Genomic DNA, 56100 nt, shown 5'->3' on the forward strand with positions numbered 1-56100 from the left:
CGGACACACGACTGCATCTGACAGACGCTCGTATCAGCTCAAAAAATGTCTTGCTATGCAGGAGCCATCCACACAGGACATTCGTGAACCACGCAGCGATCTTGGTTTGGCGTGGCCGTGTGCAGCAACCTACGCCAATGTCGCTAATGAGTGATCAAAGCTCTGGCCAAGATACTAACCTTGACGAAGTAGCTTCCTTGATGAGCCCGACATGACATCCATTGCGCCAGCCTCCTCCAATGCGGATGCCCACAAGTACGGTGTGCTCTTCGTGTTTGCGGCGGGTGTGCTGTGGTCGACGGTCGGTCTTGGTATTCGCCTGATCGAAGATGCCGTCGTGTGGCAGATACTGCTCTACCGGTCGATCAGCCTGTCGCTCTTTCTCTACGTGCTAATCCGCGTGCGATCTGGCGAAAGCCCCTTTGTTCAAATCCGCCGCATCCGCGCCCCCGCCATCATTGCGGGGCTTTCCCTGGTCGCGGCCTATTCTGGCGGAATCTACGCGATCCAGAACACGTCGGTTGCAAATGCAATGCTCCTGTTTGCAACCGCACCGTTTATGGCTGCGGTGCTCGGATGGATCGTGTTGCGAGAACCCGTCCGCACCGCGACTTGGGTCGCGATCGCCGTCGCAATCGGCGGGATCGGGATCATGGTCGCCGACAAGTCCGGAAGCGTCGCTCTGAAAGGCAGCCTCGCCGCGCTTGGGTCGGCATTCGGTTTTGCTGTCTTCACCGTGGCGCTGCGTTGGGGGCGCACAGGGGAGATGCTGCCGGCGGTCTTCCTGTCAGGCCTTTTCGCAATCCTCATCACTTCAGCCATATGCTTGGGCCTCGGCCTCTCCTTCGTGTTGAGCCCCAGTGATGGCGGGATTGCGATGGGCATGGGCGTGTTCCAGGTCGGGGCAGGTCTGATCCTCTACACATTGGGATCGCGCAGCCTACCCGCCGCAGAACTCGCCCTGCTGTCCTTAGCCGAAGTCCTGCTCGGCCCACTCTGGGTCTGGCTGTTTCTGGGGGAAACCGCGACCGAAAATACCCTGATTGGCGGCGCAGTTCTGCTCGCGGCGATTGCGGGCAATGCGCTGTCAGGAAAGCGAAGAAAGCCACCGCCCATCACCGCACCGTAGAATAGGAGCCAACGGCCCATAGCCGACATCCGACGCAGTCTCTCAATGCTGCGGTCGCAGCGCGCTTTGCCGACCTTCGCTGCAATAGCAAAAACTGATGCGGGTCGAACTTTCACAACGCGGGGCAAAGTGAGCATTAGCTAAAAAAACACGAAAATCCGTTACGATGCCGACCGCCCTGCACAACATGTTGGACCAAAATGATCATTTTGACCCCATCTCTCTTGCCAAGAACGGCTCAGGGCTGTCGGTTTCTTCCAGACCTTTATCTGTGATCAGCCAATACCGATTGCCAACATTTCGCAAAAAGCTGCGGTCGTGACTAACAAGTAAACATGAAACGCCGTGTGTAATCAGTTCATCCTCGAGAGTCTCCTGACCTTCAATATCAAGATGGTTTGTCGGCTCATCAAGCAAGTAGAAATTCGGATTTTTGAGACGCAGTATCAGCATGGCCAAGCGTGCCTTTTGTCCCCCAGACAGCGCGCCGATTTTGGTGTCTTGCATCTGTATGTTCACACCCGCGCCCGCCAAAACGCCACGCGCGCGTTGATCACCAATGTCAAACTGACGCGTAACAGCGACCATCGGTGTGTCGCTTTCCGAAAGCTGGCTCAGATGCTGGTCTGAATAGGCTGACACAACCGATGGGGCACATTTTACCGCCCCACTATTCCCTGAAAGTGCACTGTGTACCATCTTGACCAATCGGGTTTTGCCGGTGCCATTGGCTCCCAAAAGCACGGTGCGGTCTCCTGGCAAAATCCATTTCCGTCCGGTCTTGAACAACAAGCGACCGTCAGGCGTCTCAACCCGTGCGTCATCCAATGTGATCAGCGCCTTGGCATGAGTTCCGCTGTTGCCCAGTCTGATATCACCGGTGCTGCGTTCGTGGTGGGCAGGTTTGGCAGTCGCTTCAATCTGCGCCGCGCGATCATTTAGCTGTTTGGTCTTGGTCACCAGAAGATCAGACCCGGAATTGATGCCGATGTTCTTCAGCTTTGCCGCCTGCTTGCGTAGCTGCTGCGCTTTGTTCAAGTCGTTGACAAACCGCCGTTGGTCAGCAGCATCCGCTTCGTCTAGCGCCGTCCGTGCTGCCGAATATGGGAGTGAAAAAACACGTGACCTTTTCGCGCGCAAAAACATCGTTTTGTTGGTTATCGCATCAAGAAATGCTCGATCATGGGACGTCACTACAACGGGCACTTCACGAGGCAGGGCAGACAACCAGTTCTGGAGCAAGCCTATACGATGCAAATCCAAGTGATTGGTTGGTTCATCCAGCAATAGGATATCTGGCTCCTGAATCCAGGCAGCAGCCAACAATGCAGTCCTTTGCCATCCGCCGCTCAATTCGTTGAGCAGACGATGCTGCAACTCATAGGGAACATTCAGTTCACCAAGCACGACATCCACGCGCCAGCTTTCGTATTCTGCCTGCTCAGTGGGAAGGGCACCCAGCACCCACTCATAGAGCGTTTTAGCATAGGCGTGTGCCGGCACGTATTGGGTCACATATCCCGCTCGCAAACCGCGCGTCCGGACAATACTCCCGTGTGTCGGTTCGGATTGACCGGCCATGCATTCCAACAGTGTTGTCTTGCCGCGCCCATTTGCGGCAACCAATCCAATACGATCACCCTTGGAAATTGTCAGGTTCAGTTCATCGAAAAGGAGGTCGCCACGGATTACGCTTAAAGCGTTGATGTTCATCACAGTCATCGGAGTCTCTGCTCATAGAAAGAGGTGCCGCGGTGCGGCTTTGGGCAGACCGATAGAAAGGTTGATTCTTGGGCCCGCCCTGTAAACGCATTTACAGGGCGAAACGTGGGCCATGCTGAAGTCGGCGGATGATACGCATGTTCAGCTTGTGCCCTCCCGTTGTGAAAGTTTCCAACGCGCTCATTTTACGGCACGGCGGGGCGTAAGACAAGAACGTTGGAGCTTGCAGACGTTATGCCCGGTTGGCCCAGTACACCATCGCGGCCCGAAGCCATTGACTAAAGCCCTCCGACAAAGCTTCGAAACGTGCGACGAAATCAGGGTGCGCCATGCAGATGTCTGACAGCTGGGCGTATGCCTTGTCGTTGCATGGGCGTCCCCACATATCTGCAACCCAGGCCTGATGCGCGGACAGATCGGCTTGGTCCGAAGGCTTGCCGCCTTCGTAGTCCGATACCAAAGCCGCTTCGATCGCGCGTAGACGTTTGGCACCGTCTTGTGCGAACTCGGGTCCAGCCTGTTCAGCATGTGCGCGCGCCTGCGTGATTTGCTGAACCATCTCCGCGCCATAGGTTTGGGTCAGCCAGTCTTCGTAATCCGCCTGTTTGATGGCAGAAAACGGCTTGTATAGGTCTTCGATCATCATGGGAGCATCTCCTGTCAAATGCAAAATGGTCCGGTCGAGCGTTGCAATCATGGCCGCGTGATCCGCGAGGCGCCGCCTTAGGTTCGCGCGGTGCTTCGTAAGGCGATCCAATTTATCCCCATGCTCCAACACTTTGGCGATGTCCTGTAATGCCATACCGGTTGCACGGTAGAACAGGATCTCTTGCAATCGCATTGCTTCAGGTTGCCGATAAATCCGATAGCCATTTGCAGCCACGTGGCACGGCTTCAAAAGCCCGATGGCGTCATAGTGGTGCAACATGCGCACACTCACACCCGCCACTTTGGCCAACTCGCCAACCGTATATTCCTCGTTTCGGGTTTCCATGATGCTCCTATGGCGCCTCACGCAACGTGAGGGTCAATACCCAAAGATCCATCGATCACATTAGGACCACAGGCGTCAGTCTTTCTTCGAGATTGGTATTCGGATCGAGCCTGAGCGTCCTCAGAATTTTCTCAGATTCTGCTCAAGCTTTGCCGCTTTTCTCGTTCTAGCGATGCCCGGGTGGAATGAGGATTTTCGAAGCGTTGAGGCAAGTGTTTCGCGTCTGAACTCCTCGCAATCTGCAACATCAAACGGGAAGACAATTACACTTCCCCATTCCGTATAATGGAGAAATTAAATGCGATCGAAACTACTTACCAGTGTTGCGCTCATTGCGATATCTGGAATGGTCACTGCACAGGAACAACCTATAAGGATTGGCGTACTTATGGGCTTTACCGGACCCATCGAAAGCATGGCCTCAGACATGGGGTCTTCTGCTGAATTGGCGCTTCGGGAGATCTCTGACTCCGGCCTGTTCCTTGGCGGGCGCGACATCGAGGTTGTCTTTGGTGACAGCACTTGCACAGATGCGGCGGCAGCCACGTCGGCGGCCGAGCGCCTTGTCACAGGCGATAAGGTCGCCGCGATTGTTGGCGCGGCATGCTCGGGTGCAACGGGTGCGGTCGCCACAAACGTTGCGATCCCGAATGGCGTTGCAATAATCTCACCATCCGCCACATCGCCAGCCTTGTCCGAACTTGATGACAAAGGCTTGTTCTTTCGGACGGCACCATCGGACGCCCGGCAGGGCGAAGTGCTTGCGGAAATCCTGATTGAACGCGGAGTTACCTCGATCGCGGCGACATACACAAACAACGACTATGGTGCGGGTTTGTTGGAGTCGTTTGAGGAGGCGTTTTCGGCTTGCGGCGGCGAGATTGTATTGGCGGCGTCTCACGAAGATGGCCGGGCTGACTATTCTGCTGAAGTCGCAACACTGGCGGCGAGCGGTGCCGAGCACCTGCTAGTGATTGGCTATGCAGATCAGGGCGGGCGACAAATTGTCCGTGCGGCGCTGGACACCGGCGCGTTCGACAGTTTTGTGTTTGCTGACGGTATGTATAGCACAGCTCTCTTGGAGGCCCTTGGTCCCGACCTTGAACGGGTCATTGGCTCAGTGCCGGGTGGGCAAGATGATCGGTCTGCTGCATTCGACCAGATGGCGTTGGAAGCAGGGATTGCTGGTACAGGTCCCTATCGTGCGGAGTCCTACGATGCTGCTGCCGTGTTGGCCCTTGCCGTGCATGCTTCGGGATCGACTGATGGGCAAGCGATATCAGACGCCATGATGTCGATCGCAAACGGACCTGGTGAACCGATCGCCGCCGGAGAGTTGGAGCGGGCGTTGCAGATTCTTTCGGCGGGTGGCGAGATCGACTATGTTGGCGCGACAGATGTCGAGTTCTCCGCAACTGGTGAGGCATCTGGCAGCTACCGGGAGTTTTCCGTTCGCGATGGAGCGTTTGTAACACAACGAGTTTGGTAACGCACCGGGCCCGCTGCCATTGGCGACGGGCCCGATAGTAACAAACAAATTTTTGATCTCTTCTTTTTTGGAGAAACCGATGGATTACTTAACTTTGCTGCAAATACGTGTTGCGACTGAACGGGACTTTGATGCAGTGTCTCAATTGGCAGCTATTTCGGCACGGCAAACATCTCAGGAAGTGTACACGCCCGCGCAAATGGCTGGATTGGCTGAGTTTGCGGTGATTGACCAAACCCTAATTTTAGATGGTACGTACTTTGTCATCGAATTGGACGGGGTTATCCGCGCGAGCGGGGGATGGAGCCGATGGTCTGGGTTAACTCATCGTGACAGTGTTGGGTCCACCAACGGAGCCCCGCTGAATCCAGCCGCTGACTCGGCTCGCATCAGACATCTTTATACGCATCCTGAATTTGGTGGGCGCGGACTTGGCCGCGCTTTGCTAGCAACAGCTGAGGCCGCTGCGCGGCTTGCCGGTTTTTATCGTGGTGAAATGATCGCAACGCCCGCTGGGCAACGTCTTTATGCCTCGGTAGGTTGGCGCACTATCGACCAGGTCGAGCTCCATACCCAAAACGGCGCGGTAGTTCCTGCCGTCCGAATGACAAAGTCTTTTCGATCAAGCCAGCGCGCAGCATGACGAAGGCAGACGCATTGGGCTTTATGTGATCCACCCTGTCGCGCAGGAAGCTGGCGTGGCAAACTTGGACCAATGACTTCTAAGAACGGAACCAAAAGCAGAGCGGCACCGACGAATGGGATGTGCCGCTCAGAATCTCGAAGCGCTTTAATGAAGAATTGCTTGATTTTGAGCCTGAGGTTGCGGTTGCAACCCGGAAGGTAGATCGCTGGGGATCATTTCACTCCGGTTGAGGGCAGATGGATCGGTCAGGCAATTAAGAAACGCGACGAGCTGGCTGATTTCCTCGTCCTTCAAGACAACAGGATTCAATGAGTTTGCCGCGACAATGCGTTCGCGCAAAGCGGGTAAACTCATCACCCATACGTCCCGCATATCGAAAGCCTCACGACGTGTATCCTCCAAAGGTCTGAATTCAAGCGCCGAACCACGTGAGACAAGGCGTTGCACATGATCAAGTTCTGGCAAAGACACATCCATGGGATCGAAGTCGGTGAAGCTTGCCTTGGGATCAAGATGGTGCCGTACCATGTCTTCAAGCGAAGCGAAGGCGCCGCTATGCCCCCACGGGCCTGTCAAAGCCACGTTGCGCAGGGACGGCGTTCGAAAAGCAAATAGATCTGCGGGATCATCGGTCACCCGGTATCGGCCCTCATCTTCAGCCCGCCCCGACAATCCGGTCTCTTGCAGATAAGACATATCCCCTCCATGCCCTTTGCCCGGCCCGATTTGCGGGACAGCGATGGCATGGAACTGATGATCGGTCAGCAACGGGCCGCTATGGCAGTTTGCGCACCCGGCAGCGCCGTAGAAAAGTCTAAGACCAGCTTGCGCATCCGGCGTTAGCAGCGACAAATTCTCGGTTCGCAAAACCGCATCGAAGGGGCTTTCATCAGATCGAAACGCAGTCGTTTGGAACGCCGCCAGTGCTTCTGCGATATGAGAATAATCAACATCCTCGGGATCCATGATCTCGGGAAATGCAGCGCGGATCATCTCTAGGTACTCAGCAATACTCGCAACCCTCTGCGCCAGGTTTTCCCAGATCTGTCGCCTATCTTCGTGATGGGCGGCGTCGGCGATCAGGTTCTCGCCGTACTGCCCGGCCATTTCAGTCGGGGAGGTCACGGGGAAGAATGCCTGTGCCGCCAAGGGGGCGGATAGGTCCTTGGGTAAATCTGACCCTGCGGGATTACGGATGGTGCCTGTGGGATCGGCTGGGTTCAACGCTTCGACACGCCCGTCGTGAAACAGCGACATATAGCTGCGCGCGCCTATGTTCCAAAGCGGCTGCGCGTTGCGGGGCACCCGCCCAGTGACCGGGTCAACGGTCACGCGCTCCGGTCCTGCTCCTGAGCCACCTTCTCCGATGCCAAGTGCCAAGCCGTCGCCTGATCCAAACGCGGGATCATGGCAAGTACCACATGATATGTTGCGATTGCCCGAAAGGATCGGATCAAAGAAAAGGTTGCGCCCGAGCTCCACCAGGGATGGCTCGGGCGCACCGTCGTAAAGAAAGTCCTGGTCCGTCAACGGCAACGGAAGGGAAATAGCGTTCTGCGTTTCGTCGCTAGATGCTGCAGCAAGAACTGAGGTCAACAGGCCGCCAGCGAGCGCGGCAAATACAAAGAGGGATTGAGGTCGATTGATCACTTTTGATACCTTACAAAAATTCAACGCGGTTGGGAAAAGAGCCAGATGCTGACGATGGCCAGCCCCAATCCAGCCAATTGCGGCAACCCAAGGCGCTCGCCAAAAAGAAGCACGCCAAGTACAGAAAGTGCGATGACCTGACTCATGCTGGACATCACTGCACCTTGCCCAAGCCCGTGCACCAGCAGTCGAATATAGGCCATATTGCCAAGCCCAAGTACGACAATGGCGATCAGCAGGACAAAACCGACACCCGTGTCAGCGAACTGTTTGAGCAGTACGCTGCCCAAAGTGAAGCTGGCACCGGCCGCAGAAAGAACGAGCCAATAGGAGGTCATTGTTTTTTCTTTCGGAACGCTGTTGCTTCAGGCAACATGGACTGTGAGGGATTTCATCAACAGAAGTACATCGCCTGTATAGTAGGGCGGACTTGGATGCAGACGCACGGGGTCACTTGCCACGCAATCGTACCCTAGTCGTTCATAAAGCCGCACTGCTCCGGTGTTCTGCGCATAGACCTGAATGCTCATCTTTTCAAAGCCATTGAAGCGTGCCTGATCCTCGGCCGCCGCCAGCAGCCGCGAGCCAAGGCCTTGGTTCCGCCCTTCTGCGAATACGGCCAATGCATTGATAAACCACGTTCCCACGGACAGCTTTTCCAGCGCAACCAAGGGTGCTATCGGCGCAGGCAGATCATCGGGATCATCCGTTGGGGCTTCGGTGATCGAATAGCTCAGCACCATGCCGATTGGATATCCATGCGGCTCTGCGACCAACGCATTCTTGTAAGAAAACCCACCGGTTCTGCGCTTGGCGCGTTCAATGCCGATCTCAAGTGGTGTTTGCCCTTCGACACAAGCGCGGGTCCATAACCAGTTCGGAATTCCTTCGCCCGCAAGGTTGATCAGCTTGGCGAGACTTTCCGCGTCCGTTGGATCGGCCTGACGAATGGCGGGTGCATTTTGAACGTTCATGTCATTGTCCTTTGATAATGAGAATGCGAGGCCGGGTCTCTTGATGTCCCGACCTCACAGGGTTTGTGTCATGTGGATGGCATCGATCGCTCTTCGAAGATCGGCCCAACCGGCACACCCGAATCCCATTCCAGATGGTCATCTTCGTTCACGGGCATTTCCTTGTAGTCACCGCCATGAAGCGCCGCGTCTTGCGCGTGTGATGCGTCCGTTGTTGGTTTTTCGAAAGCGTAGGTTGCGCTCAGCCCCCAGAAGTCGGTAAACCCGAGCGTCGTTTGGACCAGCCCACCATCGATTTCAGCGTATTCGCCTGTTGCCCCGGTCACTGGACGCAAGTTGGGTTGACCGATATCTGCAATCTCGGTGCCTTGAGTTACGATCGTCGCGCCATCGTCGAAGGCAAAGGTCTGGCGGCTGATGATCCATACGCCTGTGGTGGCATTGCCACCTTCGCCGACGAAGTAACCGTCACAGGTCCAGGTGCCAAGAACAAGATCCGGGAAAGCTGGGCTGCCGTCCTCGAGAACGCCTACCGTCCCATCGGCAAGCGTGCCTTCGGGATAGATGTAACCTTGGCTGACAAAGGCATTGCCATGAGCGGGCATTCCGTTTTCATGGACCGGCTGGGCCGCCATGAAAATGCGTGTATGGTCCTCGGCCACGTCAAAGGCCGACAACATCTCGGCATTTGCAAATCCGGGGACAAGGGCAATCGCGGTGGCGATCAGAAGGTTGGTCGGTTTCATTTTAGTCTCCTTGAAAATAGCGGTTGAGGTTGGAAATGGGCGCACGTAACGCCTGTGGCACCGACCGGTTTCTGCACCGGTCGGTCGTTCTTGATTCACGCGAGATTTTCAGAGCCGCGGAAATTCTAGGTTGAGCATTTCCCGCCGACCTTGCGGCGGCAACCCGATGTCAGACCGCAGGTGATCATCCAGATAGTCGACCAAGGATCCCATCTGACGTTCACGCCAACGCGCTCGTAGCGCTAGGCGGATTTGGACAAAGGCCGACGATAATCGCCCGCGCCGACGCGGGGAGAACGCCCATAATGCGGTAGGTGAGATTTCAGTTGGCATGTCGCGTTCCTTCAAAATGATTTTGAATTGGGGTCGCCCGATCCGATGTGCCAAGCGCCTCGCAAATGGCTGCGATGTGACGATGGTCGGTGCCACAGCAGCCACCAACCACCGTCAGGTTGGGCAATAGAACATTGAGGCCCGCATAGAGCGCGCCGAGTTCAACAGGGTCTCCATCATCAAGCGTATCGGCGGCGTCGAGTTCTTCATGGCTCAGGCGCGAAGCGTTCGCCCGGATTCCTCTGATGCGCGTCGTCCAAGCCCCATGAAGGACATGCGCGAAGTGATCCGGATGCGCGCAATTGATCATGTAGTAGGACGGTGCTGCGTCCGTGGCTGCATCAACTTTGGCGATGGCATCCCTGAGCGTCTCACCGGAGGGAAGATTGCCATCGGTCTCCACCGTAAAGGCGATTGCAAGTGGTATGGCCTTAGCCTTGGCCGCACGGGCGATGCCGATGGCCTCTTCGGAATAGGTCATGGTTATGGCAGACACCATGTCCGCCCCAAACTCGTCAAACCAGCCGATCTGAACGCTGTGGTAGGCTTCCGCCTGATCCTCGGTCAGCAGGCGTGCGGGCGCGTATCCATCATCTTGCGGGCCGATCACGCCGTTTATGACGAATGGGCTCGTTTCAGGTTCCTCGAGCCGGTCCCTCAGGGCCCTGAGCGCGCAAACGGCTTCACGATGCACTGCGCGAAGTTCGTCATGCGATACACCAAGTTCAGCCGCCCATCGGGCACTGGCACGCCAGGTTGGCGTGTCCATTAGAAATCCACGCTGCTCGGCAAGGGCGATCCGTGCGTGACATTCCATATAGGCGTCCATCGTCGCCACACCTTTATCGGTGTCGAGCGCAGTAAAGGCGGCGAACAACGGCAAATCGATGCCTTCGTGAAAGATCAGGGTCGTCTCAAGTCCGCCATCAGAGATCATCTGTGTGCCGTTCAATTGCGGCAAAGCATTGCGGTATTTCATGGTCTATTCTCCAAAACGCATCGTTGAATCGCGACAAGGTGTTGAGAGTGGACCTACGCTGCGTTGACGCGCAGAGCTTGAGAGAAGTCTGAGAATTTCCTGAGATCGTGCTTTTCATCGGAACAAAGTTCGAGGATTCTGGTCCGGCCATGAGAATCAAAATCGCCGATACCGAGATCGACTTTGATCAGATGACGACTCTCAGAGGTGGTCGCACCTTGGCGCTCACCCGTCAAACTCTTGGCATATTGCGTGCGCTGCACGCGGCAGACGGAGAGGTCGTCAGCAAGGACGAGTTGATTGAGCAAGTCTGGAACGGGCGTATCATCACGGATGCAACACTCTCGACCGCGATCAAGGAGGCGCGGCGTGCTGTCGGGGATTCAGGCAATGCTCAAAGAGTGATCAAGACCGTGCATGGAGTTGGGTTTCGACTGTCCGAAGTGGCCAAACCCGTCGCCTGTGGCGCGAATGCGCAATCGCAGTTGCCCTGCATGATCGTCTTGCCATTTCGCAGCCTCAGTGCGCAAGAAGACGATCAACAAATCGCCGATGGGTTCAGCGAAGAAATCACTTCAAACCTGACACGGTTCCGTAATCTGCGCGTGTTGTCGCAACTCACCGGGCTGCACATTCATGACAGCCGGATGGATCACGCAAGTATTGCTGAACACTACGGCGTCGACTTTATCCTGGAAGGCAGCCTACGCCGATCTTCTGAGCGCCTGAGGGTGACCATTCAAGTCAGCGACGCCAATTCGGGTGAGATTGCCCTAACCGAGCAATTCGACCGAACGGCTCAACCGCAGGACATCTTTGAATTGCAGAACGAAATTGGACTGTTGACAGCTGGCCGGGTCGGATCCCAGCACGGTGATCTCGGCCACCGCATCCGGCGGCGCGCGGTCACCGGGCAATCGCAAACCTGGGACGTTTATGCGGCAGTTGCGAAGTTCTATGAGTTCTACAAAACCTACGATCCGCAGCTACACAAGGGACTTCGCGACACCTTGCCGGGGCTGCTTCAAATCGATCAAGGCTCGTCCGACGGTTGGGCCGCCTATGCGCATGTTCTGCTGGAAGAACGACGGTATCACCTGAACGAGCGTTCTGGTATCGACGCCCCGCATCTGGCCTTGGCAGCGGCACAGCGGGGGGTCGCTTGCGATCCCCATAGCGGGTTCGCTCGCATGATTCTGGCACTTTGCCAGTTCCACACACACGATCTTCCGGGCTTTCGCGCGTCCGCAGACATGGCTCTGAAACTCAATCCGGGACATGCCGATATCCTCGCCGAAATCGGGCATTGCCATGCCTTCTTGGGTGACTTTGACCGGGCCATTCCTCTGCTTGATCAAGCGATAGACCTGAGCCCTATTCACCCCGGTTGGTATCACTATGCCCATGCTTGGCGATTTGCCCTTGGCGATTATTGGCAAGCCGCACTTCTGGAGATCGAAAAGGTCCCGATGGACGGATTCCCCTGGTACCATGCTCACCTCGCATGGTTTCACGCGGAACTTGGCAATCTGAGAGAGGCAGAGGCCGCACGCGACGCACTGCTGGAAATACTGCCGGACTTCGAAGATCAAATTCCCGATGAAATGGTCTTCAATCATTTCACAGGGCCATTGGTCGACAAGGCTTTTGAAGGATGGCGCAAGGCAGGGCTCGTGGTCAGTCTCCCCGTCGAAAAGGCCATCGCGTCAAAGCAACAAACCCCGCAACAAGGATAGTCGCGGCAAGCAGACTATATCCTCCGAGCGAAACGATCAATGCCCCTGCGGCGCCACCGAAGGCGAAGCCCAACAGGTAGATTGCCATCGCCTCGGTCGCCCGCGTACCTGCCAGACCAAGATAGAGCGGAAAGAATATAAACAACGCAAAACCGTTTGCCAGGATCGTGAGCCCCAGAGCGAGCATGTCGGATGTCACGTAGCTTGCAGCGCCGGAAATCGCCGCCACCAACAAGGACACGTCGCGCAGAAGTCTTGTCCTAACCGGCGAGATCATTCCAGCGACCCACGATCCAACGGCGCTCGCCACCAAACTCCCCAAGAGCCAGTAAGACATCGCTTCAGCCGAACCGATGGTCTGGCCAAAAAGCTCCAGAAACGTCCAGTATGCACCCATCATCACAAAGAACGGGATCATTCGAAGCGTTGCCCTGGAAAGAACCAAAGCGGACCGAAGCGACTGGCGCGAAGTGGAGCCTTTCCATCGCGGTACAAAGAGAATGACCGCGAGAACCGTCAAAATCGAAAATGGGCCAACCTGGAGCAACGGCGCGACAAGGTAGACGCAAAGGGACAAAACAAGCCCCATGGTCAGGGCGACACTCAACATACGCACTCGTCCTGGGTCCTGGGACACACAGTTGAGTGCACCCCGGCTGAGAGTGCCTAAGGCCAGTCCCAGAGCACCACATGCTGCTGTTGCTGCGAATACCTCAAGAATTGGTCCGGCCGAGAGGATCACCAGCGCAAGAAATGCCAAAACTGCGGCCGACCGCTCGTTCAGAAATGGTATCAGGCCAGCACAAGTACTGGCAGCCGAGAGCAAGAGCAAACTTGCATGGAGTCCTGAGACGGTGTCGGAGAGTCCATGGGCTCGGGCCAGAGCACCAACCCAAATTGGGACCGTATTTAACAGAACCGCCCCAAACACGATCACCAGCAACTCGGGGCGTATAATGGTTTTCCGCATGGGTTTCCCCCAATCTGCGCGCCAGTGGCCTTATACTGCAGTAGGTCTATTGGAAACTGAATTATTGCAGGCTGAAGCACTTTGTAATTTGTCCCAAAACGTATTGACAGCGGTTAAGTCCTGAACTCCCAAACCTGACAAGCATGCTATCGTTGCTTTGCCATAGTTTTTCGAAGCGACGCCGGTGAGCGAACCAATCTCAGTCAGATGTTTTCTGTCGATCAAACGCTCGGCGATTGCGCGGCTCGGAGCGCCGTACCTGACTGCAGACTCGATCGCGTCAACAAAAACACAAGCGTTCTCGAGATTTGCTGGATCGACTTCGCATTTTGTTGTGTCATCCGAGCCAACCGACGTGATGTGATGTCCGGGTTTTATCCAGTCCTTTCGGATCACCGGTTCCTTTGCGCCGGTTGCCGTCACGATCACCTCTGATTCAGCAACAGCCGACGCTAGATTGTCGGTCGCGCGAATGTCAACTTGTGGAAACTTGGATTGTAGTTTCTGAGCTATGTCCCGAACCTTGCAATCTGATCTTCCCCAAATCTTCAACTGCCGGACTGGGCGTACCATCATCAGCGCTTCGGCTTGTAGGCGTGCTTGAACTCCGGTTCCGACAATTAGCGCCGAGAACGCGCCTTTTCGTACGAATAGTTTCGCAACCAAGGCCCCGGCCGCAGCGGTTCGGTAATCCGAGATCAGATGATTGTCCTGCAGTATCGCAAGCGGTCTGCACGTTTCACTGTCAAAAACGGCGATCAGACCGCTTGACGCCGGTTGACCTTGGTCCGCCAGCAGTTGCGACCAACCTGCCATCTTTACTGTGAAGATCGGGCAGCCAGGAATCGTTGCGGACTTTACGTGGATATCCGCCAGATCATTGGGATGGAGAACATAAACTGGCGCTTGCGCTGTTCTGTCGGATATAGCGCGAAAAGCGGTCTCTGCTGATTGGATCAGGGGCTCGATGTTCAGGTATGGTCGGATGTCATTGGGGCCATAGAAAGGGATCACGGTGCTATCACCCTGCCGCTTCCGACGAAGGCGACTTCTCCGGCGACGGTGACCCGCTCGATCTTCTTTGATGTGCCATACGGAGTAACGATGATCTCGCTAGGACGGCCAATGAAATGTCCTTGTTTCAATGCAAAGCTTTGGCTAGCCGGCACGAGGCCGTGCTTCATCGCATAGGCGCCCACAACACCCGCAGCACTTCCCGTTGCAACATCCTCCATGATCCCGTCATTGTTCCAATGCCTGCCCTCGAATGTTCTGATGTCAAAGAGATATGCGAAATCCGCACCGACCTCGCGCAGTTTTTCTCCCAAGTTTGTTTCTGTGACGCGTGCCCTTTCCAGACCGCGCTCAACAGGGACGACAAGGTACTTCAATCCTGTGGAAATGACCTCCATTGGAAGATCGGACAGCTTGTCCAGGTTGAAAGCGCGTGCAAATTGCGGTTTCGCATCGACAGCTCCCAGCATCTCGGGGCATCCCTGATCCAACGTAGCAAAGTAGCGGCCATCGCGGCACTCTGAGGCCACGCTCACACTTCGTCCACCTTTCATCTCGAACTTCCAATCGCGTTTGGCATCCGAACCGGATTGTTTATGCAATGCACAAGCCGCACCAATTATCGGATGACCGGCAAATGGAAGTTCCTCGAACAGGTCGAAAACACGGGCCGATATCTGAACATTTTTTTCACTCAGAAATATCGTCTCGAAGTGACGAATCTCTTTGGTGATGGTCAACATTTGTTGGCCGCTCAGCCCTTCGCTATTGATAAACACAGCAAGACTGTTGCCTGAGTAGGGCCTCGTCGCAAAGACATCGCAATGGATGTAGTTGCAGTTGCTTGGTGCTGACGACATAATCAACCTACATAGCGGAGAAACTATATTGATGTCTGACTATTTAGATTCTTCCTACGAGTCAACAGCGCGAGGCCTCAGCGCTCTGGCCCATGAGAACCGTCTTCGTATCATTCACTGGCTGGCCGAGCCCGAACGTCATTTCCCGCCGCAAGTAGATGGTGATCTCATCGATGACGGAGTGTGCGTTGGTTTCATCACCGAAAAAATTGGGCTGAAGCAGCCAACAGTGACCAACCACATGAAAGTTCTGCAAGAAGCTGGAATCGTGGAGAGCAAGAAGATCAAGAATTGGGTCTTTTACAAACTGCGCAAAGCGAGAGTAAATCGTGTTCTCTGCGAAGTCTCCGCATTGGTCCAAGCCGGGGAGTCATCCTAGAAGTTCGCTATCGTCAGTGACAGAAGCGGTTGAAATTAATCACATCCTGCGACGTGAAGAAGATCAGCGACGAGCCCACAACACTCCAGCGGTTGAGTACAATTGGGTCTATCTAGGCGCATAGTTTCGCAGGAATTTGCTGGCAGTGTTAGATAGGGTATGCTGTTTTCGAAACGGTCGCTGAGGTGATTGATGGCAGGCTTTGATTGGCACAATGGTCCAATCAATCGAAAAACGATTGTGACTGAGAACTACAAGTCAACACAGAAAGTTAGGCGGTTTCTGAGGTCGCAGTGCGGCGATAGATTTAAGTTTGACCGAGCTTTCATGAATTGGGTTAAGAACGGTCAACCTAAGACGATGGGCGATGTCGCCGATGAGTGGTTGCGCCGCAATTTTTAATACAACGTCTGAAATCGACGGGATCTGAGCACAATGAACGCATTGGTCTTAAGTTCACTGGAGTGATATTGTCTCTAGTTGCATCATTGAGATGTTTTTCCATCAGGAAGTTGGTCAATGTTACACCAACCCTCTCGACCTGCTGCTCGCAAATGACCGTCCAACCACTCTGTAAAAAAAGTCCTCGAACTAGATAGCTGGCTTGGGAATGAAGACGCGCCATTTCTGCGCTACGTGCCAAACCTTCGATCTGAGCGTAAAGACACCCGCCAACCCGCATTGAAGCGGTCTTCAGCGGGCAACAGTTTGTTCAATGCGTTTTTCATCGCGGTTTCTTGTCTTTCTCAATTGGGATTCAGATTATTCGTTGATTGAGTTCTGCCGGATCGGAAACCTCGACTGCCCAGTAAGCCCGGGCATCTGAAGACAGACTTTTGAGAACACGATCGAGGTCCCGTTGGTCCATTGAACGGCGCAGCGCCCAAGCCGTGGCCTCAATCGCATTGTCCGGAGTCAGATTGTGGTCGCGTCGCACCTGCTTTGCTTCATCGGTCATCTCGTCGCGACTTGAGAACGCAAGGGGCGCAACTGTCACATCCCAGTCCTTGATGAAGATTGCCCTCAGGATGCAGGGGAGCACGCTTGCGAAATCAAGCCCTTCCTGTGCCGCGAGGCGTCTTCTGAAGACCTGAAACACGGCATCGACTGCCGTGTATGCGCTGTTGTCCGAGGCCAGCCCCATGCGGTCTTTCACGTCATCCAGAAAAGCCCGGAATTCTTTCGACGCATGGCGGTATGTCCAAGGCATTGGCAATTCTGAAGTTCCCCAGTTGACGAGCAATTCAATTCATGGATATTTTGTATCCACGAATCACGGAGGTCAAGATGAAACTCAGCGAAGGGGTAGAGCAGGCGATCCATTCGGTTGCGATGCTGGCATCACTTGAGGCTAACCAGGTTCTCTCGGCAGCGGCGCTCGCCGAGTTCCACGGCGTCTCACCGAGTTATCTGCTCAAGCACCTGCAAGCTCTGTCCCGGTCCGGCATACTGGGGACCGTTCCTGGTCCGAAGGGTGGTTATCACCTGGCACAGACGCCGAAAGACATTTCGCTGTTGGATGTCGTCCTCGCCGTGGAAGGCCCTGAGCCGGCATTCCGGTGCAAGGAAATCCGGCGCAATGGTCCAAACCCGGTGCCCGAAGGTTTCTTCAAAGCACCATGTCAGATCAACGCTGCAATGCTGCGTGCCGAGCGGTCCTATCGCGCCGAGCTCAGGAAGGTAACGATCGCGCACCTGCTGGCTGAAGTCCGCGAGGACGACGACGGAACGCTTGCCGCGCGCGGCTGCGCTTTTCTGGACGCCAATATCCGCATCACAAACCAGAGCCGCCAACACTAGCAGCGTTTCGGAATAGTGCGACCACTCACGAGGGAAAACGATACAGTATGTCAAAGGTCGGAACATTGGCGTGGGCAACAAGAACCAACGGCATCCTGTCGCGTGGCGAATATCTGGGCCTGCACAAGCAACTCATCACTCTGCAGCTCAAGGAACTGCGCGCCTGGTTCTCGTCCAAGGGTTTTGGCCGATCCGGGCCTCTCGACTTTGATGTGGATGCCCTTGTCATTCCGGATTCAAACATTGCTCGCCAGGCTGATGAACTGGTCAGGGATTTGTCCAGCGCGCCTTTGCATAGTCACTGCGTCAGAACCTATGTGTGGGGCTATCTGCTGGGAAAACAGGCGGGCCTCAACTTCGACCCGGAGCTCTTCTATCTCGCGAGCATCCTGCATGACCTTGGCCTGGTCGAGCCGCATATCCAGAGATCAAGCTGTGCCTGTTTCGCCGTAACAGGGGCACAAAAGGCCGGAGAATTTCTTCTGTCCGCTGATTGGGACCGAGCCAAGATTGCGAAGGTGTTCGAGGCGATCAGCTTGCATTTGAACCTTGATGTTCGGGCAAAAGCTCACTTTGCGGAGGCCCAGATGCTTGCCAACGGGGCTCACCTTGACGTCGTTGGATCGCACTATCGCCGCCTGTCCGGTCGAACGATAGATGCCGTAATTCGGCGTTTTCCGCGGGATGGCTTTGTTGCCGACATCAAGGGTCAGATCGAAACCCCGCACCACCCGATGACACGGGCCATGATGCTGAATGGCATAGGCTTTTCCAAGCTCGCCAGCGGCAATCCCCTCAACAAACATCAGGTTGAGTGCCATGGGCATCTGTAGACCAATCCGGGCTCTTCAGACGCCACGAACGAGGGCGGTTCACCTTGCTCATGACTACGCCTTTCCGGCGGGTTTGGTTTGGGATGTAGTGACCGATTTCGATCACCTCCAGACCGTCACAGAGGGCGTTCTGGCCTTTCGCAACCTGCCATCTGGGCAACTCTTTCAGGGGCAGCACATCAACGTAGACGTGTCTCTCTTTGGCTGGATGCCTTATCAGCCCTACGAAATGACCGTTTTGGCGCTTGACGACGAGCATATGCGCTTTTTGTCCAGCGAAGTCGGTGCAGGCGTCAAATCCTGGAACCACTCCTTACAGGTAATCCCGCAGAAAAACGGTTGTCGAGTTTCGGAACAAATCGAAATCGATGCCGGCCTCGCAACACCACTTTTCGCGGCCTGGGCAAGGTATCTCTACCGCTGTCGCCATAAGCCACGTCTCCAGATTCTGGCCGATCTCTATCGGCGTGAAGAGGCGCAAGAAGACAAAACGAAATTCCGTACTCACTAGAAAGAAAAGGAACGTACAATGGAACCACGTATCGACTATATGAAGGTCTCACCCGACTCCTTCCAGGCCGTCTGGGGCCTTGAGCAATTCGTGTCGCAGAAGGCCGGTATCGAGCCGCATCTGTTGCACCTCGTCAAAATCCGCGCGTCACAGATCAACGGCTGTGCCTTCTGTATCGACATGCATGTCAAGGAAGCCCGCAAGGATGGCATGGGGGATCAGTGGCTTTCGCTCATCCCGGCATGGAAAGAGTCGCCGGTTTACAATGAGAAAGAACGCGCGGTTCTTGCCTGGACGGAATCTCTGACGAACGTTGCGCAAACTGGCGCGCCCGACGGCGATTTCTCGGCTTTGGCGCCGCACTTCTCCGAAGAGGAAATCACCAAGCTCACTGTCGCGATCGGGACCATCAATATCTGGAACCGCATGGCTCTGGGCTTCCGCTCCCAGCACGAGGTCGATCCAACCAACTGATACACCACTCACGGAACAAATGCTCCGCCTCCGGGCGGGGCATCGCAGCTAGTGATGAAACAGCCTCGCTGCCAGACAGCAATACACATGGGACCGCCCAAGATGACGCATGAGCACAAGACAATCAACTATATCGAGTTCCCTCTTGAGGACGCGGAAGCGACAAAGACGTTCTATTCGTCGGTCTTCGGCTGGGAATTTCAGGAGTGGGGACCAAACTATCTGAGCTTCAGTGGAGCTGGTGTCGACGGTGGCTTCAATGGCGAAGACAAAACTCCTGTTCAGAAGCCGGGTGTCTTGGTCGTTCTCTTTTCTGAAGACCTTGAAGCGACACTGGCTGACGTCAAATCGGCCGGAGCAACCATCGTTCGCGATATCTACTCTTTCCCCGGCGGGCGACGGTTTCTCTTTAGCGATCCCAACGGCAACGAATTGGCTGTCTGGGCCTCAAATGACCAACACTAGCCGGAGAACGCCAATGCAAAACACCGGTCTCGAACTCCTTGGCTTTTACCAGACCGTAGGACGGCCTTCCGCTGCCTTATACAGTCTGGTGCCAACAGCTTCACTTGCTATTTGGGACACGTGTGATGCGATTTCGCGATCTTGTTGAACGCCAAATTCTCAAAGCTAAGGCCGAGGGAAAACTGCATGGGCTGGCTGGAGAGGGTAGGCCACTTCCTGATCGTCCGCCGGAAGATGCGACTGCGGTGGGCATGCGCATCATGGCCGAGGCAGGTGTCCTGCCGAAAGAATTTGAGCTGAAGAAGCAAGTTGATGCGCAGTTGGAGGTGCTCCGAGAGACAACCTGTCCCGAGGAGAGAAAGAACGAGATGTCCAAACTGGCCGACCTTCAGTTAAGGTTGTCGATTGAGCAGGAAGCGCGTCGAAAATTCTACGATTCCGGATAAGAAATCCAGCCCCTTCCATTCCAGGACATCAATTGTTTTCAATATGATGGAACCGTTAGCTCCAGGAATGCAGCCTTGTCTGTTTCGGCCCAAGGTACTTTGCAACTGAAGAGGAGACGTACAATGAAAATCGACCAACCTACACCCGAACTACCTGTTCGCGACGTGCGCGAAGCTCAGGAGTACTATCGAGACAAACTCGGATTTGAGATCGCGTGGTTCAACGAGGAGGGTCGAATAGGCGCTGTATCCCATGGGGAGTGTGCGATCTTTTTCCGTGAATCTACTCAGGCCCAACAAAGCACGTTCTGGGTGTTCTGCGACGATGTGGATAAGGCATACGCTGACCTTGTCGAACGTGGCGCGGACGTCCGTGAGCAGCCGGATAACAAGCCTTGGGGCCTTCGCCAGTTTACAGTTCACGACCTGTTCGAGAACCAATTCCACTTTTTCCACGACCTCTAGTCTGGTCATGCATCCCGCCGACCCGAAACTTGAAGCCTACGCAAAGACAACGACAGGAGAGCCCGAATGCTAAAGAGCATATGCCCCATTTTTCCGAGTTCAGATTTCGACAGAACGTCGTCGTTCTATGGCAAGCTAGCCTTTCACGAAGTCGCGCGTTTTGAGGAAAACGGCTACATGATCCTCGCCCGGGATAGTGTGGAAATACACTTCTTCAGCACTCACGGACATGAAGCGACGGAACATTCAGATCACGGCTCCTTTATCCGTGTAGAGAATGCCAACGCTTTGTCTGCTGAGTTCGAACCGCTGAAACTGGCTGAAACCGGCATCCCTCGTTTTGCCAAAGCTGAGGAGAAGCCGTGGGGTGTATGTGAACTGGAGCTTGTCGACCCTGACAACAACCTCCTCCGGATGGGGCACATTACCCCAGAGACCTGATTTCCTTAATGTCGCCCTGGGACGCAAGCCGGAGACTACCATGCCCATGACACTTCCTCGCAGCCTGCCAGCCTATTCTGTGTTGTCGGAAGAGGGTGTCATGGTCATGGATCAATGCTCGGAAGATCTCCGTCCAGCACGGCCTTAGCAAACTTCACGGCGCTTCCAATCCCTTGGGCAATCACGATACCAAACTCCCCCAATAGGCCGCGCAGCATGTTGCTGAGTTGGGTCCTTTGCCGCACGACCAAGTCGCGAGCGCGATGCAGGAACAGAACGCCCTGTTGTTCTTCAGTCTTGATCGCCACGAACCGCATTGTGGGGCGCGTCACAGCTTCACAGATTGCTTCGGCATCAATGGCGTCAGACTTGCCGCGTTTGGCGGTCGTTGCTGCGCAAGCATTGGGCTGCTCAGAGCCCAACCTAGTCATTACAAATTCTTGCTGCACGCGCTCGCAGCAAGATTTGTTCTTAAGGTAAGCAAGTATTCGTGTCACATTGCAATGGAAAACCAGACGTTCCGCCATCGGATGAATTCAGTGCCTAATTTCACCGTACGCGAAATTGGCAGCAAGCAAACATCACATTTGACTAGCTGTTTAACGCTAGAAAGCAATTCGAAGGGAGCGTTTAACCATGCCGTAGCCACCCGCCATCAGGCCGGAAATTGTTCCATTCTCGATGTCCAGATCAACTTTTATCAAGCTCGGACTCGCCGGGTTCATAAACACCCCTTGTTCGATTTGAAATGATCGTTGAGATGATCCGACAAAGTCGTGCAATACACATGCTAAGGGCCCGGCAGCCATCCCCGTCGCGGCTTCTTCCTCAATCGCGTATCGGGGCGCAAACATGCGGGTTGTAGCGTCTCGGTCGGTCGCCGATGGGTCTCTTGTGAAGACGTAGTAGCCGATCAAATCCAGTCGTTCACTGATTTGCGTGATTTTGGCAAAGTCTGGTTTCACATTGGCAAGACTATCGGCATCAGCGAGGCCGATGACAATGAAACTGTTACCAGTATTGACTAAAATCGGTGGTATTTCCTGATCAAGGTGATGTCTGCTGATCCCAAGGGAGTTCAGTACATCGTCGATGCTTATACCTTTTGTCACCCATTCCTCTGGTATCGCGTATTTTGGGGCTAGCTGTTCCATATAGGCGGCGCCCTCCTTCATTAGTATGCGCCTTGGCCCATCAACTGTCTCCTTCGAGGTGTTGGGATTGGGAATCCGGCCCAGCGCGTCCAGATGAGAGAAGGCGGCAATTGTTGCATGACCGCAATGAGCGATGCGCCTGTTCGGTGTGAAGAAATCCAGTTTGAAGCCCTCAGTCTTGGACTGCGACACAAAGGCCGTTTCGGACAATACAACCCTTGCCGCGACGGTTTGCATATCCTGTTCGCCCAATTTATCAGCGTCCAGAACGACGCCTGCGGGATTTCCACCGGCGCCACCGTCGACAAAGCCGTGTACGATTTCAACCGTTACCTGTCTGACAGTATTTGCTTGCGTATTCATTGGTTTTTTCCATGCTTCGGCCGCACCTTTGAGCATGGTGCGGCCAGTATTACGTCAGTTGCTGGCGGCGGTGATGCGGTTCAGAAAGGCGGTCATTTGCGCCGCAATCTCGGGCCCATATTCTTCCAGCGCGAAGTGACCCGTATCGAGCAGATGAAAATCGAGATCATTCAGATCGCGTTGATAGGGATAGGCGCCTTCGGCCGGAAAGATGTGATCATTTTTCCCCCACATCAGCAGTGCCGGGGGTTGATGCTCGCGAAACAGCGCTTGCCATTTTGGGTACTCTGCAACGTTGGTGCCGTAATCCAGGAAGAGTTCGAGTTGCACCTCTTGGTTGCCTTCGCGGTCGAGCAGATATTGGACGTGCCAATAGTTATCCGGACTGATCAATTCGGGTTTTTGAACTCCGTGGGTGAACTGCCATTTGGTAGCATCCAGAGTGAGGAATCCACGAAGCTGGTCACCATTCTCTTGCGATGGCTCGGCCCAATAGGTTTTGATTGGATCCCAGAACTCGCGCAGCCCTTCCTCATAGGCATTCCCGTTTTGAATGATGAAGCCAGTGACCCGTTCGGGTTGTTCCGCAAACATACGGAAACCAACCGGGGCACCGTAATCCATCAGATAGACCGCGTATTGATCGATACCCTTACGTTCGAGCAGCGATGTCATCATTCCAGAGATATTTGCGAAGGAATACTCGAAGTTTTCGGCCATCGGCATGTCCGACGCGCCAAATCCGGGGAAATCGGGCGCGATCACGTGGTAGCTCTTCGCCAGTTCCGGGATAAGGTTACGGAACATATGCGAGGAAGTCGGAAAGCCATGAAGCAGCAGGACGGTGGGCCTGCTCGGATCTCCGGCCTCACGATAGGCGATACTGACTTCGTCGATTTGTTCGGTGCGGAAATAGACGGCCTGCGTGGCCTCAATTTCGGTCCCTGCTGCGATTGCAGGAACCGGTGCAATTGGCGCTGCGATTGAAAGCGCGAGGATGCTGGCGCTCAGGATGGATTTTAGATTGCGCGACATGGGTTTTTCCTTTCATTGGGTTACGGGGCGCGCGTCTGAACGCGCCAGGATTAACACCGGTCAGTTTTGCTGTCCGAGCGCCTCTTCGAGCCTTGCGTTTCGTGCTTTCAGCGCTGCCAGCTCAGTGCGAAACGGGGCCAGATAATCTTCAAACTCTTCAAAGGTCAGGCGTTGGGCGATGTGCTGCGGGCAGTTCCAGTCCATCGCTTCAAGCTTGATCACAACCGCCCGCTCCGGGTGAGCGCGATAGTCCGGCGCTCTCAGGCGCTGCATCAGGGCCGGATCGTCCTCGGCATCAATGATCATCGCCTGACCCCAGATCTTGAGGCGCTTCTGATTGGGGTAGTCCATCAGGATCAGCGAGATGCGGTCATTGCCCAGCAGGTTCCCGGTGCTGAGATACTGCCGGTTGCCGCGGAAATCAGCGTAGGCAAGTGTCCGTTCATCCAACACTTTCAGAAAACCCGCTGGGCCACCGCGGAATTGCACATAAGGCCAGCCGGTTTCTGAAACTGTGGCCTGATAGAAGCCGTCCCTTTGCGCGATGAAGCTGGCCTCAACCGGGCTGATCAGATCCTCGTGATGGATGCCTTCCAGAAACTTCGCGTAACCGTTCGCTGAACCATATTTGGCCTGCGTTTCGCGCACGGAAGGCGTGAAGCTGATCTCTGCAAAGGGTCGTGCCATCGAATTCTCCATCTCGGTCTGGGCGATGCCCTGGGACTGAGGTGAAGTTAATCAGAGCTTCAATGTTGCGGAATTCAGATACTTGGCAATATATTATTCCAAAATATGGAATAATGCTGTGGACAGATTTCAGGCGCTAAACGTCTTTGTGAAGGTGGCCGAGTTGAAAGGCTTTGCCGCGGCGGCTCGCCAACTCAACATGTCACCGCCAACAGTGACCCGAATGGTTTCCATGCTTGAGGACAGCCTGGGGATCCGTCTTTTTGTGCGCACCACGCGCTCGGTGATGCTGACTGATAGTGGACAAAGGTTTTTTGAGGATGCCAGACGTGTTTTGGCTGATCTTGAAGAGGCCGAGCGCGCGGCTTTCGGTTCCTATGCCGAACCAACCGGGGAACTAAGTGTCACCGCATCGGTCTTGTTTGGTCGTATGTTTGTCACTCCAATATTGGGCGAATTTTTGGATCAGTATCCAAAGCTCTCGGCGCGCACGCTCTATGTGGACCGCGTGGTCAATCTGATTGATGAGGGTCTCGACGTCGGGATCAGAATTGGCAACCTCGCTGATTCCAGTTTGATGGCTGTCAGGTGTGGTATGGTGAGGCAGGTCGTGTTTGCTTCCCGTAAATATCTTGACCAATATGGCGAACCAGACACGCCCGATGATTTATCCCGCCACGCAATCATTAATTCAACTGCCTTGAATGCATCGGCCCAATGGCATTTTCAACGGGGCAGAAAGACTGTCACCAAACGCATGGGCCCACGTATCAGCATGAACACAAATGACGCTGTGATCGAGTTGGCCTTGCAAGGTCATGGTGTTGGACGGCTTCTGTCCTATCAAGTGGCACCCTACATCGCAGATGGGCGGCTCAAGACTGTTCTAAAGTCGTATGAACCACCCGAGGTTCCCATCCATCTTGTGCATCAAGAGGGACGAACCGTGTCTGCGAAGGTGCGCGCCTTTGTCGATTTTGCAGTCGAGCGCCTCAAATCCAATCCCCTACTTGGCTAACACAGGAAACAGGTTTGAGCGCGCTACCATCAAAAGGCGAGTTTGCGCTATTCTGCCGCCGCTGTGACCGAGGCGGTCCATGCGTTTGGCACAAAGGCATCATCCAACGCGGTGTCCGCCACATGGTTCGTATAGTTCGACAGGGTTTTCAACGCTGTGCCGAGGATGACTTCCAGCATAGATTGGCGTGTGTAACCAGCCGTCAGAAACGCCTCGACCTGTGCGTCGCTGGGCCAGCCTCGGCTTTCGTTGATCACGATGGCGAATTTGCGCAGTGCTTCCAATTTGGGGTCGGCGATAGGGCTGCCATCGCGTAACGCTGCGATCACGTCTTCGGGGACACCGGCCATCTGTGAAAGAGTGGTATGGGCGGCCATGCAGTACTTGCACCCGTTCAACCGGTTGTTAGTCATAAGGATGATCTGGCGTTCAGTCTCTGAAAGGCTGGTCTTTCCGAAGATGTTGGAAAGTGTCGTATAGCCTTCCAGAATTGTGGGCGCTTCGGCCATGGCCGCATAAAGATTGGGCACGAAACCATACCCTTTCAGCGATGCTTCCAGAATTGGTTTCGCGGCTTCAGGGGCAGAGGCGATTGTATAGGTCTCAAAATCAGTCATGTCTGGCTTCCTTTGGGCAGAGCTTTCGACGCACGCGAATTGTGTGCGAGCGTGGCGTTTTGGAGAAATGCCGGTCTTTTGGGGAGGGGCGAGGCAGCGGTGGCTCCGACCGGCAAAAGCCACCAAATTCCTCAATCATAGACTGCCGACAGGCGTGTGGTGGATGTCTGCCCACTTGGCATGGGCGCCTTGAATCACGGTCTCTTTGTCCTCAAGGTACTTCTTGAAGATGTCCTCATTTACAAAGAGATAGAGCTTGTCGTCCACGATATCGGCATACCGAACATCGCCATCAAGCTTCTTGCCTACATAGACGCCAAAGGCGCAGAACCCGCCGAATTGAGGCAGATGTGCCGTCGGATCCGCTTCGAATGTAGCTTGCGCCGCTTGCGACGCAAAATAGTAGTCCACACCATCATGGGGCGACGTGTAAGTGGCGTTGCCCATCTCAGGATTCTCGGCTTCAAACATCGACACAGGATCGACGCCGTGCATGCCGAGGGGGTGTCCAGTCAGGGTAAGACTGTTCGAAACGTTGTATTCATCGTCGGCCAATGCCGCCGCCGCCAGGGCAAGAGTCAACGCTGCTGTAAGTGCGGGAAGTGTAAAGATGCGTGTCATGATATTTCCTTTCAGGATGTCAGGATCAAACTGGAAAGTCGGTTCGTGTCAGGCAGATTGGCCGATGCGCTTCACCGCGTCGTCGGTCCACCAGACGCCATTGGCGACCATGCGGAAATTGATGATGGCTGCGAGATACCCGTCACCTTCAGGCACTTTGGCCCCGGCCGTCGCGTCGCGAACGACAGCAACCTCATAGCCCAGTTCCAACAACTCATAGAGATGCGCTTGCGTGCAAAGGTTCGCGGACATCCCCGCAAGGATCACCTTGTCGATCTTGCGTTTGCGCAATTGCAGGTTCAGGTCGTTCTGGGCAGGGCTGTAAACCTTGTGGGGTGAACAGACGATGGTTTCGCCATCCTCGATGTACTTTTTGTATTGAGGCATCCAGTCGGCACCTGAGCCCTCAAAGTTGTCCAGGTTGAGTGGCCCGAGGCGGTCAAACATGCCGATGCTGTGCATCGTGGCTTCAAGCGTGCCTTCGAACTCCCACTTATGGTCATGCGGGTAGTAATAGTGCGGCGAGATGAAGACCGGCATCCCGGCTGCTTTGGCGGCGATGAAAAGCCGTTCGATATTGTCGACGGTGCCCTGTTCGGTCACGCTTTCACCAACGACGCCCCACGTCACACCGTCCTCGGACAGAAAATCGATCTGGGGGTCGGTCACCACAAGCGCGGTGCGCCCCGGTTCGATGGTCATGTCGATTTGGGGAAGGCCTGGGTTCTCCGGGTCAGCGTAAGTGGCACGAGCCTCTTCGGTTGCTGAAAGCGCCTGCCCACCAGCAACGATTGTTGTACCCGCCGCGGCAGCCCCAGCGGCTTGCGTCAGGAGTCGGCGGCGCGCCATGTCAACGCGTTCGGGCGTGACGTCGCAGCCGCAGCCGGCTTCATGTTTGTGGTCGTGATTGCTCATTGCAAATTTCCTTTGTCTGAGAGGGGCAAAGCGGTCTGCCTTACTCGGCAACGCCCCAAGTGGATCTGACAAAGAGGAAATTAAGCGCCACGTTGGCCGAGGTATTGGCAGGCCCTGCCAAGGTTTTGACCGAACCTGCCATGTGGTCTTGAGGTGCGCGCCTAGTCGGAGGTCGCTTGCTGCCGGAAACGAGCGGGTGCTTGGCCGACCCAACGCTTGAAGGCGCGGCTGAACGTGCTCTGTTCCGAAAACCCGGTCATAAAGGCGATCTCGGCTATGGAAGCCTTACCGTCACGCAGCAGGTCACGAGCAAGTGCAACTTGTGCCTGACCAAGAACGTCGCGATAGGTCAGCCCTTCCTCGGCCAACCTGCGGTAAAGCGTGCGCTCGCTCATTCCCATCTCTTGGGCGACATGCGCCGCCTGCGGTGCGCCGTTACTCAGGGCTGGCGTAAGTCGATGAACAAGTACGTTGCCCAGTGACATATCATCATCCAGAGAATTGAATTCCTCATCCAGATGTTTCGTCATGAAATCTGACAAGCCCGGGTCGCCAAGACGATTTACGCATTCCAGCATAGCGGGGCGCATCGCAATGGCGTTGTGGTCGCTCCCAAATTGAACCGGACACCCGAAATATTCGGCGTAGCGTTCCGGTTCTTGTCTGCAAGCATGCTGAAACGTGACATATGCGAGCGACAACCCATCACCCACAAACCGATGCATGTTCCTCGCAAAGGCCGCAAGCGCGCATTCGTTGCGCAGTTCCAAGGCAGCGCGATGTGATGTTTGCCCCTCAAAAATCCAAAGGACCGGATCGCCGGTTTCATCAAGTCTGTAAACTGCGGTGTCCGTTACGAGACGAAAATAACGCTCGATCCGTTGCAAAGATTGCCGCAAGGTCGGAGCTGTCTTTACGGCTAGGCCAAGGACGCCGAGATCATCGGTCGCAATCGCGTTCGCATAGGCCTCAACCAACGCGGCCTCGTCCGCTTGTTGCGCACGAATCCAATCGATCAGATCGAAATACGCATCATCCGCCAATTGGCCGTCTTGAGCTTCTGGTAAACGCAGCACGACAGCGCCATTCGAAATCAGGGCACCATCGTCGTTCAGCGTCATCCCGGCGGCGTTGGCCATCGCGCGGGCGAATGCGTAAGTTACACTTGCCATACGGTGAGATTAGCACTGGAAAGCTCTTTCACGCCAGATCGTCCAACCCTGTGATAGGTATAATAAATAAAGACAGCCTCGATCTTCGGGCGCTTGAGGATAAATGCGCCAAACTGATAAAACTCGTCATCAGGTTTTCTGAACGGTATCGTCCGAAAGCGTGCGGAAGCATGCAGTCATAGAGGTCATGGTAGATGGGCGAAATTTTCATATCTGTGCTGCTGCCGCTTGCAGTTGTTGTCATCATGTTCTGCCTTGGCCTCGGACTCACAACGGCTGACTTTCAACGCATCGGACGACGTCCGCGGGCCTTTTGCGTAGGGGCTCTCAACCAGATCATTTTGCTGCCTTGCATCGCTTTGATGGTGACTTTTATCTTTGGGATTTCCGCTGAGACAGCCGTTGGAATCATGATTTTAGCGGCCTGTCCGGGCGGGGCGATCAGTAACATCGTGACCAAGCTTTCGAATTGGGATGTCGCTTTGTCCGTTACTCTTACAGCAGTCTTCAGTCTGACTTGTGTCGTTACCGTACCGCTCATCCTGGGGTTTTCGATGCAGATGTTCATGGGGGCAACTGCGCCCGCTATCGACATTTCGTCGACGGCTTTAGCAATGTTTTTTTTAACAGCTTCACCGATCCTAGTCGGGGTGATGGCGCGGTCCTTGGCGCCGCGAATTGTTGCCGCTGTCGAACCAATCTTTAGCAAGGTCTCCATGCTACTTTTTGCGGTGGTCATCGGAGGCGCGATCATTTCAAACTGGGTGGTGGTCGCGGATAACTACCTTAGGCTTGGACCCACACTTTTTGTTGTAGGTGCGTCACTCACGTTTATTGGCATCATAAGTTCAGGGACGCTCGGATGCACAGACATCGAGGCGAAGACGATTTCAATTGAGACCGGCGTTCAAAACGGAGCTTTGGGAATCGCAATTGCCACCTTGCTGTTGCCTAACACCAATGGGTTAAGCGAATATGCCATCCCATCCGCAATTTATAGCGTGGTCTGGATCGTAACAATGTTGCCTGTCTTCGCTTTCCTTGCGCGAAGAAGCCCAATTTCATGATCCTGACGCCTATTTGCTAGCTCTGATTATGCGCTGAGCCAGGTCCCTTTGTTTCCATGCCAGAGTGCCATCTAGTCAAAGAGCGATCAAGGAGCTCCCAAGCCTTCTGTGGAACGGCCGCTTTGGCGATTTTCCCTATTGAAGGTATAAGCTGTTGCTGCCAGTGCGGTGGATCCTGCGTCAGCGAAGGTGTAGTCTCCAAGGTCAGTTTTGTCCGCTTGGAAGTCAGTCAGACTTTGCGCAGCATCCGTCATTCTGGGCTCACCGCCGCCGCTGGTGCTGATGCGGCATATGGGTAGCCCACACAGTCCTTTGCAGTAGAGGAAACACCCCGTTCTCTCGGGACATCAACTCCTGCAGTCCGGCTTCAGTTGTTCCATTTGGGGACGTAACCTCCTTTCGAAGGTCGGCGGGAGGGGTCCCTGAATGTGCAGCTGGATCTCCAGGCACTGGCCCGGATGATCGAGTGCAGGGCGGATCAGGTCGATACCGAGAAACTAAAGATCGAAGCACCATTCCGGATGCGCCGCAGAGGCGTGGAGCTGAAACTGCATTTTGGCGATCCGCCTTCTGAGATCGATCAGACACTTGTCCGCAGCATCATCAAGGCGCGCCGGTGGTTGGCGATGATTGTAGCGGGCAGAACGTTTTCTGAGATTGCTGAAGAAGAGGGTACGTCCAAACGCCGCGTTCAGGATGTGGTTGATCTCGCAATGCTGGCGCCTGACATTCTGGATGCCATCGTTGCAGGCGAGCAACCTGACGGCCTGACCACGGATCACTTGATCAAGTCCGGCTTCCCAGCGATCTGGCCAGAACAGCGCCAGCAGTTCGCTGCGCTCTGATCGACAGACTTTCCAAACACACCAAACTCGTACCGTCGGAATCGCGAACTGAGACTGCGGCCGGAAATCGGCTATTGTTGCGCTCACCTTCGCGTCTCAACCGAAATCTTCAAAAATTAAGACTCTGAAAACACACCACAATCTGCGCCTAATTATTCAGTGTGTGATTTAATGGAAAATCATGGCTGAGCAAGTCGGACAATAATCTAAGGCACACAGTCTGCCAACTGGTCTCAGATTGAATATTGGGCTGCCAAGCCGGATACATCAATTTACATCAATGCGTGTAAAACTCGTACCGTGGAAAGTTCAAACAGAGACTGACGGCTATTTCAGGCCAGATCTGAGCATGAATCGCAGTCTCTGTTCCAGATCTGCAAAACTAACCGGCGGAATAGTCGCGCGAATACTGAGAGATCATTTTTTAGTTTTAATTACAAGGGCTTGCTGGCTGGGGTGGTAGGATTCGAACCTACGATACACGGTACCAAAAACCGCTGCCTTACCACTTGGCTACACCCCAACGGTGAGCGGCTGTCTACGATTGTTGCTGGCGGGGTTCAAGAGGTTTTTGGGCAAAAAATTAGCCCTGAGAAAAATAACTTTGTAGCAGGTATCATCGCGTTTCCAGCAAAACGGCTCCGCTGCGATGACCGGTTTGGACAAGGTCGTGGGCTTTTGCGCAGTCTCCCAGCGGTAGGATGTCCTGAATGGGGCAATTCAAGGCGTCATCCGTGAGTGCTGTGTGCAACCGCTTGATCGCTGCGGCGCGGTGTTGGTGGGGCAGAAGGTAGATCAGAACGAACTCCAGCGTGACCGCTTTGAACATCAATGGATAGAAGGGCAGTGTTGGGGTCATATCTTTGGCCGAACCGAAGGCATTGATGCGGCCGTTTTCGGAAATGACGGCTATGTTGGTTTCAACGTTCTGGCCGAACTCGACATCGACGATGCAATCTATCAGCTGGCCGTTGTTTGCATCAAGGATGTGTTCAGCCAGATCGGCGTCGGCATAGTCGATCACCGTGTCGGCGCCTGCTGCTTTCACCCTGTCAAAATCGCGAGGGTTTGCGGTGCTGATGACCTTGGCGCCACCCCATTTTGCCAGTTGAACGGCTAGGTAGCCCACGGTTCCTGCACCACCGTGTATCAGCACGGCTTGGTCTGAGATTTCTCCGCCCGAGAACACCGCATGGCTGGCGGTCAGCCCGGGGATACCCAACACAGCGCCGGTTTGAAACGAGACAGAATCGGGCAGTGGCACCGCCTGATCTGCGGGCAGGGTGATCTGAGTGGCCGCTGTCCCAAAGGGGCGCTGCCACTGGCCGTTCCAGACCCAGACCCGCTGGCCAATGCGCGCGGTGGGCACGCCGTCCCCGACCGCGGAAATGACACCAGCCCCGTCGCTATGGGGCACGATCTTAGGAAAGGGCGGTTTGGTCACGCCCGGTCTGGCCCCGGCGCGGGCCTTGATGTCGGACGGGTTCACCCCGGAATAAGCCAGATCGACTGTGACATCTCCGGGCTGCGGTACCTCGGACGGCAGGTCTTCAAGCATAAGCACGTCTGCGGCTGGTCCGAAGGCGGAGTAGGTAATGGCTTTCACGGTGATTCCTCTGACTTTGGGGGCAGCTTAGCCGCACCGGATCAGAGTTCCAGAGGATTTCCCCAGATGAGTGCCTGCCTAAACCAGTTGGAAACAGCCCGGCTATTCCCGGATCTCTGCCGGATCAACGCCCCACAGGTTCGACTTCAGCGTCCAGCCGCGATAGCCGCCTGCCGAAATCCGGCACCAGTCCAGCGAACAGCTGCCAAGGCGCGCGACCACCCCGGTTTCGAAATGGGCGTTGATCGGGGCGCTGGGGTCGGGCCGGGCATATATGGGCAACATTTCGGATTCGATTAGCACCGTGCGTACCCCAGACAGCAGCGCATAGTGAACCCAGCCACCTGCACCATCGCGGTCCTGAACCTTGCGCCAGTTGCCATATTCTGCGGTGATTTGCAGGGGCATCCCGCGTCGTTTGAAGACCCAGTCAATGCGGTGGGTCAGCGACGGACCCCGGCGTACATTGCCTTCGGCTGCTTTCATCGAGACATAGCGCGGCAGGGGCAGGTTCGTCACCCTGCCGCGATTGTCCTCTGCGGCGGCCACAATGGGGCCGAGCGCTACGAGGAACGCGGCTAGGATCGCCAAACAACGGCGTTTCACCGGTAGAGGACCACTCACTGACTGCCTGCTCTTGTGCCTGTTGATCTGCTTTCGAAAAAAGGTCGACTCAATGCGTTACGGGTTCTTGTGCCCCGCCTTATCCTGAGCCACGATGCCACGGAGCGCGCGCGATTGCAAAGCAGTGGGAGGGCCGAAGTGTCAAGAGAACGTCTGAGTGTTGTTGTAACGCGACGGTTGCCTGAGGCGGTCGAGACCCGGCTGAGTGAGTTGTTCGATGTCCGTTTGCGCGATGACGATACGCCCATGACCCGGGATGATCTTGTGGCAGCCGTGAAAGAAGCGGATGTGTTAGTGCCGACCGTAACCGACACGATCGATGGCGGCGTGTTGGGGCAGGCGGGGGATCAGCTGCGCCTGATTGCGAATTATGGTGCGGGTGTCGACAATATTGATGTGGCGACTGCGCGTCAGCGCGGCATCCTGGTATCGAACACGCCAGGTGTTCTGACCGATGACACGGCAGACATGACGATGGCCCTTATTCTGGCGGTCACACGGCGCATTCCCGAAGGTTTGGGTGTGATGCAGCAAGGGGATTGGACCGGCTGGGCGCCAACGGCCCTTCTGGGCGGTCGGATCGGTGGTCGGCGTCTGGGTATCCTGGGCATGGGCCGGATCGGGCAGGCGGTTGCACGCCGCGCCAGTGCCTTTGGGATGCAGGTGCATTATCACAATCGCCGCCGCCTACGGCCCGAGACCGAACAGGCGCTGGAGGCGACGTATTGGGAAAGCCTGGACCAGATGGTGGCGCGGATGGATGTGATCTCGGTCAACTGCCCGTCGACCCCGTCAACCTTTCACCTGATGAACGCACGGCGGTTGAAGCTGATGAAACCCTCGGCCGTGATCGTGAATACCTCTCGTGGTGAAGTGGTCGATGAAAACGCCCTGACCCGTATGATCCGCGCGGGCGAGATCGCTGGGGCCGGGCTGGATGTCTATGAGAACGGTACCGATGTGAACCCGCGCTTACGGCAATTGCCGAATGTCGTTTTGCTGCCGCATATGGGTTCGGCCACACTGGAAGGACGGATTGAGATGGGCGAAAAGGTCATCGTCAACATCAAGACGTTTGAAGACGGGCACCGCCCGCCAGATCAGGTTGTGCCCGCGATGCTATGAGGTTTTGGAGGTAGACCAGTGACCGAGATTAATACTGCCGGTTGCAGCTGTGCCGCTGTACGGGTCACTACCATGGGCCCGCCGCTTCGGGTTGGTCTATGTCACTGCCTTGACTGCCGAAAGCATCATGGCGCTTTGTTCTATGCTGCCGCCATTTTCCTTCGGGAAAACGTGAAAATCAGCGGAGAAACCCGCAGCTATGAAGGGCGTTACTTTTGCCCGGTCTGTGGTTCTCCTGTGTTCGCCAGAACAGATGACGAGGTCGAAGTGCACCTGGGCAGTTTTGATGAGATTGATCGATTTGAACCAAGCTATGAATGTTGGGTCAACCGCCGCGAAAGTTGGTTGCCAGCGTTGGATGGCTTGGAGCAGTACGAACGGGATCGGGTCTGGATTGATGGGAGCTGATGCGGCGGAACTCTGCCATTGGTGCGTGCGACCTCAACCTTTAGTTGCGGCTTGCTGATCGCACGTACAGTGTTGAAAGAAATAGTGGAATTGGAGGATAAGATGCGTTTCAAACGAGTTTCAGGTTTCGTCGTTTCAGCGTTTGCATTTGCTGCGCCCGTTTTTGCGCAGGAAACGGCGGATGCGGTTGCACCCGAGGGCGCGACCGATGGGCAGGTTCAGGCCCTGACCGAGGAAGTCATCGCAGCCGTCGAGGCGAAATTGGCTGGCGTTCCGGTACAGTCCAAGAACTGGATGGTTGCTGCGGCCAATCCACTGGCGGTCGAGGCCGGGGCTAAGGTTCTGCGCGCCGGAGGATCAGCCGCGGATGCCATGGTTGCGGTGCAGGTTGTTCTGGGACTGGTCGAGCCGCAATCATCCGGTCTGGGCGGCGGGGCCTTCTTGGTCTGGTACGATGCGGCCTCGGGTCAGATGACCACTTTGGACGGGCGCGAAACTGCGCCGCTGGCAGCAACGCCAACACTGTTTCAGGATGAAAACGGTGAGCCTCTCAAATTCTTTGATGCAGTTGTCGGCGGGTTGTCTGTAGGCACACCTGGAACGCCCGCGTTGCTGGAAGAGGCGCATCGCCGCTGGGGGCGGTCATCCTGGCCCGGGCTGTTTACCGATGGCATCCGATTGGCGGACGAAGGGTTTCTGGTCTCCCCACGCTTGGCCGCGCTGGTTGCCAACGACGCCGAGCGTTTGTCGCGCTTCCCTGCAACGGCGGAGTATTTCCTTCCGGGTGGTGAACCGTTGCAGCAAGGTCATCGGCTGATGAATCCCGACTATGCCGAAACGCTGCGGGTGCTGGCCGCTGACGGGGCTGCAGGGTTCTATGGCGGTGATATTGCGGCAGGGATTGTGAACACGGTTCGAACTGCCCCGGGGAATCCGGGTGTTTTGTCAGGCACCGATCTGGCGCTCTATCAAGTGATCGAGCGTGAACCCGTTTGCGCCACATATCGCTCTTACGAGGTGTGTGGCATGGGGCCGCCATCCTCTGGCGCTCTGACCGTTGGGCAAATCCTGGGCATGCTGGACAGCTATGATCTGGCGGCGATGGGGCCGGACAGCGTTGAAGCCTGGCGGCTGATCGGCGAAGCCTCGCGCCTCGCCTTTGCGGATCGGGGTCGGTACATGGCCGACAGCGATTTTGTCCCGATGCCAACCGAAGGTCTGGTTGATCCAGCCTATCTGGCTGAACGCGCCGATCTGCTGAATGCCGATAGTGCGTTGATCGAGGTTGCTCCGGGGAACCCGGCGTTTGATCATGCGTCGAACTGGGCGGATGATGTTTCGCTGGAATTGCCCTCGACCTCGCATATCTCGATTGTGGATAGCTATGGCAATGTTCTGTCGATGACCACGACCATCGAAAACGGCTTTGGCTCGCGCTTGATGACCAACGGTTTCCTGCTCAATAACGAACTGACGGATTTCTCGTTCAGAACCCATACCAACGGTGTTCCCATCGCTAACCGGTTAGAGCCCGGCAAGCGTCCGCGCTCATCTATGAGCCCCACCATCGTGATGCAGGATGGTGCTCCGGTTCTGGCAATCGGATCACCAGGCGGCAGTCGGATCATCGGCTATGTGGCCAAGTCGATTATCGCCTGGGCGGATTGGGGAATGGATGTGCAACAGGCTGTGTCTCTGCCACATCTGGTCAACCGGTTTGGCACGTATGATGTTGAGTTGGGCACCGCAGCCGAGGGCTATGTGGACGCACTGACAACGCTGGGGTTTGAGGTGAACCCACGTGATCTGACCTCGGGGCTGCATGCCATTGAGATATCAGAGCAACTGAACGGTGGTGCGGATCCACGGCGCGAAGGGATTGCGCTGGGCGAATAAGCTCGGGGCTTGTACGGATCATTCGGGCCTTCTAGTCATAGTTAGAAGGCCCGAATGCCTTTTGACGAACAGGGGTTGGATATGGTGCAGGCGAGTGCTTTGCCACGCAACGAAGCTGGCATTGAAACCGCAGTTGGAGTTCTGAAACAACGATTTGGCGACCGGTTGCAAACCGGGGCCGCGATCCGCGAACAGCATGGTCACACCACGACCTGGATTGCCAACCAAAGCCCGGATGCGGTCGTCTTTCCCACCTCGACGGCCGAAGTGTCCGAAATTGTCACTATTTGCGCGACGCATAAAGTGCCCGTGATCCCCTTCGGCACCGGCACCTCGCTGGAAGGTCACGTGAATGCGCCTGCAGGAGGGGTTTGCGTCGACCTGATGCAGATGAACAAGGTGTTTGCCGTCAACGCTGGTGATCTGGATTGCGTTGTTCAGCCGGGCGTAACCCGTGAAGACCTGAATACGCATCTGCGTGATCAGGGCCTGTTTTTCCCAATAGATCCGGGGGCCAATGCCTCGCTTGGCGGTATGGCCGCAACACGCGCCTCAGGCACCAATGCGGTGCGCTATGGCACGATGCGGGACAATGTGCTGAGCCTTGAGGCGGTCATGCCCGATGGGCAGGTGATCCGAACCGGCAATCGCGCCAAAAAATCATCCGCAGGCTACGATCTGGCCCGATTGCTGATCGGCGCGGAAGGGACGTTGGGCATCATCACCGAACTCACCCTGCGTCTCCACGGCATCCCCGAGGCGATCAGCTCGGCCCGCTGTTCCTTTCCAAGCGTTGATGCCGCCTGCCAGGCCGTAATGATGACCATCCAATACGGCATCCCGGTTGCGCGGATCGAACTGCTGGACGAGATGTCCGTGCGCGCAGCCAATGCCTATTCCGGCCTGAACCTGCCTGAAACACCCCTGCTGTTGCTCGAATTCCATGGCTCAGAAAACGGGACTGCCGAACAGGCGGCGACCTTCGGGGACATCGCAGGCGAATTTGGAGGCGTGGACTTTGCGGCAACGTCCACCACCGAAGAACGCAACAAGCTATGGCAAGCGCGGCATGATATGTACTGGGCCTGCTTGCAATTGCGCCCTGGTGCACAAGGCATATCAACAGATGTGTGTGTTCCAATCTCTCGGCTGGCCGAAGCGGTTGGCGCAGCACAGGACAAGGCGGCAGAACTTGGTCTGATCGCCCCGATTGTTGGCCATGTTGGGGATGGGAACTTCCACACCCTTCCTCTGATCGACATGGACAATCAGACTGAAGTTGCCAATGCCGATCAATTTGTCAGCTGGCTGAACGATCTGGCGATTTCGATGGACGGCACCTGCACCGGCGAACACGGGATCGGGCAGGGCAAACGTTCCTATCTGGTCAAGGAACTTGGGGCTGCAACGCAGTATATGACGGCGATCAAAGCTGCGCTGGATCCAGACGACATCATGAACCCCGGAAAGATTGTTCCGGGCAGGTTAGTGCAGTGACGCCCGGTTGGTGACTCAGCCGCAGCGGCTGATGGCCGTTTTTCGACCTTGAATTGATCTGCGGGTCGTTTTTTTCTTATCACCGGTCGGATGAATGTCGCGCTGTCCCCCTGAACTGCGCCATATGGTGTCAACTGAATTCAAGGGGAGACGCCCGGTTATGAAAACCCAAGTCAAAGCACTGGTTGTTGGCGGCGGCGCCGTTGGGACCTCGATTGCCTATCACCTGGCCAAGGCGGGCTGGGACGATGTGATGTTGATTGAACGGGATGAGCTGACCTCCGGCTCGACTTGGCACGCGGCTGGCCTGCTGCCTCTGTTCAACATGTCCTACGCGACGACCCACATCCACAAATACTCGGTTGATTTCTACAAGACGCTTGAAGAAGAAACCGGCCTGAACGCAGGCTTCGCGGTGGTCGGCAATCTGCGCATGGCACAGACGCAGGAGCGTATGGATGAATACATGCTCTATGCATCCACGGCTGAAACCTGTGATGTCGCCTATGAATGGTTGACCCCCGAACAGATCAAAGAACGCTGGCCGCTGATCGAGACCAATGACCTAAAAGGTGCGATTTACCACACCGAAGACGGCTACATTAACCCTGCTGACGTCACTCAGGCGATGGCCAAAGGGGCCCGTCAGCGCGGCGTGGACATCGTGCGCAAGATGCAGGCCGACGCCTTCCACTGGAACGGCACCCACTGGGAAGTCACGTGCACCAAAATGGTTGAGAAGGGCGGTAACCTCATTCCTTCGGACGGGCAGGTGGTTATCACCGCTGAGCATGTCGTGACCGCATCGGGCAACCACGCGCAACGCACCGCCAAGATGCTGGGCATCAAGATGCCCGCGATCCCGGTCGAGCATACCTTCATCGTCATGGACAAAGACCCCGAACTGGTCAAATGGCGTGAAGCGGGCAACCCGGAGCACCCCGTTGTCCGTGACGCCGACAATGAATCCTACGCGCGCGAAGAACGCGGCGGCTGGATTCTGGGTATCTACGAACATGGCGCGCCTGCGCAGTTTGAACACGGCGTTCCGGACAGCTTCCGAGCCGATCTGTTCCCGCTGGATCTGGACCGGATCGCGGATCAGTACATGGCAATGGCGGAACGCGTGCCGTCCTGCGCCGAGTCCGGTCTGAAAGACGATTTCAACGGCCCGATCTGCTACACACCTGATGGCAACCCGCTGGTCGGTCCCGCTCCGGGCCTGCGCAATATGTGGCTAGCCGAGGGTTTCTCGTTCGGCATCACCGCAGCAGGCGGCACTGGTTATTATCTGGCGCAAATGATGGTCGATGGCGAAGCTGAGATCGACATGGCCTCGCTGGACCCCAAACGCTACAGCAGCAACTGGATGACCACCGAGTTCGCGGCTCGCAAGAACGAAGAGTGTTATGAGCACGTCTACATCCTGCACCACCCCGATGAAGAGCGTGAAGCTTGCCGTCCCCTGCGGACTGTTCCGGTTTATGATCGCCAGAAGGCCCGCGGTGCTCAGTTCGGCTGGGTGAATGGCTGGGAACGTCCGAACTATTTTGGCCCGCTGGATGCACCGGACAACTTCGACAAGGAAAACCGCTCGTTCCGTCGCGGTGGTTGGTGGCAATACGCTGTCGAAGAAGCCAAGGCGATCCGCGAAGGCGTGGGCCTGATCGATGCGTCGGCCTTCACCAAGCATGTCGTCAAAGGCCCCGGTGCCACCCAGTTCCTGGATTGGTTTACCTGCAATAAACTGCCCAAGGTCGGTCGTATCAACCTGACCTACGCACTGACCTCGCACGGCACCACCCGCACCGAATACACCATCGTCCGCAATGGTGAGAACAACTACTACATCGTTTCGGCCGGTGCCTGGACCGAGTACGACGCCGACTATCTGCGCAAGGCGGCCGAGGACAAGATGGAGGAGTTCGGTTACATCGAGATCCAAGACGTGACCACCCAGTGGGGCGTCTTCGCCATCGCCGGGCCCAAGTCTCGTGACGTTCTGAAAGAGGTCATCAAAGACGCCGATCCGGAAACCGCTCTGTCCAACAAGCGCTTCCCCTGGCTGTCGGCCCGTCAGATCGAACTGGGCATGTGCCCGGTTAACGCGATCCGCGTGGCCTATACCGGTGAGTTGGGTTGGGAACTGCACCACCCAATTGAGATGCAGAACTACCTGTTCGACCTGCTGGAAAAAGCCGGTGAGAAGTACGGTATGAAGCTGGTTGGCGCCCGCGCCCAAAACTGGCTGCGGCAGGAGAAATCCTATCGTGCGTTTGGTACCGAACTGGGCCGCGATGCAACCCCGCTGGAAGCTGATCTGCCGCGCTTTGTCGACCTGTCGAAAGACTTCTACGGCAAGGCCAAGTTGGAAGAGACCGGTGTGCGCGTGAAATGCTGCACCCTGCTGATCGACGGACCGGACGATGCCGATCCGTGGGGCCGCGAGGCGCTGTACACACCGGAAGGTGAGCGTGTGGGTCGTCTGACCTCGGGTGGCTACTCGGTCGCCTTCGAGAAATCTATCGGTATGGGCTATGTGAAGCCTGATCTGGCGGTCGAAGGTACCAAGCTGCAGGTCAAAATTCAGGACAAGCTTTGGGATGCGGTCGTCACCTGCGACAGCCCCTATGACCCGAAGAACGAAACCATCCGCAAGGACGGCTGAGCGGACGCAGAAAAATGGGTCGCCTTTAGCGCCCCATGCCTCCGGCGGAGGTATTTTCAAACAGAAGAAGCGGGGGGTAGGGCCAAGATCCAGCCCCCCTTTGTTTTTCTCAGGGGGGCCTTCTCCTGTTGCGGTCATCGGCGCTTCCGCCTGTACCGCAGAGCGAGCTTCACCGATCGGGGTTAACGATCCGTTACTTCTTCTGTTCAAAAATACCTCCGCCGGAGGCAAGCCTGCATCAGCAGGCTTTCAAAGTGATCAGCTAGATCACTTGGCCAGTGCCCGAGAGATGAAAGCAAGGTTGTTGGCCGGCATCTGTGTCACTTCAATAAGGTCCAGGCCATTCGCTGCAAACAAGCGCTTGATATCGGAATCATTTTTATACCCAACCTCGGGATCCTGCTGAATAAGCGCGTCGTGAAACCGCAGGTCGCCATCACTTGTCAAAACCCCATCCCGCATGAAAGGGCCGTAGAGAATAAATCTGCCCCCTGATGAAAGCGTCTTGGCTGTCTCTGAGACAAGCGTGACGGTTTCTTCCCAACTGATCAGATGTAGAAGGTTGATCAAAACGATCAGGTCTTTGGGCTCAACTTGCTCATGCCATCCAAAGGCGGCGGCGTCCAAATATAGGGCGGGCTGAATGTTCGGGTGATCGGTTGCATAAGCATCTATACTCTTACGCCGATCCGCGTCGATCTCTGTCGGCTGCCAAGACAGCTGGGGAAGCTCCTGCGCAAAAGCGCAAATATGTTGGCCGGTCCCGCTGGCGATTTCCATGGCCTGCCCCTGAGACGGTGCCCAATGCGCAATCAAGCGACACAGGACCGCCGCATTTCGGCTGGCAGCGGGTGCAACCAGTTTGCCATCGGCAGAAGGCTCGGCGACGCTGGCATTGAGGGGCGGTATACGTTTGCTCATTCGCGCAGCCGACCCGGTGTTAGCATGTCGATTACCGTCGGCGCCAACACGGGTCGGTTTCCGACAACCAGATCGGTAACAAGCTGAGACGCGCCAGGTGCGCTTTGGAAGCCATATCCGCCTTGGCCGGCACACCAGATGAAAGACCGATCTTGCGGATCAGGACCCAAGACCAAAGTTCCATCCGGTGAAAAACTACGCAGACCGGCCCAGTTTGTTTCAACCCGCGTTACGGGTTCGCTGACCATCTCTTCATAGCGGGCCAAGCCTTCGGCCAGCACCATATCGTCGGCATAGGCATCATGCGGGGCAACCAGGTCGGCATCCGCCGGAGACACAAGCAGCTTCCCCGCATCCGGTTTGGCATACCAGGTCTCGCCTGCGCCAATCATCATTGGCCAGGCTGAAACATCATGCCCGCCCGGCGCCGGTATACGCGTCATTGACCGGCGGCGAGGTTGCAGGCCGATTGATTCCATTCCCGCCAGCAATGCGATCTCATCCGCCCAGGCGCCGGCTGCGTTGATCACGTGCCGTGCTTCAAATACATCTTGCGCTTCGACCTGCCAGTTGATGGTTTTGGCAATGGCGGTCACCCGGGATTTGGTATGAACGCGGCCGCCATTCTTGCGAATGGTGCGAGCAAAATCCTGCAGGAGGCGGTCAGTGTCGATGTCAAAGGCGTCGTGGCTGATCCCGGCATAGGCCAGACGTTTTGGATGCAGGATCGGGATCAGGCTGCGCGCATGCTCAACCGATATCTCTTGCATATCCAGGCTGTTGAGGTCTGCCTTGAACATATCGTGCTGATCAGTGCCTGCGACCAGCATCAAGCCGCGTTTTTGCAGATAGCCGCCTTCCTTTAGAAACTGACTGCCTGCCTGGTTTAACGCGACCACGGATGGTGGGCCGTAGTTTTCCTCGAACAAAGCTGCGGATCGACCCGAGGCGTGATAGCCCAGCCCATCTTCGGCTTCGAGCACGGTAACCGACCCGTGCGCGGACAGCCTTGCACCCGCGCTCAGCCCGGCGATCCCGCCGCCGATGACAAGGAAATCGATCATTCTTTGCTTCCTGACAAAGGTGGGGCAATTGCGGGCTTGGGGGAATTCATGGGCGCTCCTTAAGTTCCAACGCGTCTCGTTGTCAGTTCCATTGACTATAAGCAGCCTTGAATTTGTGCTTCAACCCGGTCAAAGAAGTATCAAAATGAAAAGGAGGGCACAGTGACTGCAGCGGATCTTCATCCAATGGCCACAGGACATATCCCCCGATATGTCGTCGCAGCTGACGGGAGCGATTATCTGTTCTCAGCCATGGTCGTGTTCTTTGTGATTATCGTGGTTCTGATTGGTGTGGGGTATCTGACTCTGCATTCGGTTCCGGAAAAAATGGCGCATGAAAACAACCACCCTCAGTTCCAGTTGGTGGGAATTTTGGCGCTGCTTGCCCTTTTCACACATAATGGATTGTTCTGGATTGCGGCCATATTGGTCGCAGGGTTCCAGTTCCCGGATTTTGCAACGCCGATGAAGAATATCGCGGATGCCATTCGATCTTTGGGGCGGTCACCGGTGCCGGACGTTGTGCCCGAGGCAGTGCAATCCGAAACACCCGTCGCAGAACCCACAGAAACGCAGGAGCAGTAGGCAATGATCGAAACAATGCTCTGCGCGCTGATCACGGTGCTGCCTGACTACCTGTTCCGCCGCTTTGTGCAAGGCAAACGCATTGGGCATGAAATCACCCTTTTCACCATGTGGTATGAACTGCGCTGGGGTTTGACCACTTGCGCGATTCTGGCCCTGACGGTGATTACCACGCTATTCTACTTTCATCCGGCCAGTTCCAGTGCCGCTTCCTACTTCCGGACGGTTACCATTCTGCCGCAACTCGGCGGTCGTGTGGCCGAAGTCTATGTGCGCAACAACGAACAGGTGACTGCGGGTCAGCCGATATTCCGGATTGAGGATTTCACACAGCAAGCGCAGGTTCAGTCGGCGCATGCTCAGGTGGCTCAGGTGCAGGCCTCGTTGAAAGTGGCCGAAACCGATCTGGCCGAAGCCGATGCAGGTATCGCCGGGGCCCGCGCGGCGCTGGCGCAATCGCTGGAAGACCTTGAGCGCAACACCACGCTGCGCGACCAGGGCTCTAGCGCGGTTCGATTGGCCGAGATTGAGCGGCTGGAAAACCTTGTAGCCGAACGCGAAGCACAGGTGACGGCTGCGGAATCTAAACGGGCAGCGGTTGTTCAACAAATCGAAGAACTGATCCCGGCCCAGTTGGCCAGCGCAAATGCGCAGCTGGATGCTGCGATGACTGAACTGGATAAGACAGTGATCAACGCCGGTGTCACCGGACGGGTCGAACAGTTTGGGTTGCAGGTGGGGGACTATGTCAGCCCTCTTTTGCGGCCTGCCGGTATTCTGGTGCCGTCGAATTCAGGGCATGACCGGTTTCAGGCAGCATTCAACCAGCTTTCCGCACAGGTTATCAAACCCGGCATGATCGGAGAGCTGGGATGCATGACCAAACCCTTTACCGTGATTCCCATGGTTGTGGTCGAGGTTCAGGATGTCATCCCATCTGGTCAGATCAGACCGTCGGACGAGCTGCGCGATGTGCAAAACAACAAGGTTCCGGGATCCATGTTAGTCTATATGGAGCCGCTTTACAAAGGCATGGCCGACGACATTCCGCCGGGCAGCAACTGTCTGGCGAATGTCTACACGGACAATCATGAGCGGCTTGAGCATGAGGATCTTGGGTTCTGGGAAGGCGCTTTTTTGCATGTCGTCGATACGATTGGTGTGGTGCATGCGGCCGGGCTTCGCTTGCGATTGATCCTGATGCCGGTCAATACTCTGGTTCTGACTGGGCACTAAGCCTGATCCGGCCCCGGTCGTTGCTCCGGGGCTGGCTCGCCTTTGATGCGATGGGCGAACCGATTTGACGGCTGATATGCGCGACGTAAAAAATCTGTCCGTCAAACTTCCACTTCGCGCTTGACGCGCCCAGACGCATGTCCTAACCAGCGAAAACCACGAGCGGGTATAGCTTAATGGTAAAGCCCCTGCCTTCCAAGCAGGCTATGTCGGTTCGATTCCGTCTACCCGCTCCAGTTGTTTCCCTTATGATTTCTGCGTCAAATGGCCCTGAGCGGCTGGCATTTTGGACGCATGCGCTTGACCCCGGATGCCACTGCCGCCAAGAAGCAGATACCCAGAATTGTTTCAGGAAACACAGGCCCGACATGGCAAGACAGACTGCGACCGGTCAGACACCATCATCACCTCCCGGGGCCAGTGAAGAGCGTGCCACCTCGAAAAAGCTTAGCGTTCTGAAGGCGCTTTGGCCCTTTATGCGCCCTTACGGCGCGCTGATGTTTGGTGCAACGCTTGCATTATGTCTGACCGCAGGGATGACGCTCACCTTGCCGTTGGCCGTGCGCCGCGTGGTCGACAATTTCCGCATACAAGATGGGGAACTGCTGGATTGGTACTTTCTTGCGGCGCTGGGCATCGCTGGTGTTTTGGCGGTAGGCACGGGCATTCGGTATGCGCTGGTCACGCGGCTGGGCGAACGCGTGGTGGCCGATATTCGCAAAGCCGTGTTTGACCGGGTCATCGGCATGAGCCCTGCGTTTTATGAACGTATTTTGACTGGCGAAGTGCTCAGCCGGATCACGACGGACACGACCCTGATCCAATCGGTTTTGGGTTCATCCGTTTCGATCGCGCTGCGCAATATGTTAATGTTTGTGGGTGGTTTAGCGCTGATGCTGCTGACGTCTGCCAAGCTGACGGCGCTTGTCCTGTTGTTGATCCCTGTGGTGATCGTGCCGATCCTGGTGCTGGGCCGTCGCTTGCGCGCGATCAGCCGTGAAAATCAGGACTGGATCGCAGCGTCCTCTGGCAATGCGGGTGAGGCACTAGGCGCGGTGCAAACGGTTCAGGCCTTTACCCATGAACGGGCAAGCCGAGAGCAGTTTGGGGAGATGACGGAAACCTCCTACATCGTTTCACTGCGCCGCATTCAAACCCGTGCGATCCTGACCGTGATTGTCATTTTTCTGGTCTTCTCTGGCATCGTAGGCGTGCTTTGGATGGGGGCCAATGATGTCCGCAACGGGGTGATGACCGAAGGGGTGTTGATCCAGTTCGTGATCTATTCGGTGATCATGGCAGGATCTGTTGCCGCGCTGTCCGAAATCTGGAGCGAGCTGCAACGCGCCGCCGGCGCAACCGAGCGGCTGGTTGAGTTGCTTAATGCAGAAGATACGGTCCTCGATCCTGCGCAGGCCAAAGTGCTGTTACAACCGGTTCGTGGTGAAATTCGGTTTCAGGATGTCACTTTCCGCTATCCTGCGCGGCCCGATGTGGTGGCGCTGGACAGCTTGTCCCTGCAGGTGAACCCCGGCGAAACCGTTGCCTTTGTTGGCCCCTCCGGGGCTGGCAAGACAACCGTCATTCAGATGATCCAGCGGTTCTATGATCCGAATTCCGGGCGTGTCCTGCTGGACGGGGAAGACCTGACTGATCTGGATCGGACGGATTTCCGCCGCCACATTGCCCTAGTCCCGCAGGATCCGGTGATCTTTGCCGCCTCAGCGCGCGAGAACATCCGGTTCGGCCGCCTTGATGCCTCGGACGCCGAGGTCGAAGCAGCCGCGCGCGCCGCCGCTGCGCATGAGTTCATTGCTGCACTGCCCGAAGGCTATGACAGTTTTGTAGGCGAGCGTGGCGTGATGCTGTCGGGGGGGCAAAAACAACGTATTGCCATCGCGCGGGCCATTCTGCGGGATGCGCCGGTGTTGCTGCTGGACGAGGCGACCTCGGCCCTGGATGCGGAAAGCGAACGGGCGGTGCAGGGGGCGGTTGACCAGATGCGTGCGGGCCGGACGACCCTGATTGTGGCGCATCGTCTGGCTACAGTGAAGAAGGCAGACCGGATTGTCGTGATGGACGCGGGCCGCATTGTTGCGCAGGGCACGCATGACGATCTGGTGGCGCAAGATGGGCTATATGCCCGCTTGGCGCGTCTGCAATTCACTGATGGGCTTGCCGCAGAATAGGGTGACGCAGGGGCAGATCAGTTTCCGCCGCAGCGTCATTCTACATTTTCAACTTTTCCGTCGCTAAGCCCTTGCTTGTGTCAGCAGGGTTGTGATCCCATCTATGTGAGGATCAAAACCACGTGTGACACGTGGGAGAATACAAGACGGGGAGGAGCCACATGGCCTTTGTAGGGCGTGAAGACAAACTGCGTATCGAACAGGAAATGGCGTGGGAGGATCGTGATCTGCCGGTCACCTTCCATCAACTGTTGTCTCGGACAGCCGAGAAGTTCCCCAATCACAACGCGATCAGTTTCCAATTGTTTTCCGGTCCGACAGACAAGGCCGAAACGCTGACATGGTCTGATCTGCTGGGGCAGGTCAATCAGGCGGCGAACCTGTTCCGCTCGCTTGGCGTGGGCGAAAACGACGTGGTCGCCTATGTGTTGCCCAACTGTAACGAGACTTTGGTCACCATGATGGGCGGTGCGGTTGCAGGGATCGTAAATCCGATCAACCCACTGTTGGAGCCCGAACAGATCGCCGCGATCTTGCGGGAAACCGAAGCCAAGGTTGTGGTGACACTGCGTTCCTTCCCAAAGACGGATGTGGCGCAAAAGGTGGAAGAGGCTGTGCGCCATGCGCCCAAGGTTCATACGATCCTTGAGATTGACCTGAACCGCTATCTGACCCCTCCGAAATCATGGATTGTTCCGCTGCTGCGTCCAAAAATGGGCGACAAGGAAAAGCTGGCCCATGCGGATTACAAGAATTTCAATAAGGAGCTGGCGAAACAGCCCAAGACGCTGAGTTTTGCAGACAGCACCGAAGATCGCGTCGCGTGCTATTTTCACACTGGCGGCACGACCGGAATGCCGAAAGTCGCGCAGCATAAGTATTCGGGCCTCATCTATAACGGCTGGCTAGGGCATACGCTGCTGTTTGATGAAAATGACGTCATCATGTGCCCGCTGCCGATGTTCCACGTCTTCGCGGTGCATGTGATCATGATGGCGGCGGTCTCATCCGGGGCGCATGTGATCTTCCCGACGCCGCAAGGGTATCGTGGAGATGGTGTTTTCGACAATTTCTGGAAGCTTATCGAACGCTGGAAAGTCAGTTTCATCATCACCGTGCCCACGGCGATTTCTGCGAAAATGCAGCGCCCGGTGGATGCGGATATCTCCAGCGTCAAAACCGCCTTTTCGGGGTCAGCGCCGCTGCCGGTTGAATTGTTCCGCCGTTTCGAAGAAGCAACGGGTGTGACCATCGTCGAAGGCTATGGACTGACCGAAGCGACCTGCCTGGTCTCGTGCAATCCGGTTGATGGTGAGAAAAAGATCGGCTCCATCGGCATCCCTTTCCCATACACGGATGTCAAAATCCTGATGGATGGACCAGATGGCCCCAAGGAATGCGCCGCTGATGAAATCGGAGAGATCTGCATCTCGAACCCGGGTGTCTTTCCGGGCAACACCTATACAGAGGCCGACAAGAACGAAAACCTGTATCACTTCGAAAAATATTTGCGCACGGGTGATCTGGGCCGTTTTGACGAAGACGGGTATCTGTGGATCACCGGCCGCGCGAAGGATTTGATAATTCGCGGCGGACACAACATCGACCCGGCTGAAATCGAAGAAGCCCTGCTGGGGCATGAGGCCGTGGCCTTTGCCGGAGCCATCGGGCAGCCAGATGCTCATTCGGGCGAATTGCCCTGCGCCTTCGTCGAACTGGTCGATGGCGCGTCGGTCACCGAGGAGGCATTGCTGGAGTTCTGCAAGGTCCACGTGCACGAACGTGCCGCACAGCCCAAACATATGACCATCCTTTCGGAACTGCCCAAAACTGCGGTTGGCAAAGTCTTCAAGCCGGACCTGCGCAAAAACGCGATCACGCGGGTCTACAATGGTGCGTTGGAAGAGGCTGGAGTGGCCGCTCGCGTCGTTTCGGTCATTGATGACAAGAAACGCGGCCTTGTTGCACAGCTTGACGCGAACGGCTCATCAGAAGACGATGTCAGCAAGGTGCTGGGATCATTCACCCGGCCATGGGAGTGGGCTGCCTGACCGGGAGGTAATATGGATTATGAACGTCTGATCGATGAAGAAACATGGGCGTTCATAAGACGCACGGCAGAAAGCTATCCCGACAACGCGGTTGATCTGTCGATCGAGGATCAACGCAGGGTCTATGACGCGATGTGTCAGACCTTTCGCCAACCGCGCCCGAATGGAGTTGAAACTCAGGACCGGTCCGCCAATGGCGTGCCGGTCCGCGTTTATACAGCGGGCGATCCGACCCGCGTGGTCATCTATTTTCATGGCGGTGGCTTTGTCGTCGGCGGGCTGGACAGCCATGATGATGTCTGCGCCGAAATCTGCGTCCAAACCGGGTATCGCGTTGTTTCAGTGGACTACCGGCTATGCCCGGAATATGTGCACCCTGCGCAGTTTCAGGACAGTGTGGCGGCGGTCGAGTGGGCGGTTGCCGAATTCGGCGTTCCCATTGTGTTGGCTGGTGACAGTGCCGGTGGCAATCTGGCTGCGGCGGTTGCCCATCATATGAGAGGCCGACCAGCTGAAGTGTTGGGGCAGGTTCTGATCTATCCGGGCTTGGGTGGGGACAGCTCTGCCGGATCCTATTTGGAGCACGCGCAGGCGCCGCTGCTGACCCGCGATGAGATATTGTTCTACGAAAAGGTGCGATGCGGTGGGGCCGCGCCCAAAGTCGATCCAACCTTTGCGCCGCTTCAAGACACCGATTTCTCGGACCTGCCTCCGACCGTTGTGATCACTGCCGATTGCGATCCGTTGCGCGATGATGGGTCTACCTATTGCAAGCTGATCGCTCAGGCAGGCGGACACGCCCATTGGATCAACGAAGCGGGTTTGGTGCACGGCTATCTGCGCGCCCGCAACAGCGTGAAACGGGCGGCTGACAGTTTCGAACGTATCTCCGTGGCCATCGAAGCATTGGGGCAGAGTATTTGGCCCTATGGTTAGGCCGTGATCACTTCAGGAATGGCTCACCCTTCATTGTGTCCGCAATCGGTGCGCCCATCCGGGTCAGGATTGTGGGGGCCAGTTGCAACTGGTCAATCACCGCATCGGCCTGCGGGCCGTCGGCATCGCCGAAGTAATACAGGGCCGTTTCCTGCTGCAAAGCGCCCCGCCCACCGTGGTGGCCGCGTTCATCCTGTCCGTGATCGGCTGTGACGATGACCTCATATCCCAACTGTCGCCAACGGGGGATGAATGGGGCCAGCATTTCATCGGCGACAAAACAGGCATGGTCCATCTCCTGGCAATCGTGAAAAAACCGATGGCCCATACTGTCCAGGGTGCAGGTATGCAGGATGCCGTAATCCAGACCAAAGCGCAGGCACAAGTTTGTCAGGGTGGCAAACAGATCAACGTCCGAAGGCGTCATCTGGTTATCCTTGCCATAGCCCGTCATTGTGTGGAACCGGCCGTGGTTTATGGTTTTGCTATCCGGTTCGTCATATTCCACATCGCGGACATAATCGAACGGATGCCGGTTGAAGAACTGGGACCAGTAGCTATGCGTAACCGCCCCGGTGACACCACCAGCCTCGCGCACCTGACTGAACACATCTTTGTGGCTGAGGCGGAACACATTTCCATTGCCGGTGCACCCATGCTCCTGCGGCGTGACGCCCGTATGGATTGATGCATAGCAACTGGCCGAGATTGATGGCAGCACAGCCCGCAGTTTCCAAACGCGCGCCTCTCCGCTATCCACCCAACCTTCGAGATTGCCGAACAGGCGGCGGAAATTGTGCCAGGGGACGCCGTCCAGAATGATCAAAAGAAGTTTGCGGTCCATCAGCCTACCTATCTGATTTTGTGTTGCGCCGACCCTAGAGGAATCGTTGTTTCAGGGCCGTTCATTCGCGCCCCAAATATCAAAATCCCGACACCTGTTGTGACCCAAGGCGCCGGGATTTGGAAACTTCATCGAACTGTCACAACGTGATCAGTGCCCCGCGCTCTCCATCTTGCGATGGGCTACGACCTCTTCCAGCCAGCCAAGATGCATCTCTGGCACCGAACTGAGCAGCAGATCGGTATAGTCATCGAAGGGTGGGCTCAGCACTTGGCTTTTTGGTCCGTAGCGCACAACACGGCCCTGATACATCACCGCGATACTGTCGCTGATCGCACGGACCGTTGCCAGATCGTGGGTGATGAACAGATAGGCCACATCCTCGATTTTCTGCAAATCCAATAGCAGCTTGAGGATGCCGTCTGCGACCAGCGGGTCCAGCGCCGAGGTGACCTCATCACAGATGATCATCTTGGGCTTTGCCGCCAGCGAGCGCGCGATACACACACGCTGTTTCTGACCGCCCGACAGTTCAGCCGGGTAGCGGTCGATGAACTTCTCGCCCAGCTCGATCTCATCCAGCAGCTCAACCACGCGCTTGCGCTTTTCCGCACCGCGCATGTTGAAGTAGAACTCCAGCGGGCGACCAATGATAGTGCCAACGGTCTGGCGTGGGTTCATTGCCACGTCAGCCATCTGGTAGATCATCTGCAACTCGCGCAGGTCCTCACGCGTGCGGCCTTTGAGGTCCGCAGACAGTTTGCGCCCGTTGAACGTGATCTCACCATCGCGCGGCGGCAGCAGGCCAGTGATCACACGGGCCAGCGTCGATTTACCCGAACCGGATTCACCCACAACCGCCAGTGTCTGCCCTGGATGAAGCTCGACATTGACGTTGTGCAGCACATCGAAGTTCAGCCCCTTGTAGCGTGCGGTGATCCCGTCGACGCTGAGCACCGGTTCCGATGTCGGCTGTTTCTCTTCGTGCTCGATGGACCGGACCGAGACCAGGGCCTTGGTATAGTCCTCTTGCGGGTTGTTGATGATCTGATCGGTGGTGCCATATTCGACTGTATTGCCCATGCGCAGAACCATGATGTCGTCGCTCACCTGCGCCACAACGGCAAGGTCATGCGTGATGTAAAGCGCAGCAACACCGGTATCTGCGATGGCTTCCTTGATGGCCATCAGGACGTCGATCTGAGTTGTCACGTCCAGCGCCGTGGTCGGTTCATCAAACACCACCAGATCAGGTTCGGGACACAGCGCCAGCGCGGTCATGCAGCGTTGGAGCTGACCACCCGACACTTGGTGCGGGTAGCGTTCTCCGATGTTGTCCGGATCGGGCAGCCCCAATTTGGCAAACAGTTCGCGCGCACGGGCCTCGGCCTCTTTGCGGCTGAACTTCTTGTGCTCAACAGCTGCCTCGACAACCTGATCCATGATCTTCTTGGCCGGGTTAAAGGACGCGGCGGCGGATTGCGAGACATAGCTGACCTCGCCACCCCGCAGATTGCGAATATCGCCCAGAGCGGACTGCATGATATCGCGCCCGTTGACCCAAACCTCACCGCCGGTGATCTTCACACCGCCCCGGCCATAGGCCATTGAGGCCAGACCGATGGTGGATTTACCGGCCCCGGATTCGCCGATCAGCCCCAGCACCTTGCCGCGTTCGAGGTCAAAGCTGACCCCGTGTACGATTTCGATGTCATGGGGCTTTTCGCCCGGCGGATAGACGGTCGCGCCGATCTTGAGGTCGCGGACCTTGAGAAGGGTATCACTCATCCCCGGCCTCCTTTCAGCGATGTGGTGCGGTTCAGGATCCAGTCAGCCACCAGGTTGACCGAGATGGCGAGCGTCGCGATGGCAACTGCCGGATAAAGCGCCGCGCCGATACCATAGACGATGCCGTCCTTGTTTTCCTTCACGATGCCGCCCCAATCCGCCAGAGGTGGCTGCACGCCCAAGCCCAGGAAGGATAGGGTCGAGATAAACAGAACCATGAAGATGAACCGCAGGCCGAATTCTGCCACCAACGGTGACAAGGCGTTGGGCAGGATTTCCCGGAAGATAACCCAGCCACGGCCTTCGCCACGCAGTTTGGCGGCCTCGACATAGTCCATCACGTTGATGTCCACGGCGACGGATCGGGACAGACGATATGGGCGTGTGGCGTCCAACAGACCCATCACTAGGATCAGGATCGGCACCGTTACCGGAACGATCGCCAGAATGACCAGCGCAAGGATCAGCGTCGGGATCGACATGACCAGATCAACCGCTCGGCTGAGCACCTGATCGGCCCACCCACCCAGCACAGCCGCCAAAAGGCCCAGAGAGGTCCCGGTGACAAAGCTGAGGATGGTGGCCGCCGCCGCGATAAAGATCGTCGTGCGTCCGCCATAGATCATGCGGGTCAGCAAATCGCGCCCGATATTGTCGGTGCCCAGCAGATGCTCGGCGCTGGACGGCTCCCATACATCGCCAACCACTTCGGCCATGCCATAGGGGGCGATCAGCGGGGCTGCAAAGGCGATGAAAAAGTACATCCCGGTGAAGAACAGACCGATCATTGCCGAAATAGGAATATTCTTCATCATTTCGGATGCCTCAGTCTTGGGTTGGCCAGGATTGACACAATGTCCGCCACCATGTTCAGCCCGATATAGACGGCGGCAAAGACCACGCCGCAGGCCAGAACAACCGGTACGTCACGCTTGGTCACCGAATCCACCAGGTATTGACCCATGCCGGGATAGACAAACACTACTTCGACTACGACAACGCCGACGACCAGATAGGCGAGGTTCAGCATCACAACGTTGACGATGGGTGAGATTGCATTCGGAAAGGCATGGCGTGCGATAACCTGAAAACTCGACAGACCTTTCAATTCGGCCGTCTCAATATATGCGGATTGCATCAGGTTCAGGATTGCCGCGCGGGTCATCCGCATCATCTGTGCCAGCACGACCAGTGTCAGGACAAAGGCGGGCAGCGCGATTGCGTTCAGTTTCTCTCCGAACGACATGGAATCGTTGATCATGGCCAGAGATGAGAACCAGCCCAGCTTCACGGACACGAAATAGATCACCACATAGCCGATCAGGAATTCCGGAATCGAAACCGTTGTCAGCGTGATGGCAGAGATCAGCTTGTCCGGCCAGCGATTGCGATAGCGCACGGCCAGCAGACCCAGAAAGATAGCAAGAGGTACGGAGACGATGGCGGCCGCACAGGCCAGAAACAAGGTATTGCCTAACCGTTTGCCGATGCTTTCAGCAATGTCGAGCTTGTTGGTCAGGGACTGACCCAGATCACCCTGCACAATACCACCCAGCCATTCGGCATAGCGGGTCAGGGCTGGGCGGTTCAGGCCCATTTCTTCGCGCAGATTCTCCAGCGCTTCGGGAGTTGCGGATTGTCCAAGGACCGCTTGTGCCGCGTCCCCAGGAAGAGCTTCGGTGAGGCCGAAAATCAGAGCCGATGCACCGAAGAGAAGCAGGAGTCCCAGCGCGAGGCGCTGGGAAACCAGTTTGATGATAGGATGCATGATCCGTGGCCCGAGTTACGCGAACCACATCTTGCGGGATACCTGACCATTCATCAGTTCGCCGTTTGGATCGGCCTCCCAACCAGCCAGAACATTGCTCGAGGCATCGACAAAGTTGTTGAACATGGGGCAGATCAGACCACCCTGATCACGCACCATCTGGCCCATTTGACTGTAGATGCCTTTCCGTTTTTCCGGATCCAGTTCAGCCCGGGCTGCAAACAGCATGTCGTCGAACGCCGGCACTTTGAATCGGGTGTCGTTCCAGTCGGCGGTCGACAAATACGCGGTCGCATACATCTGATCCTGGACCGGACGGCCACCCCAATATGAGGCACAGAAAGGCTGGACGTTCCAGACCTCGGACCAGTAACCATCGTTTGGCTCGCGCTTGATTTCCAGCGGAATACCGGCCTGTGCGGCGGTTTGCTGGAACAGGGCAGCAGCGTCCACAGCACCCGGGAAGGCACCATCGGCGACACGCAGTATGATGGGTGAGCCATCATGCCCTGACTTCTTGTAATGCTCAGCCGCTTTTTCAAGGCTGAATTCGCGCTGGGCGATCGCTTCATCAAACAGCGGATAGGCTGCGTTGACAGGCATGTCGTTCCCGACCGAGCCATAGCCGCGCAGTACTTTATCTACCAGTTCCTGGCGGTTGATTGCGTATTTCAATGCAGTACGCAGCTCGTTTTCATCGAACGGCGCCGTGTCACAATGCATGATGAATACATAGTGTCCACGACCGGGCGTCGCCTGAACCGTTAAGTTGGGCGCGCGCCCCAGCAAGTCGGCGACTTTCGGTTCGATCCGGTTGGCGAGTTGCACCTGACCACTTTGCAATGCTGCAGTACGGGCTGTAGCGTCGTTGATTACAACATTTTCCACGCTGTCGAAATAGCCATCGTCATTCCAGTAATTGGCAAATTTTGTGAACAAGTGACGCACACCGGGCTCATCAACTTCTACCTGATATGGGCCGGTACCGATGCCTGCTGCAGGGTTGTCCATGCCGCCATCGGGTTGGACGATCAGGTGATAATCCGCCATTAGATACGGCAGATCGGCGTTTGGTTCGGTTAGCGTAACCTGGAAGTTTTCGCCGTCGGCCTTCATAGACTCAATGCCCCGCATGACGCCAAGAGCCCCGGACTGCGAGTCTTCGTTCGAGTGGCGTTCCATGGTCTTTAGCACGTCGTCGCTGGTCATGGTTTTGCCGTTGTGGAACTCGACACCCTGACGCAGTTTGAAGGTCCAAACCTTGGCATCAGCGCTGCCTTCTACGCTTTCGGCCAGACGAGGCTCGATTGTGCCGTCAGGAGCAACCTCAACAAGCGTGTCGCCAAAATGACGGCCATTCATATAGGGAACCGAGCTTGCATAAGTAGCAGGATCAAGCGAGTTCGTGGATTCACCACCCTGAAGGCCGAGTTTCAGATCCCCACCTTTCTTCGGGCTGGCGGCACGCGCAGCATCTGCGAACATCGTGCTGGCAACAGCGGCCGACACGCCCAGAGCGGCAGCTTTGCCCATGAATTCACGGCGCGTGAGTTTTCCCGCGGTGACCTGGCCTGCCATATGGGTTAGTTGTTCTTTCATCTGTAATCTCTCCCAGTTGAGTGAATATTGCCCTTCAAGGGCTTGTTATTGACGCATGAGTCAACGTTGGCGCATTTGGGGCAGCCCGACAAGTTCAAAAATCTCACTTGGGCGTGTGAGGTCCGGCGCGTTGTTTCTTTGGTTTTGGCCATTCGAACACGTATCATCCGTGCCGTTCGGCTTAGCTGAACCAAGGATGACGCATGAAATACATAAGTTAGCATGAGAAACGCCAAATCAGTCGCGGATTGCGACAATAAGGTCCATTACATTTGTGCCGGTTGGTCCTGTCACCAATAGGGCGTCGGCCTGTTCCAGGTAGGTGCCACTATCTGCTGAGGTCAGGGCGTCTTGGGCGCGATCTGTCCAGGTCGCTCCGGTCACCACACCGCCTGCCGCGTTGGTTGGACCATCGGTACCGTCTGTTCCGCCCACAACAACAGTCAGCCCATCCAGCCCGGCGATTTCTTTGGCCAGCGCAAGGGCAAGGGCCTGATTGCGCCCCCCCCGACCGGGGGATTCTGGCAAAACAACAGTAGGCTCACCACCGAACACCATTGCACCGCTTTCCATACCGCGAAGTTTCGAACCCACATGGGCCGCAATGGTCAGATAATCATCATGCAGAGCTTCCTCATTTGCGAGCAACCGTAAGCCTGCTGATTGTGCGGCCTTCGCCGCAGCAGCCCGGGCATGAGCGTTTGAGGCGATGATGCGGATGGTTGCGTCGAACTCATAGGCCGGG

At 56.2% G+C, this 56100-nt stretch carries 56 protein-coding genes, 2 tRNA genes and 2 pseudogenes (1 of these 60 only partly in view); 29 read left to right on the forward strand and 31 right to left on the reverse strand.

The window, feature by feature from the left end; translation table 11 throughout:
* Positions 1 to 211: 211 nt before the first annotated feature.
* Positions 212 to 1129, forward strand: a complete 918-nt coding sequence (locus AC2FFE_RS15085) for a DMT family transporter (protein WP_496821144.1) — start codon at positions 212 to 214, stop codon at positions 1127 to 1129.
* Positions 1130 to 1333: 204 nt separating this feature from the next.
* On the opposite strand, the gene AC2FFE_RS15090 is transcribed toward AC2FFE_RS15085, so the two are convergent.
* Entirely contained in the window at positions 1334 to 2851 is a 1518-nt protein-coding gene (locus AC2FFE_RS15090) for an ABC-F family ATP-binding cassette domain-containing protein (protein ID WP_496847027.1), read from the reverse strand.
* Between the two features lie 232 nt (positions 2852 to 3083).
* Positions 3084 to 3845 (reverse strand): MerR family transcriptional regulator, encoded by a 762-nt coding sequence (locus tag AC2FFE_RS15095; protein ID WP_496821146.1) that lies wholly within the window; start codon positions 3843 to 3845, stop codon positions 3084 to 3086.
* A 298-nt stretch (positions 3846 to 4143) separates the two neighbouring features.
* On the opposite strand from AC2FFE_RS15095, the gene AC2FFE_RS15100 reads away from it, so the two are divergent.
* Positions 4144 to 5334: an ABC transporter substrate-binding protein gene (locus AC2FFE_RS15100; RefSeq protein WP_496821147.1), complete on the forward strand. Its 1191-nt coding sequence runs from the start codon at positions 4144 to 4146 to the stop codon at positions 5332 to 5334.
* A gap of 79 nt (positions 5335 to 5413) precedes the next feature.
* Positions 5414 to 5977 carry a GNAT family N-acetyltransferase gene (locus tag AC2FFE_RS15105; RefSeq protein WP_496847028.1) on the forward strand — a complete coding sequence of 188 codons (564 nt, stop codon included), beginning with the start codon at positions 5414 to 5416 and terminating at the stop codon, positions 5975 to 5977.
* 147 nt (positions 5978 to 6124) lie between these two features.
* On the opposite strand, the gene AC2FFE_RS15110 is transcribed toward AC2FFE_RS15105, so the two are convergent.
* From AC2FFE_RS15110 to AC2FFE_RS15130, 5 genes are all read right to left on the reverse strand, one after another.
* The gene (locus AC2FFE_RS15110) at positions 6125 to 7576 is read right to left on the reverse strand and encodes a cytochrome-c peroxidase (RefSeq protein WP_496847029.1); all 1452 of its coding nucleotides are present in this window, start codon (positions 7574 to 7576) and stop codon (positions 6125 to 6127) included.
* A 74-nt stretch (positions 7577 to 7650) separates the two neighbouring features.
* Positions 7651 to 7968: a hypothetical protein gene (locus tag AC2FFE_RS15115; protein WP_496847030.1), complete on the reverse strand. Its 318-nt coding sequence runs from the start codon at positions 7966 to 7968 to the stop codon at positions 7651 to 7653.
* A gap of 27 nt (positions 7969 to 7995) precedes the next feature.
* Complete coding sequence (locus tag AC2FFE_RS15120; RefSeq protein ID WP_496847031.1) at positions 7996 to 8604, reverse strand: GNAT family N-acetyltransferase; 609 nt, start codon at positions 8602 to 8604, stop codon at positions 7996 to 7998.
* A 68-nt stretch (positions 8605 to 8672) separates the two neighbouring features.
* Positions 8673 to 9350 carry a hypothetical protein gene (locus AC2FFE_RS15125; protein ID WP_496821152.1) on the reverse strand — a complete coding sequence of 226 codons (678 nt, stop codon included), beginning with the start codon at positions 9348 to 9350 and terminating at the stop codon, positions 8673 to 8675.
* Between the two features lie 322 nt (positions 9351 to 9672).
* Positions 9673 to 10662 (reverse strand): homocysteine S-methyltransferase family protein, encoded by a 990-nt coding sequence (locus AC2FFE_RS15130; protein WP_496847032.1) that lies wholly within the window; start codon positions 10660 to 10662, stop codon positions 9673 to 9675.
* A gap of 149 nt (positions 10663 to 10811) precedes the next feature.
* Between AC2FFE_RS15130 and AC2FFE_RS15135 the strand changes: the two genes are divergently transcribed.
* On the forward strand, positions 10812 to 12398 hold the full coding sequence (locus AC2FFE_RS15135) for a winged helix-turn-helix domain-containing tetratricopeptide repeat protein (RefSeq protein ID WP_496821154.1): 1587 nt from the start codon (positions 10812 to 10814) through the stop codon (positions 12396 to 12398).
* Here AC2FFE_RS15135 and AC2FFE_RS15140 read toward each other — a convergent pair.
* From AC2FFE_RS15140 to AC2FFE_RS15150, 3 genes are read right to left on the reverse strand one after another with little or no spacing between them, the layout of a single operon-like run.
* On the reverse strand, positions 12340 to 13368 hold the full coding sequence (locus tag AC2FFE_RS15140) for a hypothetical protein (protein WP_496847033.1): 1029 nt from the start codon (positions 13366 to 13368) through the stop codon (positions 12340 to 12342). The two genes, AC2FFE_RS15135 and AC2FFE_RS15140, sit on opposite strands and share 59 nt — an antisense overlap.
* Positions 13369 to 13398: 30 nt before the next feature.
* Positions 13399 to 14382 (reverse strand): ornithine cyclodeaminase family protein, encoded by a 984-nt coding sequence (locus tag AC2FFE_RS15145; protein WP_496847034.1) that lies wholly within the window; start codon positions 14380 to 14382, stop codon positions 13399 to 13401.
* On the reverse strand, positions 14379 to 15242 hold the full coding sequence (locus tag AC2FFE_RS15150) for a PhzF family phenazine biosynthesis protein (protein ID WP_496847035.1): 864 nt from the start codon (positions 15240 to 15242) through the stop codon (positions 14379 to 14381). Before AC2FFE_RS15150 ends, AC2FFE_RS15145 begins: the two co-directional genes overlap by 4 nt.
* 31 nt (positions 15243 to 15273) lie before the next feature.
* On the opposite strand from AC2FFE_RS15150, the gene AC2FFE_RS15155 reads away from it, so the two are divergent.
* A complete protein-coding gene (locus tag AC2FFE_RS15155) occupies positions 15274 to 15621 on the forward strand; it encodes an ArsR/SmtB family transcription factor (RefSeq protein WP_496821159.1) in 348 nt (115 codons plus the stop codon).
* Positions 15622 to 15813: 192 nt separating this feature from the next.
* Positions 15814 to 16023 (forward strand): DUF6434 domain-containing protein, encoded by a 210-nt coding sequence (locus AC2FFE_RS15160; RefSeq protein ID WP_496821160.1) that lies wholly within the window; start codon positions 15814 to 15816, stop codon positions 16021 to 16023.
* A 355-nt stretch (positions 16024 to 16378) separates the two neighbouring features.
* Here AC2FFE_RS15160 and AC2FFE_RS15165 read toward each other — a convergent pair whose 3' ends face one another.
* Positions 16379 to 16864, reverse strand: coding sequence for a DUF2267 domain-containing protein (locus AC2FFE_RS15165; RefSeq protein WP_496847036.1), 486 nt, complete (start codon positions 16862 to 16864; stop codon positions 16379 to 16381).
* A gap of 44 nt (positions 16865 to 16908) precedes the next feature.
* Here AC2FFE_RS15165 and AC2FFE_RS15170 point away from each other — a divergent pair, with 44 nt between their 5' ends.
* From AC2FFE_RS15170 to AC2FFE_RS15210, 9 genes and pseudogenes are all read left to right on the forward strand, one after another.
* Entirely contained in the window at positions 16909 to 17421 is a 513-nt protein-coding gene (locus AC2FFE_RS15170; protein ID WP_496847037.1) for an RrF2 family transcriptional regulator, read from the forward strand.
* Between the two features lie 47 nt (positions 17422 to 17468).
* A complete protein-coding gene (locus tag AC2FFE_RS15175) occupies positions 17469 to 18254 on the forward strand; it encodes an HD domain-containing protein (RefSeq protein WP_496847038.1) in 786 nt (261 codons plus the stop codon).
* Positions 18241 to 18765, forward strand: coding sequence for an Rv1443c family protein (locus AC2FFE_RS15180; RefSeq protein WP_496821165.1), 525 nt, complete (start codon positions 18241 to 18243; stop codon positions 18763 to 18765). Before AC2FFE_RS15175 ends, AC2FFE_RS15180 begins: the two co-directional genes overlap by 14 nt.
* A gap of 18 nt (positions 18766 to 18783) precedes the next feature.
* Positions 18784 to 19239: a carboxymuconolactone decarboxylase family protein gene (locus tag AC2FFE_RS15185; protein ID WP_496821167.1), complete on the forward strand. Its 456-nt coding sequence runs from the start codon at positions 18784 to 18786 to the stop codon at positions 19237 to 19239.
* 102 nt (positions 19240 to 19341) lie between these two features.
* Complete coding sequence (locus AC2FFE_RS15190; RefSeq protein WP_496847039.1) at positions 19342 to 19704, forward strand: VOC family protein; 363 nt, start codon at positions 19342 to 19344, stop codon at positions 19702 to 19704.
* A 125-nt stretch (positions 19705 to 19829) separates the two neighbouring features.
* Entirely contained in the window at positions 19830 to 20150 is a 321-nt protein-coding gene (locus AC2FFE_RS15195; protein ID WP_496847040.1) for a DnaJ family domain-containing protein, read from the forward strand.
* Between the two features lie 123 nt (positions 20151 to 20273).
* On the forward strand, positions 20274 to 20615 hold the full coding sequence (locus tag AC2FFE_RS15200) for a VOC family protein (protein WP_496847041.1): 342 nt from the start codon (positions 20274 to 20276) through the stop codon (positions 20613 to 20615).
* Between the two features lie 66 nt (positions 20616 to 20681).
* Positions 20682 to 21056, forward strand: coding sequence for a bleomycin resistance protein (locus AC2FFE_RS15205; RefSeq protein WP_496821170.1), 375 nt, complete (start codon positions 20682 to 20684; stop codon positions 21054 to 21056).
* 40 nt (positions 21057 to 21096) lie between these two features.
* A pseudogene (locus AC2FFE_RS15210) lies at positions 21097 to 21198 on the forward strand (homoserine O-succinyltransferase); the annotation flags it as partial.
* Positions 21199 to 21226: 28 nt separating this feature from the next.
* On the opposite strand, the pseudogene AC2FFE_RS15215 reads toward AC2FFE_RS15210, so the two are convergent.
* The 4 genes and pseudogenes from AC2FFE_RS15215 to AC2FFE_RS15230 form a co-directional block, all read right to left on the reverse strand.
* A pseudogene (locus AC2FFE_RS15215) lies at positions 21227 to 21439 on the reverse strand (IS110 family transposase); the annotation flags it as partial.
* A 222-nt stretch (positions 21440 to 21661) separates the two neighbouring features.
* Positions 21662 to 22573 (reverse strand): PhzF family phenazine biosynthesis protein, encoded by a 912-nt coding sequence (locus tag AC2FFE_RS15220; protein WP_496847042.1) that lies wholly within the window; start codon positions 22571 to 22573, stop codon positions 21662 to 21664.
* Positions 22574 to 22627: 54 nt separating this feature from the next.
* Positions 22628 to 23608, reverse strand: a complete 981-nt coding sequence (locus AC2FFE_RS15225; protein ID WP_496847043.1) for an alpha/beta fold hydrolase — start codon at positions 23606 to 23608, stop codon at positions 22628 to 22630.
* A gap of 60 nt (positions 23609 to 23668) precedes the next feature.
* Positions 23669 to 24295 carry a pyridoxamine 5'-phosphate oxidase family protein gene (locus AC2FFE_RS15230; protein ID WP_480828090.1) on the reverse strand — a complete coding sequence of 209 codons (627 nt, stop codon included), beginning with the start codon at positions 24293 to 24295 and terminating at the stop codon, positions 23669 to 23671.
* Between the two features lie 118 nt (positions 24296 to 24413).
* Between AC2FFE_RS15230 and AC2FFE_RS15235 the strand changes: the two genes are divergently transcribed.
* A complete protein-coding gene (locus tag AC2FFE_RS15235) occupies positions 24414 to 25313 on the forward strand; it encodes a LysR family transcriptional regulator (RefSeq protein WP_496847044.1) in 900 nt (299 codons plus the stop codon).
* A gap of 47 nt (positions 25314 to 25360) precedes the next feature.
* Here AC2FFE_RS15235 and AC2FFE_RS15240 read toward each other — a convergent pair whose 3' ends face one another.
* From AC2FFE_RS15240 to AC2FFE_RS15255, 4 genes are all read right to left on the reverse strand, one after another.
* On the reverse strand, positions 25361 to 25930 hold the full coding sequence (locus tag AC2FFE_RS15240) for a carboxymuconolactone decarboxylase family protein (protein ID WP_496847045.1): 570 nt from the start codon (positions 25928 to 25930) through the stop codon (positions 25361 to 25363).
* Between the two features lie 135 nt (positions 25931 to 26065).
* On the reverse strand, positions 26066 to 26551 hold the full coding sequence (locus tag AC2FFE_RS15245) for a YHS domain-containing (seleno)protein (protein WP_480828092.1): 486 nt from the start codon (positions 26549 to 26551) through the stop codon (positions 26066 to 26068).
* A 48-nt stretch (positions 26552 to 26599) separates the two neighbouring features.
* Entirely contained in the window at positions 26600 to 27466 is an 867-nt protein-coding gene (locus AC2FFE_RS15250; RefSeq protein ID WP_480796306.1) for a cysteine hydrolase family protein, read from the reverse strand.
* A gap of 161 nt (positions 27467 to 27627) precedes the next feature.
* Positions 27628 to 28638: an AraC family transcriptional regulator ligand-binding domain-containing protein gene (locus AC2FFE_RS15255; RefSeq protein WP_480796305.1), complete on the reverse strand. Its 1011-nt coding sequence runs from the start codon at positions 28636 to 28638 to the stop codon at positions 27628 to 27630.
* 194 nt (positions 28639 to 28832) lie between these two features.
* Here AC2FFE_RS15255 and AC2FFE_RS15260 point away from each other — a divergent pair, with 194 nt between their 5' ends.
* A complete protein-coding gene (locus tag AC2FFE_RS15260) occupies positions 28833 to 29705 on the forward strand; it encodes a bile acid:sodium symporter family protein (protein ID WP_496847046.1) in 873 nt (290 codons plus the stop codon).
* Positions 29706 to 29966: 261 nt separating this feature from the next.
* Here AC2FFE_RS15260 and AC2FFE_RS15265 read toward each other — a convergent pair whose 3' ends face one another.
* The gene (locus AC2FFE_RS15265) at positions 29967 to 30221 is read right to left on the reverse strand and encodes a pyrroline-5-carboxylate reductase family protein (protein ID WP_496847047.1); all 255 of its coding nucleotides are present in this window, start codon (positions 30219 to 30221) and stop codon (positions 29967 to 29969) included.
* Here AC2FFE_RS15265 and AC2FFE_RS15270 point away from each other — a divergent pair.
* The gene (locus AC2FFE_RS15270; RefSeq protein ID WP_496847085.1) at positions 30134 to 30550 is read left to right on the forward strand and encodes a hypothetical protein; all 417 of its coding nucleotides are present in this window, start codon (positions 30134 to 30136) and stop codon (positions 30548 to 30550) included. The genes AC2FFE_RS15265 and AC2FFE_RS15270 overlap by 88 nt on opposite strands.
* A gap of 448 nt (positions 30551 to 30998) precedes the next feature.
* Here AC2FFE_RS15270 and AC2FFE_RS15275 read toward each other — a convergent pair.
* The 3 genes from AC2FFE_RS15275 to AC2FFE_RS15285 form a co-directional block, all read right to left on the reverse strand.
* Positions 30999 to 31073 (reverse strand) — tRNA-Gln (locus AC2FFE_RS15275).
* A 93-nt stretch (positions 31074 to 31166) separates the two neighbouring features.
* The gene (locus AC2FFE_RS15280) at positions 31167 to 32156 is read right to left on the reverse strand and encodes an NADPH:quinone reductase (RefSeq protein WP_496847048.1); all 990 of its coding nucleotides are present in this window, start codon (positions 32154 to 32156) and stop codon (positions 31167 to 31169) included.
* A 102-nt stretch (positions 32157 to 32258) separates the two neighbouring features.
* Entirely contained in the window at positions 32259 to 32780 is a 522-nt protein-coding gene (locus tag AC2FFE_RS15285; protein ID WP_496834287.1) for an SH3 domain-containing protein, read from the reverse strand.
* 138 nt (positions 32781 to 32918) lie between these two features.
* On the opposite strand from AC2FFE_RS15285, the gene AC2FFE_RS15290 reads away from it, so the two are divergent.
* The 5 genes from AC2FFE_RS15290 (at position 32919) to AC2FFE_RS15310 (ending at position 40374) form a co-directional block, all read left to right on the forward strand.
* On the forward strand, positions 32919 to 33905 hold the full coding sequence (locus tag AC2FFE_RS15290; protein WP_496819551.1) for a 2-hydroxyacid dehydrogenase: 987 nt from the start codon (positions 32919 to 32921) through the stop codon (positions 33903 to 33905).
* An 18-nt stretch (positions 33906 to 33923) separates the two neighbouring features.
* The gene (locus AC2FFE_RS15295; RefSeq protein WP_496819550.1) at positions 33924 to 34313 is read left to right on the forward strand and encodes a GFA family protein; all 390 of its coding nucleotides are present in this window, start codon (positions 33924 to 33926) and stop codon (positions 34311 to 34313) included.
* Positions 34314 to 34415: 102 nt separating this feature from the next.
* Positions 34416 to 36209 carry a gamma-glutamyltransferase gene (ggt, locus tag AC2FFE_RS15300; protein ID WP_496819549.1) on the forward strand — a complete coding sequence of 598 codons (1794 nt, stop codon included), beginning with the start codon at positions 34416 to 34418 and terminating at the stop codon, positions 36207 to 36209.
* A gap of 81 nt (positions 36210 to 36290) precedes the next feature.
* Positions 36291 to 37706 carry an FAD-binding oxidoreductase gene (locus AC2FFE_RS15305; RefSeq protein ID WP_496819563.1) on the forward strand — a complete coding sequence of 472 codons (1416 nt, stop codon included), beginning with the start codon at positions 36291 to 36293 and terminating at the stop codon, positions 37704 to 37706.
* Between the two features lie 160 nt (positions 37707 to 37866).
* Complete coding sequence (locus tag AC2FFE_RS15310; protein WP_496847049.1) at positions 37867 to 40374, forward strand: GcvT family protein; 2508 nt, start codon at positions 37867 to 37869, stop codon at positions 40372 to 40374.
* Between the two features lie 267 nt (positions 40375 to 40641).
* On the opposite strand, the gene AC2FFE_RS15315 is transcribed toward AC2FFE_RS15310, so the two are convergent.
* Both AC2FFE_RS15315 and AC2FFE_RS15320 read right to left on the reverse strand, forming a co-directional pair.
* Positions 40642 to 41295, reverse strand: coding sequence for a DUF938 domain-containing protein (locus AC2FFE_RS15315; RefSeq protein ID WP_496819547.1), 654 nt, complete (start codon positions 41293 to 41295; stop codon positions 40642 to 40644).
* Entirely contained in the window at positions 41292 to 42359 is a 1068-nt protein-coding gene (locus tag AC2FFE_RS15320; protein WP_496847050.1) for an NAD(P)/FAD-dependent oxidoreductase, read from the reverse strand. Before AC2FFE_RS15320 ends, AC2FFE_RS15315 begins: the two co-directional genes overlap by 4 nt.
* 162 nt (positions 42360 to 42521) lie before the next feature.
* Between AC2FFE_RS15320 and AC2FFE_RS15325 the strand changes: the two genes are divergently transcribed.
* The 6 genes from AC2FFE_RS15325 to AC2FFE_RS15350 all read left to right on the forward strand — a co-directional run bounded on the left by AC2FFE_RS15325 (position 42522) and on the right by AC2FFE_RS15350 (position 49356).
* Complete coding sequence (locus tag AC2FFE_RS15325; protein ID WP_496819545.1) at positions 42522 to 42944, forward strand: hypothetical protein; 423 nt, start codon at positions 42522 to 42524, stop codon at positions 42942 to 42944.
* Positions 42945 to 42947: 3 nt separating this feature from the next.
* Positions 42948 to 44180, forward strand: coding sequence for an HlyD family secretion protein (locus AC2FFE_RS15330; protein ID WP_496819544.1), 1233 nt, complete (start codon positions 42948 to 42950; stop codon positions 44178 to 44180).
* A 162-nt stretch (positions 44181 to 44342) separates the two neighbouring features.
* Positions 44343 to 44416 (forward strand) — tRNA-Gly (locus AC2FFE_RS15335).
* Positions 44417 to 44548: 132 nt separating this feature from the next.
* Positions 44549 to 46369 (forward strand): ABC transporter transmembrane domain-containing protein, encoded by a 1821-nt coding sequence (locus AC2FFE_RS15340; RefSeq protein ID WP_496847051.1) that lies wholly within the window; start codon positions 44549 to 44551, stop codon positions 46367 to 46369.
* A gap of 161 nt (positions 46370 to 46530) precedes the next feature.
* On the forward strand, positions 46531 to 48420 hold the full coding sequence (locus AC2FFE_RS15345) for an acyl-CoA synthetase (RefSeq protein WP_496819542.1): 1890 nt from the start codon (positions 46531 to 46533) through the stop codon (positions 48418 to 48420).
* Positions 48421 to 48432: 12 nt separating this feature from the next.
* Positions 48433 to 49356: an alpha/beta hydrolase gene (locus tag AC2FFE_RS15350; protein ID WP_496847052.1), complete on the forward strand. Its 924-nt coding sequence runs from the start codon at positions 48433 to 48435 to the stop codon at positions 49354 to 49356.
* Between the two features lie 7 nt (positions 49357 to 49363).
* Here AC2FFE_RS15350 and AC2FFE_RS15355 read toward each other — a convergent pair whose 3' ends face one another.
* The 6 genes from AC2FFE_RS15355 to AC2FFE_RS15380 all read right to left on the reverse strand — a co-directional run.
* The gene (locus AC2FFE_RS15355; RefSeq protein ID WP_496847053.1) at positions 49364 to 50200 is read right to left on the reverse strand and encodes an alkaline phosphatase family protein; all 837 of its coding nucleotides are present in this window, start codon (positions 50198 to 50200) and stop codon (positions 49364 to 49366) included.
* Between the two features lie 150 nt (positions 50201 to 50350).
* Positions 50351 to 51988: an ABC transporter ATP-binding protein gene (locus AC2FFE_RS15360; protein ID WP_496847054.1), complete on the reverse strand. Its 1638-nt coding sequence runs from the start codon at positions 51986 to 51988 to the stop codon at positions 50351 to 50353.
* Positions 51985 to 52800, reverse strand: a complete 816-nt coding sequence (locus AC2FFE_RS15365; RefSeq protein WP_496847083.1) for an ABC transporter permease — start codon at positions 52798 to 52800, stop codon at positions 51985 to 51987. The genes AC2FFE_RS15360 and AC2FFE_RS15365 overlap by 4 nt, the downstream gene beginning before the upstream one ends.
* The gene (locus tag AC2FFE_RS15370; RefSeq protein ID WP_496819537.1) at positions 52800 to 53756 is read right to left on the reverse strand and encodes an ABC transporter permease; all 957 of its coding nucleotides are present in this window, start codon (positions 53754 to 53756) and stop codon (positions 52800 to 52802) included. The genes AC2FFE_RS15365 and AC2FFE_RS15370 overlap by 1 nt, the downstream gene beginning before the upstream one ends.
* 15 nt (positions 53757 to 53771) lie before the next feature.
* Entirely contained in the window at positions 53772 to 55355 is a 1584-nt protein-coding gene (locus AC2FFE_RS15375) for an ABC transporter substrate-binding protein (RefSeq protein WP_496819536.1), read from the reverse strand.
* A 237-nt stretch (positions 55356 to 55592) separates the two neighbouring features.
* On the reverse strand, positions 55593 to 56100 hold the 3' portion of the coding sequence (locus AC2FFE_RS15380; RefSeq protein ID WP_496819535.1) for a DUF4147 domain-containing protein. Its footprint extends 596 nt past the window's final position; 508 of the gene's 1104 nt are visible here — the last part of the coding sequence; its start codon lies beyond the right edge, outside the window — the gene reads right to left on this strand; its stop codon occupies positions 55593 to 55595.

The sequence above is a fragment of the Ruegeria sp. YTSA168 genome (genome assembly GCF_059610045.1).

Coding starts and splice junctions, on each gene's coding strand:
- AC2FFE_RS15175 (WP_496847038.1), top strand. CDS start 17,469: ATGTCAAAGGTCGGAACATTGGCGTGGGCAACAAGAACCAACGGCATC.
- AC2FFE_RS15330 (WP_496819544.1), top strand. CDS start 42,948: ATGATCGAAACAATGCTCTGCGCGCTGATCACGGTGCTGCCTGACTAC.
- AC2FFE_RS15355 (WP_496847053.1), bottom strand. CDS start 50,200: ATGGACCGCAAACTTCTTTTGATCATTCTGGACGGCGTCCCCTGGCAC.
- AC2FFE_RS15130 (WP_496847032.1), bottom strand. CDS start 10,662: ATGAAATACCGCAATGCTTTGCCGCAATTGAACGGCACACAGATGATC.
- AC2FFE_RS15260 (WP_496847046.1), top strand. CDS start 28,833: ATGGGCGAAATTTTCATATCTGTGCTGCTGCCGCTTGCAGTTGTTGTC.
- AC2FFE_RS15125 (WP_496821152.1), bottom strand. CDS start 9,350: ATGAAACCGACCAACCTTCTGATCGCCACCGCGATTGCCCTTGTCCCC.
- AC2FFE_RS15240 (WP_496847045.1), bottom strand. CDS start 25,930: ATGACTGATTTTGAGACCTATACAATCGCCTCTGCCCCTGAAGCCGCG.
- AC2FFE_RS15090 (WP_496847027.1), bottom strand. CDS start 2,851: ATGACTGTGATGAACATCAACGCTTTAAGCGTAATCCGTGGCGACCTC.
- AC2FFE_RS15265 (WP_496847047.1), bottom strand. CDS start 30,221: ATGGTGCTTCGATCTTTAGTTTCTCGGTATCGACCTGATCCGCCCTGC.
- AC2FFE_RS15085 (WP_496821144.1), top strand. CDS start 212: ATGACATCCATTGCGCCAGCCTCCTCCAATGCGGATGCCCACAAGTAC.
- AC2FFE_RS15340 (WP_496847051.1), top strand. CDS start 44,549: ATGGCAAGACAGACTGCGACCGGTCAGACACCATCATCACCTCCCGGG.
- AC2FFE_RS15160 (WP_496821160.1), top strand. CDS start 15,814: ATGGCAGGCTTTGATTGGCACAATGGTCCAATCAATCGAAAAACGATT.
- AC2FFE_RS15350 (WP_496847052.1), top strand. CDS start 48,433: ATGGATTATGAACGTCTGATCGATGAAGAAACATGGGCGTTCATAAGA.
- AC2FFE_RS15155 (WP_496821159.1), top strand. CDS start 15,274: ATGTCTGACTATTTAGATTCTTCCTACGAGTCAACAGCGCGAGGCCTC.
- ggt (WP_496819549.1), top strand. CDS start 34,416: ATGCGTTTCAAACGAGTTTCAGGTTTCGTCGTTTCAGCGTTTGCATTT.
- AC2FFE_RS15220 (WP_496847042.1), bottom strand. CDS start 22,573: ATGAATACGCAAGCAAATACTGTCAGACAGGTAACGGTTGAAATCGTA.
- AC2FFE_RS15360 (WP_496847054.1), bottom strand. CDS start 51,988: ATGAGTGATACCCTTCTCAAGGTCCGCGACCTCAAGATCGGCGCGACC.
- AC2FFE_RS15170 (WP_496847037.1), top strand. CDS start 16,909: ATGAAACTCAGCGAAGGGGTAGAGCAGGCGATCCATTCGGTTGCGATG.
- AC2FFE_RS15230 (WP_480828090.1), bottom strand. CDS start 24,295: ATGGCACGACCCTTTGCAGAGATCAGCTTCACGCCTTCCGTGCGCGAA.
- AC2FFE_RS15245 (WP_480828092.1), bottom strand. CDS start 26,551: ATGACACGCATCTTTACACTTCCCGCACTTACAGCAGCGTTGACTCTT.
- AC2FFE_RS15225 (WP_496847043.1), bottom strand. CDS start 23,608: ATGTCGCGCAATCTAAAATCCATCCTGAGCGCCAGCATCCTCGCGCTT.
- AC2FFE_RS15150 (WP_496847035.1), bottom strand. CDS start 15,242: ATGTCGTCAGCACCAAGCAACTGCAACTACATCCATTGCGATGTCTTT.
- AC2FFE_RS15345 (WP_496819542.1), top strand. CDS start 46,531: ATGGCCTTTGTAGGGCGTGAAGACAAACTGCGTATCGAACAGGAAATG.
- AC2FFE_RS15135 (WP_496821154.1), top strand. CDS start 10,812: ATGAGAATCAAAATCGCCGATACCGAGATCGACTTTGATCAGATGACG.
- AC2FFE_RS15185 (WP_496821167.1), top strand. CDS start 18,784: ATGGAACCACGTATCGACTATATGAAGGTCTCACCCGACTCCTTCCAG.
- AC2FFE_RS15320 (WP_496847050.1), bottom strand. CDS start 42,359: ATGATCGATTTCCTTGTCATCGGCGGCGGGATCGCCGGGCTGAGCGCG.
- AC2FFE_RS15195 (WP_496847040.1), top strand. CDS start 19,830: ATGCGATTTCGCGATCTTGTTGAACGCCAAATTCTCAAAGCTAAGGCC.
- AC2FFE_RS15095 (WP_496821146.1), bottom strand. CDS start 3,845: ATGGAAACCCGAAACGAGGAATATACGGTTGGCGAGTTGGCCAAAGTG.
- AC2FFE_RS15120 (WP_496847031.1), bottom strand. CDS start 8,604: ATGAACGTTCAAAATGCACCCGCCATTCGTCAGGCCGATCCAACGGAC.
- AC2FFE_RS15305 (WP_496819563.1), top strand. CDS start 36,291: ATGGTGCAGGCGAGTGCTTTGCCACGCAACGAAGCTGGCATTGAAACC.
- AC2FFE_RS15375 (WP_496819536.1), bottom strand. CDS start 55,355: ATGAAAGAACAACTAACCCATATGGCAGGCCAGGTCACCGCGGGAAAA.
- AC2FFE_RS15140 (WP_496847033.1), bottom strand. CDS start 13,368: ATGCGGAAAACCATTATACGCCCCGAGTTGCTGGTGATCGTGTTTGGG.
- AC2FFE_RS15115 (WP_496847030.1), bottom strand. CDS start 7,968: ATGACCTCCTATTGGCTCGTTCTTTCTGCGGCCGGTGCCAGCTTCACT.
- AC2FFE_RS15365 (WP_496847083.1), bottom strand. CDS start 52,800: ATGAAGAATATTCCTATTTCGGCAATGATCGGTCTGTTCTTCACCGGG.
- AC2FFE_RS15100 (WP_496821147.1), top strand. CDS start 4,144: ATGCGATCGAAACTACTTACCAGTGTTGCGCTCATTGCGATATCTGGA.
- AC2FFE_RS15200 (WP_496847041.1), top strand. CDS start 20,274: ATGAAAATCGACCAACCTACACCCGAACTACCTGTTCGCGACGTGCGC.
- AC2FFE_RS15370 (WP_496819537.1), bottom strand. CDS start 53,756: ATGCATCCTATCATCAAACTGGTTTCCCAGCGCCTCGCGCTGGGACTC.
- AC2FFE_RS15310 (WP_496847049.1), top strand. CDS start 37,867: ATGAAAACCCAAGTCAAAGCACTGGTTGTTGGCGGCGGCGCCGTTGGG.
- AC2FFE_RS15205 (WP_496821170.1), top strand. CDS start 20,682: ATGCTAAAGAGCATATGCCCCATTTTTCCGAGTTCAGATTTCGACAGA.
- AC2FFE_RS15180 (WP_496821165.1), top strand. CDS start 18,241: ATGGGCATCTGTAGACCAATCCGGGCTCTTCAGACGCCACGAACGAGG.
- AC2FFE_RS15105 (WP_496847028.1), top strand. CDS start 5,414: ATGGATTACTTAACTTTGCTGCAAATACGTGTTGCGACTGAACGGGAC.
- AC2FFE_RS15315 (WP_496819547.1), bottom strand. CDS start 41,295: ATGAGCAAACGTATACCGCCCCTCAATGCCAGCGTCGCCGAGCCTTCT.
- AC2FFE_RS15250 (WP_480796306.1), bottom strand. CDS start 27,466: ATGAGCAATCACGACCACAAACATGAAGCCGGCTGCGGCTGCGACGTC.
- AC2FFE_RS15255 (WP_480796305.1), bottom strand. CDS start 28,638: ATGGCAAGTGTAACTTACGCATTCGCCCGCGCGATGGCCAACGCCGCC.
- AC2FFE_RS15190 (WP_496847039.1), top strand. CDS start 19,342: ATGACGCATGAGCACAAGACAATCAACTATATCGAGTTCCCTCTTGAG.